The organism is Salegentibacter tibetensis (assembly GCF_020164485.1).
Lineage (GTDB): Bacteria > Bacteroidota > Bacteroidia > Flavobacteriales > Flavobacteriaceae > Salegentibacter > Salegentibacter tibetensis.
Window position 1 is genome coordinate 1 of sequence record NZ_JAIQZA010000035.1, and the last position, 46,576, is coordinate 46,576.

The 46,576-nt window shown below is 37.8% G+C and carries 41 protein-coding genes; 25 read left to right on the forward strand and 16 right to left on the reverse strand.

Translation table 11 applies throughout. The features are described from left to right. Nucleotides 1-209: 209 nt before the first annotated feature. Together LB467_RS15265 and holA are read right to left on the reverse strand one after the other, a co-directional pair. A complete protein-coding gene (locus LB467_RS15265; RefSeq protein ID WP_224474919.1) occupies nucleotides 210-1,112 on the reverse strand; it encodes a 1,4-dihydroxy-2-naphthoate polyprenyltransferase in 903 nt (300 codons plus the stop codon). 4 nt (nucleotides 1,113-1,116) lie between these two features. After that, on the reverse strand, nucleotides 1,117-2,121 hold the full coding sequence (gene holA, locus LB467_RS15270) for a DNA polymerase III subunit delta (RefSeq protein WP_224474920.1): 1,005 nt from the start codon (nucleotides 2,119-2,121) through the stop codon (nucleotides 1,117-1,119). A gap of 76 nt (nucleotides 2,122-2,197) precedes the next feature. On the opposite strand from holA, the gene LB467_RS15275 reads away from it, so the two are divergent. The 3 genes from LB467_RS15275 to LB467_RS15285 all read left to right on the forward strand — a co-directional run bounded on the left by LB467_RS15275 (nucleotide 2,198) and on the right by LB467_RS15285 (nucleotide 4,582). After that, nucleotides 2,198-2,665: a type I restriction enzyme HsdR N-terminal domain-containing protein gene (locus LB467_RS15275; protein WP_224474921.1), complete on the forward strand. Its 468-nt coding sequence runs from the start codon at nucleotides 2,198-2,200 to the stop codon at nucleotides 2,663-2,665. Next, a complete protein-coding gene (locus tag LB467_RS15280; protein WP_224474922.1) occupies nucleotides 2,662-3,657 on the forward strand; it encodes a glycosyltransferase family 2 protein in 996 nt (331 codons plus the stop codon). The genes LB467_RS15275 and LB467_RS15280 overlap by 4 nt, the downstream gene beginning before the upstream one ends. 91 nt (nucleotides 3,658-3,748) lie before the next feature. Next, nucleotides 3,749-4,582, forward strand: a complete 834-nt coding sequence (locus LB467_RS15285) for an OmpA/MotB family protein (protein ID WP_224474923.1) — start codon at nucleotides 3,749-3,751, stop codon at nucleotides 4,580-4,582. Nucleotides 4,583-4,658: 76 nt separating this feature from the next. Here LB467_RS15285 and LB467_RS15290 read toward each other — a convergent pair whose 3' ends face one another. From LB467_RS15290 to LB467_RS15305, 4 genes are all read right to left on the reverse strand, one after another. Then, entirely contained in the window at nucleotides 4,659-5,495 is an 837-nt protein-coding gene (locus LB467_RS15290; RefSeq protein ID WP_224474924.1) for an alpha/beta fold hydrolase, read from the reverse strand. Between the two features lie 101 nt (nucleotides 5,496-5,596). Further along, entirely contained in the window at nucleotides 5,597-6,217 is a 621-nt protein-coding gene (locus LB467_RS15295) for an L-threonylcarbamoyladenylate synthase (RefSeq protein WP_224474925.1), read from the reverse strand. 64 nt (nucleotides 6,218-6,281) lie between these two features. Further along, nucleotides 6,282-6,494, reverse strand: a complete 213-nt coding sequence (locus tag LB467_RS15300; RefSeq protein ID WP_224474926.1) for a hypervirulence associated TUDOR domain-containing protein — start codon at nucleotides 6,492-6,494, stop codon at nucleotides 6,282-6,284. Nucleotides 6,495-6,563: 69 nt separating this feature from the next. Beyond that, nucleotides 6,564-8,885: an ATP-dependent helicase gene (locus LB467_RS15305; RefSeq protein ID WP_224474927.1), complete on the reverse strand. Its 2,322-nt coding sequence runs from the start codon at nucleotides 8,883-8,885 to the stop codon at nucleotides 6,564-6,566. Nucleotides 8,886-9,091: 206 nt separating this feature from the next. Between LB467_RS15305 and LB467_RS15310 the strand changes: the two genes are divergently transcribed. The 4 genes from LB467_RS15310 to LB467_RS15325 are packed head-to-tail and all read left to right on the forward strand — an operon-like array spanning nucleotide 9,092 to nucleotide 13,006. Beyond that, nucleotides 9,092-9,583, forward strand: coding sequence for a DsrE family protein (locus LB467_RS15310; RefSeq protein WP_224474928.1), 492 nt, complete (start codon nucleotides 9,092-9,094; stop codon nucleotides 9,581-9,583). 11 nt (nucleotides 9,584-9,594) lie between these two features. After that, a complete protein-coding gene (locus LB467_RS15315) occupies nucleotides 9,595-10,863 on the forward strand; it encodes an amidohydrolase (RefSeq protein ID WP_224474929.1) in 1,269 nt (422 codons plus the stop codon). Between the two features lie 2 nt (nucleotides 10,864-10,865). Then, on the forward strand, nucleotides 10,866-12,488 hold the full coding sequence (locus LB467_RS15320) for an FMN-binding glutamate synthase family protein (RefSeq protein ID WP_224474930.1): 1,623 nt from the start codon (nucleotides 10,866-10,868) through the stop codon (nucleotides 12,486-12,488). Further along, the gene (locus tag LB467_RS15325) at nucleotides 12,485-13,006 is read left to right on the forward strand and encodes a DUF7935 family protein (RefSeq protein WP_224474931.1); all 522 of its coding nucleotides are present in this window, start codon (nucleotides 12,485-12,487) and stop codon (nucleotides 13,004-13,006) included. The genes LB467_RS15320 and LB467_RS15325 overlap by 4 nt, the downstream gene beginning before the upstream one ends. Here the strand turns inward: LB467_RS15325 and LB467_RS15330 are convergent. From LB467_RS15330 to LB467_RS15340, 3 genes are read right to left on the reverse strand one after another with little or no spacing between them, the layout of a single operon-like run. Continuing rightward, nucleotides 13,003-13,926 (reverse strand): patatin-like phospholipase family protein, encoded by a 924-nt coding sequence (locus LB467_RS15330; RefSeq protein ID WP_224474932.1) that lies wholly within the window; start codon nucleotides 13,924-13,926, stop codon nucleotides 13,003-13,005. The genes LB467_RS15325 and LB467_RS15330 overlap by 4 nt on opposite strands. Beyond that, the gene (locus LB467_RS15335; protein WP_224474933.1) at nucleotides 13,926-14,828 is read right to left on the reverse strand and encodes a patatin-like phospholipase family protein; all 903 of its coding nucleotides are present in this window, start codon (nucleotides 14,826-14,828) and stop codon (nucleotides 13,926-13,928) included. Before LB467_RS15335 ends, LB467_RS15330 begins: the two co-directional genes overlap by 1 nt. 3 nt (nucleotides 14,829-14,831) lie before the next feature. Next, a complete protein-coding gene (locus LB467_RS15340; protein WP_224474934.1) occupies nucleotides 14,832-16,946 on the reverse strand; it encodes a M1 family metallopeptidase in 2,115 nt (704 codons plus the stop codon). Nucleotides 16,947-17,066: 120 nt separating this feature from the next. Here LB467_RS15340 and recG point away from each other — a divergent pair, with 120 nt between their 5' ends. The 3 genes from recG to pheT all read left to right on the forward strand — a co-directional run bounded on the left by recG (nucleotide 17,067) and on the right by pheT (nucleotide 22,885). Then, the gene (gene recG / locus LB467_RS15345; protein WP_224474935.1) at nucleotides 17,067-19,166 is read left to right on the forward strand and encodes an ATP-dependent DNA helicase RecG; all 2,100 of its coding nucleotides are present in this window, start codon (nucleotides 17,067-17,069) and stop codon (nucleotides 19,164-19,166) included. A 226-nt stretch (nucleotides 19,167-19,392) separates the two neighbouring features. Then, nucleotides 19,393-20,304 carry a tetratricopeptide repeat protein gene (locus LB467_RS15350; RefSeq protein ID WP_224474936.1) on the forward strand — a complete coding sequence of 304 codons (912 nt, stop codon included), beginning with the start codon at nucleotides 19,393-19,395 and terminating at the stop codon, nucleotides 20,302-20,304. A 154-nt stretch (nucleotides 20,305-20,458) separates the two neighbouring features. Then, on the forward strand, nucleotides 20,459-22,885 hold the full coding sequence (gene pheT / locus LB467_RS15355; RefSeq protein WP_224474937.1) for a phenylalanine--tRNA ligase subunit beta: 2,427 nt from the start codon (nucleotides 20,459-20,461) through the stop codon (nucleotides 22,883-22,885). 166 nt (nucleotides 22,886-23,051) lie between these two features. Here pheT and LB467_RS15360 read toward each other — a convergent pair whose 3' ends face one another. Continuing rightward, nucleotides 23,052-23,636, reverse strand: a complete 585-nt coding sequence (locus LB467_RS15360; RefSeq protein ID WP_224474938.1) for a DUF4136 domain-containing protein — start codon at nucleotides 23,634-23,636, stop codon at nucleotides 23,052-23,054. A 130-nt stretch (nucleotides 23,637-23,766) separates the two neighbouring features. Further along, complete coding sequence (locus LB467_RS15365; protein WP_224474939.1) at nucleotides 23,767-24,321, reverse strand: fasciclin domain-containing protein; 555 nt, start codon at nucleotides 24,319-24,321, stop codon at nucleotides 23,767-23,769. 241 nt (nucleotides 24,322-24,562) lie between these two features. On the opposite strand from LB467_RS15365, the gene LB467_RS15370 reads away from it, so the two are divergent. The 3 genes from LB467_RS15370 to LB467_RS15380 all read left to right on the forward strand — a co-directional run bounded on the left by LB467_RS15370 (nucleotide 24,563) and on the right by LB467_RS15380 (nucleotide 25,798). Further along, on the forward strand, nucleotides 24,563-25,291 hold the full coding sequence (locus LB467_RS15370; protein ID WP_224474940.1) for a hypothetical protein: 729 nt from the start codon (nucleotides 24,563-24,565) through the stop codon (nucleotides 25,289-25,291). 77 nt (nucleotides 25,292-25,368) lie between these two features. Next, nucleotides 25,369-25,614: a putative signal transducing protein gene (locus tag LB467_RS15375; RefSeq protein WP_224474941.1), complete on the forward strand. Its 246-nt coding sequence runs from the start codon at nucleotides 25,369-25,371 to the stop codon at nucleotides 25,612-25,614. Then, nucleotides 25,607-25,798 (forward strand): hypothetical protein, encoded by a 192-nt coding sequence (locus LB467_RS15380; protein WP_224474942.1) that lies wholly within the window; start codon nucleotides 25,607-25,609, stop codon nucleotides 25,796-25,798. The genes LB467_RS15375 and LB467_RS15380 overlap by 8 nt, the downstream gene beginning before the upstream one ends. Nucleotides 25,799-25,888: 90 nt before the next feature. Here LB467_RS15380 and LB467_RS15385 read toward each other — a convergent pair whose 3' ends face one another. After that, nucleotides 25,889-26,899 carry a 3-oxoacyl-ACP synthase III family protein gene (locus tag LB467_RS15385; protein WP_224474943.1) on the reverse strand — a complete coding sequence of 337 codons (1,011 nt, stop codon included), beginning with the start codon at nucleotides 26,897-26,899 and terminating at the stop codon, nucleotides 25,889-25,891. A 137-nt stretch (nucleotides 26,900-27,036) separates the two neighbouring features. On the opposite strand from LB467_RS15385, the gene LB467_RS15390 reads away from it, so the two are divergent. Beyond that, nucleotides 27,037-29,493 (forward strand): S9 family peptidase, encoded by a 2,457-nt coding sequence (locus LB467_RS15390; protein WP_224474944.1) that lies wholly within the window; start codon nucleotides 27,037-27,039, stop codon nucleotides 29,491-29,493. Nucleotides 29,494-29,772: 279 nt separating this feature from the next. Here LB467_RS15390 and LB467_RS15395 read toward each other — a convergent pair whose 3' ends face one another. Both LB467_RS15395 and LB467_RS15400 read right to left on the reverse strand, forming a co-directional pair. After that, nucleotides 29,773-31,083, reverse strand: coding sequence for an ABC1 kinase family protein (locus LB467_RS15395; RefSeq protein WP_224474945.1), 1,311 nt, complete (start codon nucleotides 31,081-31,083; stop codon nucleotides 29,773-29,775). 21 nt (nucleotides 31,084-31,104) lie between these two features. Next, nucleotides 31,105-31,779, reverse strand: coding sequence for a TetR family transcriptional regulator C-terminal domain-containing protein (locus LB467_RS15400; RefSeq protein WP_224474946.1), 675 nt, complete (start codon nucleotides 31,777-31,779; stop codon nucleotides 31,105-31,107). 224 nt (nucleotides 31,780-32,003) lie between these two features. Here LB467_RS15400 and htpG point away from each other — a divergent pair, with 224 nt between their 5' ends. Beyond that, nucleotides 32,004-33,890 (forward strand): molecular chaperone HtpG, encoded by a 1,887-nt coding sequence (htpG, locus tag LB467_RS15405; RefSeq protein WP_224474947.1) that lies wholly within the window; start codon nucleotides 32,004-32,006, stop codon nucleotides 33,888-33,890. A gap of 205 nt (nucleotides 33,891-34,095) precedes the next feature. Here the strand turns inward: htpG and LB467_RS15410 are convergent, their stop codons facing one another. Further along, on the reverse strand, nucleotides 34,096-36,309 hold the full coding sequence (locus LB467_RS15410) for a response regulator (protein WP_224474948.1): 2,214 nt from the start codon (nucleotides 36,307-36,309) through the stop codon (nucleotides 34,096-34,098). A 136-nt stretch (nucleotides 36,310-36,445) separates the two neighbouring features. On the opposite strand from LB467_RS15410, the gene LB467_RS15415 reads away from it, so the two are divergent. Both LB467_RS15415 and LB467_RS15420 read left to right on the forward strand, forming a co-directional pair. Then, nucleotides 36,446-36,805, forward strand: coding sequence for a DoxX family protein (locus LB467_RS15415; RefSeq protein ID WP_224474949.1), 360 nt, complete (start codon nucleotides 36,446-36,448; stop codon nucleotides 36,803-36,805). 2 nt (nucleotides 36,806-36,807) lie between these two features. Then, nucleotides 36,808-37,392 (forward strand): alpha-ketoglutarate-dependent dioxygenase AlkB family protein, encoded by a 585-nt coding sequence (locus LB467_RS15420; protein WP_224474950.1) that lies wholly within the window; start codon nucleotides 36,808-36,810, stop codon nucleotides 37,390-37,392. 57 nt (nucleotides 37,393-37,449) lie between these two features. Here the strand turns inward: LB467_RS15420 and LB467_RS15425 are convergent, their stop codons facing one another. Then, nucleotides 37,450-38,232 (reverse strand): S1/P1 nuclease, encoded by a 783-nt coding sequence (locus LB467_RS15425; RefSeq protein ID WP_224474951.1) that lies wholly within the window; start codon nucleotides 38,230-38,232, stop codon nucleotides 37,450-37,452. A 162-nt stretch (nucleotides 38,233-38,394) separates the two neighbouring features. Between LB467_RS15425 and LB467_RS15430 the strand changes: the two genes are divergently transcribed. The 8 genes from LB467_RS15430 to mqo all read left to right on the forward strand — a co-directional run bounded on the left by LB467_RS15430 (nucleotide 38,395) and on the right by mqo (nucleotide 46,387). Continuing rightward, complete coding sequence (locus LB467_RS15430) at nucleotides 38,395-39,255, forward strand: SPFH domain-containing protein (RefSeq protein WP_224474952.1); 861 nt, start codon at nucleotides 38,395-38,397, stop codon at nucleotides 39,253-39,255. A 10-nt stretch (nucleotides 39,256-39,265) separates the two neighbouring features. Beyond that, on the forward strand, nucleotides 39,266-40,213 hold the full coding sequence (locus tag LB467_RS15435; protein WP_224474953.1) for an alpha/beta hydrolase family protein: 948 nt from the start codon (nucleotides 39,266-39,268) through the stop codon (nucleotides 40,211-40,213). A 1-nt stretch (nucleotide 40,214) separates the two neighbouring features. Continuing rightward, nucleotides 40,215-40,382 (forward strand): Arc family DNA binding domain-containing protein, encoded by a 168-nt coding sequence (locus LB467_RS15440; RefSeq protein WP_070053311.1) that lies wholly within the window; start codon nucleotides 40,215-40,217, stop codon nucleotides 40,380-40,382. Beyond that, on the forward strand, nucleotides 40,382-41,191 hold the full coding sequence (locus LB467_RS15445) for an HAD family hydrolase (protein WP_224474954.1): 810 nt from the start codon (nucleotides 40,382-40,384) through the stop codon (nucleotides 41,189-41,191). The genes LB467_RS15440 and LB467_RS15445 overlap by 1 nt, the downstream gene beginning before the upstream one ends. A gap of 74 nt (nucleotides 41,192-41,265) precedes the next feature. Beyond that, a complete protein-coding gene (locus LB467_RS15450) occupies nucleotides 41,266-42,531 on the forward strand; it encodes a DUF819 family protein (RefSeq protein WP_224474955.1) in 1,266 nt (421 codons plus the stop codon). A 52-nt stretch (nucleotides 42,532-42,583) separates the two neighbouring features. Then, nucleotides 42,584-43,345 carry a DUF4369 domain-containing protein gene (locus tag LB467_RS15455; protein WP_224474956.1) on the forward strand — a complete coding sequence of 254 codons (762 nt, stop codon included), beginning with the start codon at nucleotides 42,584-42,586 and terminating at the stop codon, nucleotides 43,343-43,345. Nucleotides 43,346-43,515: 170 nt separating this feature from the next. Next, a complete protein-coding gene (locus LB467_RS15460) occupies nucleotides 43,516-44,790 on the forward strand; it encodes an L-lactate MFS transporter (protein WP_224474957.1) in 1,275 nt (424 codons plus the stop codon). 61 nt (nucleotides 44,791-44,851) lie between these two features. Then, nucleotides 44,852-46,387 (forward strand): malate dehydrogenase (quinone), encoded by a 1,536-nt coding sequence (gene mqo, locus LB467_RS15465; protein WP_224474958.1) that lies wholly within the window; start codon nucleotides 44,852-44,854, stop codon nucleotides 46,385-46,387. Nucleotides 46,388-46,576 lie beyond the last annotated feature (189 nt).

Below are 46,576 nucleotides of genomic sequence, written 5' to 3' on the forward strand. Positions count from 1 at the left end.
TTCCGCATCCCACGGAAATAACCTGCTCGTAGTCAATTGCTTTCATCCCAATAAGTTTTTACATCACTTAAATTTAAGCAAAAAACTCATCGGTGTTTGCGTGGGCTAAATCATGGGTATTTCATAACTTAATTTTTATGGTTTGCCCTAATTTAAGGATTCGATGAAAAAGGTGTGAAACGCTCAAATATATAATTTTGTTAAACTTCCTACCAGATCTGACCTAAACCAAAAAGTAGTGCCGTGGCAAAGGTTGAAAGCGCTAAAATCTTTAGTTCGGGATCCAGGAGCGTGGCATTTTCATTTTCCACAACTCTTTTAAGATGAAGTATTAAAGGAATAAAAGCCAGGATATAAAGAAAGTCATTTAAACTCTCCAGGGTTAGCACGGTAAATATTACCAGGCAAAGTATGGCTCCAAGAATAAGCGAATAATGATAGTTTTTAGCATTTTTGGCGCCGAGTTTTACCACCAATGTATTCTTACCCGCTTTTTCGTCAGAAATCCGGTCTCGCATATTATTGAGATTTAGCACGCCCATACTTAAAAAACCTATGCTAAAGGCTGGAAGCAGTATTAACCAATTCCACTGGTGTGCATATAAAAAATAGGAACCATAGACTGCAACCAATCCGAAGAAAATAAAAACAAAAACATCTCCCAGCCCCCGATAGCCATAAGCCGATTTTCCCACGGTATATTTTATAGCTGCTGCAATTGCACCTATTCCAAGTATCAAAAATAATAAAGCATAGCCTAAATTTTCCTTTCCGAAAGCTGCATAAATAAGCAAAATGGCAAAAAGCAAAGTAACTACAGCGGTAATTATGATTCCCTGAAACATTTCCTTTTGGGAGATAAGTCCGCTTTGGATGGCACGTTGTGGCCCTACCCTATCTTCATTATCTGTTCCTTTTACACCGTCACCATAATCGTTGGCAAAATTTGAGAGTATTTGAAGGCCTAAAGTTGTAGCCAGCGCCAAACTAAATATGCTAATGCTAAAAGATCCTTCTGCTACAGCAGTGGTAGTTCCTACAATAATTCCGGAAACCGATAATGGTAAGGTTCTTAGTCTGGCAGCGCTAATCCAGGAGTTGAATTTTACCATACTTTTAGTTTAAAATCTTCACCATTAATTCTTTGAGTAAATCTCCGTGAGAAACATTCACTGCGCCCACACCTTTTCCTTTTACATCGCTTTCATGAAGTAAACCAATAACCTGGCTCACTTTTTTCATCGGATAATTTTTAGCTGCGGCTATATAATCGCCTACAAAATAAGGATGCACTTTAAGCTGTTTGGCTACGTTGGCTTTAGACTTATCGGGCAGGCCATGATATTGCATAATTTGCGAAAAATAGGAAAACAAAAGCGAAATAGTCACTACCATAGGATTGTCTTTCGGGTTTTGCGCAAAATAATTTACAATGCGATGAGCCTTCAAAGAATCCCGCATTCCTATGGCTTTTCGCAATTCAAAATTATTAAAATCCTTACTTATCCCTATATTTTGCTCAATAAGTTCAGGCGTAATTTGAGTCCCCTCAGGAGTAATAAGCTGAAGTTTATTTAATTCATTATCAATTTTGCCTAGATCAATTCCTAAAAATTCCACCAGCATTTGTGCTGCCTTGGGGGAAATAGTATAATTTCTGGCTTTTAAGGTCTTCATAATCCAATCGGCCACCTGGTTTTCGTACAGTCGCTTGCTTTCAAATAAAACCCCGTTTTTCTTCAGGACTTTAGAAAGCTTCTTTCGCTTATCAAGACTTTTGTATTTGTAACAAAAAACCAAAGTAGTGGTAGGCTGCGGATTTTCGGCATAAGCTACCAGGTTTTCTATGCTTCGGGAAAGGTCCTGGGCTTCTTTTACAATAATCACCTGTCTTTCGGCCATCATCGGGTAACGCTTGGCATTGCTAATAATTTCGCCTACACTGGTATCCCGGCCATACATTATAATTTGGTTGAAGCCTTTTTCCTCTTCGGCCAGTAAATTTTGCGCGATAAAATCTGAGATCCTGTCTATATAATAAGGCTCTTCGCCCATTAAAAAGTAAAGCGGCGAAACACTGCCTTTTTGAATATTGTTCACAATCTCTCTTGCTTCTTCCATTAACCTGAAGGTTTTTTTGAATTTTATTTTAAACCGAAGTTTGCCGCGCTGAGGTTTTGTTTTTTACTTTTGGCCTATGTTAGCGCTAAATTTCCCAAAATATACGTTTCGGTTCAAAAATAGTGAAAATAAAATAGCCGTTTTTGATGAACTCCGGAAAAAGTTTGTGGTCCTAACCCCTGAAGAATGGGTGAGACAACACGTGGTCAAATTCCTTACTTTAGATAAGAATTACCCCAAAAATCACATAAACGTTGAAAAGCAACTCAAACTGGGAAAACTTACGAAGCGATATGATGCTGTGGTTTTTTATCCTAACGGAAAAATAAAAGTGGTGGTAGAATGTAAAGCCCCGCATATTAAGATCACCCAGGATGTTTTTGATCAGATTGCAAGGTATAATCTAAGCCTAAAAGCCGATTTTTTAATGCTCACCAACGGCTTGCAACATTATTACTGCAAACTGGACTATGAGCAGGAGAAATATGATTTTCTAACTGAAATTCCAGGTTATTTTACTTCCAAAACTTCTGAAAACTCATGACAACCGCAGTAGTAATTTTAAACTGGAATGGCCGTGATTTGCTAAAGCAATTTCTGCCTTCCGTAATCAGTTTTTCTGAAGAAGCTAATATTTATGTAGCCGATAATGCTTCAACCGATGATTCGGTAGCATTTGTAAAAGAAAATTTTCCACAGGTAAAAATTATTCAAAATAAAGAAAACGGCGGATTTGCTAAAGGTTACAACGATGCGCTTTCCGGTCTGACCGAAGATATTTTTGTGCTTCTAAACAGCGACGTAGAAGTTACGGAAAACTGGTTAAAACCAATTCTTGAAATCTTTAATAATGAGCCTAAAACAGCCGCGCTTCAACCCAAAATACTGGATTTCAAGAAAAAAGATCATTTTGAATATGCCGGGGCCGCCGGTGGATTTATAGATAAATACGGATATCCGTTTTGCCGCGGAAGGATATTTGAAACTTTAGAAAAAGATTACGGGCAATATAATGAAGATGTTCCAATTTTTTGGGCTAGTGGTGCTTGTTTAGTTATAAGAAAAAACGTTTACTGGGAGGCCGGTGCACTCGATAAAGATTTTTTTGCTCATCAGGAAGAAATAGATTTATGCTGGAGAATTCATAACCTGGGCTACCAGGTTAAATCTTGCGGTGCCGCTATAGTTTACCACGTAGGAGGAGCTACCCTTGACAATATGAACCCCCGGAAGACATTTTTCAATTTTAGAAACAGCTTATATATGCTGCTGAAAAACGTACCAGCGCCCAATGTTTACGCGATTTTACTAATGAGGATGATTTTGGACGGCATCGCGGGAATGAAATTTATAGCTGCAGGAAAATTTTCACATTTATACGCTATCCTTCAGGCTCATAGTGCATTTTACCGTAACTTCAAAAAAATTCATTCAAAGCGAAAATCAGTACCAAAAAACACTGAATATTTTCAGTTAAAATCTATTATTTGGTCTTATTTTTGCTTAGGCAAAAAAGAATTTTCGAAATTAAAATAAAGGGATTCAAACTTATGTTATAGCTTCTTTTTCCGCTTTGCATTTTTTTGATACTTTTGAAAAATCTAACATTAATAACAATTACAAGATTATGAAACGAATTATGCTTTTATCGGCAACCGCCGTTCTTTTGTTTTCCTCTTGCGTATCTAATAAAAAATATGCTGAGCTTGAAGATAAACAAAAACAAACCCAGGACGAATTAAACACTGCTACCATTAAATTAAATGCATGTTTAGAGGACAAACAAAACCTTAACCAGCAAATCACAAGGCTTAACAATACCAATGCGGCATTATTAAACAACGTTGGTGATCTGGCTACTCTTTCTAAGAAAGAAGCAGAAAACCTTGAACGTTCTCTTGAAAGCATTAAAGAAAAGGACATGGCTATTACCAGAATGCGTGATGCCATTAACAAAAAAGATTCTGTAACTCTTGCCTTAGTAACCAGTTTAAAAGGTGCTTTGGGTAATATGAGCGACGAAGACATTGAGATTAATGTTGAAAAAGGTGTGGTTTACGTTTCTATCTCAGATAAACTTTTATTTGACAGTGGTAGATATAATGTAACCGATCGTGCTAAAGAAGTACTTGGTAAAGTTGCTACTGTAGTTAAAAACAAGCCGGACATCGAGTTTATGGTAGAAGGACATACTGATGATAAAGCTATCAAAACTTCTATGTTTGAAGATAACTGGGATCTTAGTGTAAAAAGAGCTACTTCTGTAGTTAGAATCCTTCAGGACGAGTTTGGTGTTGCACCAGCTAGAATGACTGCCGCAGGTAGAAGTTACTATGTTCCTGTTGCCGATAACGCAACTGAAGAAGGTCGTGCTAAAAACAGAAGAACAAGAATTGTAGTTCTTCCAAAATTAGACCAGTTCTACGGAATGATCGAAGAAGGAATGAAATCTGCTAACTAGGCTGATATAATTTCAAACTTATTATAAAAAAACCCCGCTTTTGCGGGGTTTTTTGTTTTTAAAAGTATTTCTGAAATTAAGATTTCAGGAAACGCAATAAAATTTCGTTGAATTCCTTTTTATGAGTCATTACCAATCCGTGCGGTGCACCTTCAATTATTTCAAAAGTACTATTTTTAACTAAATCCTTGCTTTTCTTACCAGCAAGTTCTATTGGAACGATCTCATCATCATCCCCGTGAACAATTAGCGTTGGCACATCAAACTGTTTTAAATCTCCCCTGAAGTCGGTTAAACCAAAAGAATCTACACAATCTATAGTTGCTTTTGCCGAAGCCTTGCAGGCAATACTCCAGTCGTAGTGTTTCTGGTCTTCGCTTATTCTATCCTTATTCTTTTCGAAATTATAAAACTTACCTCCAAAACCGGCCAGAAAACCTGCGCGGTCTTTCCTTATTTCTTCTTTAAATCCTTCAAAAACTTCTTTGTCGAGTCCATCGGGATTATCATCGGTTTTCAGCATAAAAGGTGGGACAGCTGATATCAACGCTGCTTTTTCAATATTCGCAGTTCCGTATTTTCCAATAAAACGGGCAACTTCCCCTCCACCCATGGAGAAACCAACTAATATAACATTGGAAAGTCCTAATACAGTAATAACATCATTTAAATCTGAAGCCAAAGTATCATAATCGTAAGCTTCCCAGGGTTTATCGCTATCACCAAATCCGCGGCGGTCGTAGCTTATACATCTAAATCCTGAATCTACAATTTTCTCAACCTGGTATTCCCACATTTTATGACTTAAAGGCCAGCCGTGAATAAGAATCACTGGTTGCCCTTCACCATAATCTTCGTAGGACAGTTTTATTTTATTTCCGTTTTCTTCGTTCTTGGTTTCTATATAATTCATTGCTTATTTTTTCTATTAAGATAGCAACTACAGTTCTCGATAAAAAAGTAAAGCCTGCATTTAGCAGGCTTTTAACGTGTTATCAAAAATTTTATTTAAAACTACATTATCTCAATACTGCCTTTTCCTTCCCTTATTACTTCTGGTTCAGAAGTGGTTAGATCTATAACGGTAGATGGAATATTATCTCCATAACCACCATCTATTACCAGGTCTACCAGGTGATCCCATTTTTCTTTAATCAGTTCTGGATCTGTGGTGTATTCTATAACCTCATCTTCATCATAGATAGAGGTAGAAACGATTGGATTCCCTAAAGTGGCAACAATGCTTTTGCATATAGCATTATCGGGTACCCTAATTCCTACGGTTTTCTTCTTTTTAAAGACATTTGGCAGGTTACTATTTCCAGGTAAGATAAATGTATAAGGCCCGGGAAGGTTTCTTTTTAGCACCTTAAAAGTTGCCGAGTCTATTTGTTTCACGTAATCTGAAAGATTGCTTAAATCTTCACAAATAAAAGAGAAGTTAGCCTTTTCAAGCTTTACGCCCTTAATTTGAGCGATCTTCTCTAAAGCCGAAGTATTGGTGATATCACAGCCTAAACCGTATACGGTATCGGTAGGGTAAATAATAAGCCCACCGTTCCTTAGTACTTCTACTACTTTATCAATATGTTTTTGACTTGGGTTCTTGTCGTAAATTTTAAGTAATTCAGCCATAGTTATAGATTTTAATAACCGAGAATTTACAAATTTTCGCGCAGATATTTCCAAATTGGTTTGATTAATCTGATTTAGAAACTTCACTTTCCAGCTTCAGCACTTTACTGCCATCTTCCTGTTCTATAAAAAGTGCTTTATTTCCTTTTTCTCCTTTTCGGGTTATCTCGCTTCCATCTATAGTTTTGTTGACCTCTTCCGCATAGGTCTTAACAACCTTCCCTTCAGCTTTTCCATTTCCCCATTTCCAACTGACTTTACTTCCCTCTTTAATCATAATTTTTTATTTTGAAGGTAAAAAGAAAGCCGCTTGACGCGGCTTTATATAACAGAAGTTTAACGAGATTTAGGAGATTAATTTCAGCTTTGCGAATCTTAGCAACAACTTTTTAATTCCGCCGTTTTCAAAATCAATTTCAGCTTTTTTGTCCTGTCCCACGCCATCTATGGCCAGTACTTTTCCTTTCCCAAAACGCATATGTTCTACCACGTTTCCAGCTTCAAGCTTTATAGCATTCGTGGCTTTTTCGGGTTCAGGGCTGGCGGGTTTTAATTTCCGCAGCTTCCTTAACTGAGATTCACTAGGTTTATGTGCCGGGGGTGGAGTCCCTTTTTTAGGTTTGCTTTGGCGCAGTTTACTTTTATCAACATCATCGCCAAAAATATCAGTGTCTATTAGCGGTTTATATTTATAGTCATCCTGCGGAATCATATAATCCATATACTGCTCGTCTACCTCTTCTATAAACCTACTCGGTTCTGCATCTACAAGTTTTCCCCAGCGGTAGCGGGATTGCGTATAAGTTAGGTAGGCTTGTTTTTCTGCCCGGGTAAGCGCCACATAAAATAAGCGCCGCTCTTCTTCCAGCTCACTTCGGGTATTCATACTCATTCCCGAAGGAAAGAGATCTTCTTCCAAACCAACAATATATACGTATGGAAACTCCAGTCCTTTTGCCAGGTGAATGGTCATTAAAGCCACTCGGTCGTCATCGCCGGTGTCTTTATCCATATCGGTGGCCAGTGCAACGTCTTCCAGGAATTCAGCTAAAGAACCATTGGCATCGGCAAGTTCTTTTTGGCCTTCTACAAAATCCTTGATCCCGTTAAGTAATTCTTCAATATTTTCAATTCTGGCAATACCTTCCGGAGTACCGTCCTTTTTTAATTCCTGAACCAAACCTGTTTTTTTGGTCACCGTATCGGCAACGGTAAACGCATCGGCATTTTCGGCTAAAATCGTGAAACTCTTTATCATGTTCACGAAATTGTCCAGCTTGGTACGCGTACTCTTATTGATCTTAAGATCCAGATGATCTATATTTTCAATAATTTCAAAAATGGTTTTCCCATATTGATTCCCCGCAATGCTCAGTTTATCCATCGTGGTTTGCCCAATTCCCCGTGCGGGGTAATTGATTACTCTCTTTAAAGCCTCTTCATCTTTAGGATTAATCAGCAGGCGTAAATAAGACAGGACATCCTTAATTTCTTTACGCTGGTAGAATGAAAGTCCGCCGTAAATTCTGTAAGGAATTTCCTTTTTTCTAAGGGCATCTTCCATCGCCCTACTTTGCGCGTTGGTTCTATATAAAATGGCAAAATCACCATTATTCATCTGATTTTGCATTCTATTTTCAAATATAGAACCGGCAACAAAACGGCCTTCTTCCCCATCGGTTAGGAGGCGGTTGACCACAATCTTTGGCCCTTCATCATTAGCAGTCCAAACTATTTTTTCTAGTTTGGTTTTATTCTTTTCAATTATAGAGTTTGCCGCATTTACAATATTCTTGGTAGAGCGATAATTTTGCTCCAAACGGTACATTTGCACGTTATCGTAATCCTTTTGGAAATTCAGGATATTATTAATATTCGCTCCGCGGAAGGCATAAATACTCTGCGCATCATCTCCCACCACGCATATATTCTGAAATTTATCTGAAAGTGCTTTTACAATCAAATACTGCGAATGATTCGTATCCTGATACTCATCTACCAGAATATATCTGAAACGATTCTGGTATTTATGAAGCACTTCGGGAAAACGATTTAAAAGCTCGTTTGTTTTCAGCAAAAGATCATCAAAATCCATCGCACCGGCTTTAAAACAACGCTCCACATATTCCTGATAGATTTCTCCCAAACGCGGTTTTTTAGACATCGCATCGGCTTCCTTCAACTCCGGGTTTTGGAAATAAGCTTTTACGGTAATTAAGCTGTTCTTATAGGAAGAAATCCGGCTGTAAACCTGTTTATATTTATAAACGTCTTTATCGAGGCGCATATCTTTAATAATCGCCCTGATCACGCTTTGAGAATCTTGTGTATCGTAAATGGTGAAGTTTGAAGGATAGCCCAATTTATCGGCTTCAAAACGCAAGATTTTGGCGAAAATAGAGTGAAAAGTTCCCATCCAGAGATTCTTCGCTTCGCTGTTACCAACAATTTTAGCGATACGGGTTTTCATTTCCCGGGCCGCTTTATTGGTAAAGGTGAGCGATAAAATATTAAAAGGGTCTACTCCCTGGCTCATTAAGTAAGCAATACGATAGGTAAGCACCCTGGTTTTCCCAGATCCTGCTCCTGCAATCACAATCATGGCGCCATCTTTTTGCAAAACAGGCGCGCGCTGTGCGTCATTTAATTCGGCTAAATAAGCTTCCAATATTTTTCCTTTTTTAAAAGCTGAAAGGTAACCAAAATGCGTAAAAAAGGAAACCTGGAAGTAGTTGATTTTTCGAACAATTAAGTATGCATTCTCAGTATTGATAGATATTTTAATATATTTAAACCCGATTGTTTTTACATCAGAATCTTTAACTTATGAAAATCAGACTATTTTTCCTTATATGCTTATTGAGCCTGGGAATAATGAAAGCACAGGTACCAGAAGCTGGCAATGTTATCCCTGAATATGGTGCCACATATCATATTAGTTCTCCAGATTTTAAGACCGATACATCATCTGTCTTAAAAGTAGTATTTGATGTAAACCGTAACTTTGCAAGCAATGAACCAAACAAACTTATCGAAACTGCTGCCCGCTTCCTGAATATGCATGAAAAAGCCGGTGTAGATTTAAGAAATATGGAGATTGCATTGGTAGTACACGGTAGTGCCATTAATGATGTACTTAGAGATAAGTTTTATACCAAAAAATATCCACAGACTAATTCAAATCCCAATCTGCCTTTGCTCGATGAACTTACAAAACATGGCGTTCAGGTTATATTATGTGGGCAGAGTGCTAAACATCATAAGGTAACAACAGAAAAAGCAGCCAATGATGTGAAAATTGCGCTTTCAGCTATGACAGCCTTAGTTCAGCTTCAAAATATGGATTATCGAATTATTAATTTCTAAAAAACAGCAAGATGAAAACACCCCTACTTTTCTTATTTTTTTTAACCGGATTTATCCAGGCGCAAAATACTATTCCCGAAAGTGATTTCGAGGAACTTGAAGAACAGGTTATAGAATGGAGAAGAGATTTCCATCAACATCCCGAATTAGGAAACAGGGAATTTGAAACAGCAAAAAAAATCGCTGCACATTTAGAATCACTGGGGATAGAAGTTCAGACGGGCGTTGCTAAAACCGGGGTAGTTGGAATTCTAAAAGGGAATCGTCCGGGAAAAGTAGTAGGATTGAGAGCTGATATTGATGGGCTCCCGGTTAAAGAGCGAACCGATGTCCCTTTTAAATCTGTTGCAACAAGTGAATTTCGTGGGGAGCAGGTTCCTGTAATGCATGCCTGCGGCCACGACACCCATATCGCAATTTTAATGGGAGTAGCAGAGATTCTTTCCAAAAACAATGATTTTCCGGGAACTGTAAAATTTATTTTCCAACCGGCAGAAGAAGGCGCCCCTCCCGGTGAAGAGGGTGGAGCTAAGCTGATGGTTGAAGAGAACGTTCTAAAAAATCCTGATGTGGATGCCATTTTTGGTTTGCATATTTCTGCAGATAAAGATGTAAATACTATATCCTACAAACCTGAGGGTATCATGGCTGCTTCACAAAGTTTTGAGATCAAGGTCAAAGGAAAACAGAGCCACGGTTCTACACCCTGGAGTGGTATAGATCCTATTATGGCTTCGGTAAAAATAATTGATGGACTTCAAACAATTATATCCAGGGAAGCAGAACTTACTCAGGAAGCCGCTGTTCTTTCTATAGGAAAAATAGAAAGCGGGGTAAGAAGTAATATTATTCCGGAAGAGGCCACCATTATTGGAACTTTACGAACTCTGGATGTAGATATGCAAAAAATGATCAATAAAAGAATGGAGGAAATGGTGCCTGCACTGGCTGCAGCATATAGAGCCGAAGCTACCATAGAAATTGCCAAAGGTTATCCAATAACCTACAATGATCCTGAGCTTACCGCTAAAATGCTTCCAACCTTACAAAAAGTAGCCGGAGAAGAGAATGTTGTTAATATTAAGGCTATAACCGGAGCTGAAGATTTTTCATTTTTTGCTCAAGAAATTCCCGGTTTGTATTTTTTCCTTGGCGGAAAAACTCCTGGCGTAGTAAATCCTGCACCACATCATACTCCCGATTTCTTTATTGATGAAAGCGGTTTGTTACTGGGCGTAAAAACTTTGTCACAACTGGCTATAGACTACTTAAACCAGTAAAAATGGAAGGTGTTTTTAGCTTTTTAGCGGTAATTCCCTGGTGGGGATGGATTCTTATTTTTATCGTTTTAATAGCTATAAAAGATATTTTTTTTAACCGCGAACACACTATAAAGCATAATTTTCCCGTGGTGGGACACCTGCGGTATTTTTTGGAAGGAATTGGTCCGGAATTACGTCAATATATTGTTGCCAGCAACAGGGACGAGTTACCTTTTAACCGTATAGAACGGGGCTGGATTTATGCTTCAGCAAAAAATGAAAACAATTACGAAGGTTTTGGAACCGATCAGGATATATTTTCAACACATTATATCTTTATAAATAATGCGATGATCCCCTTCAACCTTAAAGAAGATCATCCCAATAAAATTGACCCAAACTTTATAGCGTGCGGAAAAGTAATGGGAAAATTCAACAACCGGAAACGACCCTTTAGGCCCGGTTCAATTATCAATGTTTCTGCGATGAGTTTTGGTGCCCTTTCGGCTAAAGCCGTAGAAGCTATGAATGAAGGTTGTAAACAAGCCGGGGCTTACCATAATACCGGGGAAGGCGGACTTTCACAATACCACCAAAAAGGCGCTGATGTGGTTTTTCATTTTGGAACCGGTTATTTTGGGGTCCGGGACGAAGAAGGAAACTTTTCAATGGATAGAATGGTGAAATTAGTAGAAGATAATCCGCAGATTAGGGCTATTGAAATCAAGCTTTCACAGGGTGCTAAACCAGGAAAAGGTGGTGTCTTACCCGCTTCAAAAATCACTAAAGAAATTGCTGAAATCAGGCATGTACCTATTGGCAAAGATGTGCTTTCGCCTCCTAACCATACCGCCTTTAGCAATATCCCTGAAATGATAGATTTTATTGAAGAAATTGCCGATGCCACCGGGCTTCCGGTTGGGATAAAATCGGCGGTGGGAAGATTAAACCAATGGGAAGAACTCGCCGCGATTATGGCAAGAACAAAACGTGGCCCCGATTTTATCGCCATAGATGGAGGAGAAGGTGGTACCGGTGCTGCACCACCAAGTTTTGCCGATCACGTTTCTCTACCCTGGATCTACGCTTTTACCGATGTGTATAAAATATTTCTTAACGAAGGAATTACCGATAGAATTGTATTTATTGGCAGTGGGAAACTCGGTTTTCCAGCCAAAGCTGCAATGGCCTTCGCCCTTGGCGCCGATTGTATAAATGTGGCCCGGGAGGCGATGATGAGCATTGGTTGCATACAGGCACAGGCCTGTCACAACAACACCTGCCCTACCGGCGTTGCTACGCAAAACAAATGGTTGCAGGCAGGAATAAACGTAAAGGACAAATCGAAAAGAGTGAATTATTACTTTACAAAATTCAGAAAAGAACTGCTGGAGATAACGCACGCCTGCGGTTACGAACATCCTGCGCAATTCACCATGGACGATGTAGAAATAAATTTGAGCGACAAGAACCTGGCAAAAACCCTGGCCACTACTTTTGCATATCACAAAGAAAAAGTACCTTTCGACGGTATTCAGGTGCATATGGATTGCCCACATCTAGGCGGCATACATAAGCAAAAAGAAGTTACAACCAAAGAAGCAGAAACCGAAGAGACCTCGGTACATAATAAGAACGAATGAACCAGATAGAACTTTCCCAAATACTTTTAGCTATTTTGCCGGCTTTAATCGTTGGTGTGGTAGCCTTTTATTTTTTTAGCTCCTATAATAAAAATGAAGAAAACCGCAGACGGTTTTTATTGCATAGGGAAAATCAAAAAACAGCGCTTCCTTTAAAATTACAGGCTTATGAACGAATGACGCTCTTTCTGGAACGCATCTCTCCCGGGAAAATCCTGTTTAGGGTAAAACCAAATTCCGATGACAAAGAAGCTTACGAGCGATTATTGATCAACACCATAGAACAGGAATTTGAGCATAACCTCGCACAGCAAATTTATCTTTCTGTTGAATGTTGGGATTATATAAAAACAGCAAAAAATGCTACTATAGGAATCATTCGGAAGGCAAACCAGCAGGAAAGTGTAACCGATGCCGACAAATTAAGGGAAGTGATTCTCAAAAATCTAATAGAAAAACAATCTCCTACTGAAGCTGCCATCGCTTACCTAAAAAATGAAGTAAAACGTTTCATTTAAAATAACCCAAAGAAACTTTTGCGTTTGGTAGCCAGGAATTGCAAATGTTTTTCTTTGGCGTGATCGTAACCTTGTTGCCACCATTCACCCATTAATTTTTTATTAAAAACCAGTGAGTTTTCAGTCAATTTTGTAGGAGTGTAATACGTATTCAGTTTTACCTTTTTATTTAAAGCTGCTAGTTTTCCTTCTACGATGTCGTGATATTCTACCTGGTCCAGTAAAAATCCAAAAAGGTTAATCATTAAAGAAAATGGATTTTTACCCAGCACTTTATTATATTCCATATTTTCGGCTTCCAGGATAATTGCGTCTACCTCAGTTGCACCGCGTTTTATGGCTTCCCGAATAGGCACCACGCAACCCAACCCACCATCGGCATATTCAAATCCGTCTTTTTTGGCGAGACTCATAAAAGGAATGTAATTACAGCTTATCCAGATCCAGTCGCAAAAATCTTCATAAGAAAAATCCTTAATCGACTTATATTCTACGCGGTTTTTAGATAAATTTGAAACAGTAACAATCACATCTTCAACCTGGCTTTTCAGCTGATTGAAATTCTCTTCAGAAAAATTATTTTTTATATGTTTTCTGAGATTCTGGCTTTCTCCAAAGGTTCTTCTCTTCCGCACAAATTGCCAGAACATATTAAAGTAATTGATGGTCACATATTCACGGCCTTCTTTTCGCTTTACCACAAAAGGATTAATACTAAAAATCTTGCGCTGGTTTACATTGGTGTAGATGTCGTAAACCTTATCTATATTTCCCATGGCGAGGTGTGGAATAAGTAAGCTTCCGGTTGAAGTGCCCAGAAACAAATCGTATTCCTTGCCTTCCTCCTGAATTAAATATTGGGCCACGCCGCCTGCAAAAGCGCCTTTACTCCCACCGCCAGATATTACCAGTGCCCGCATTAAAGTTCAATTTGATTAATTTCTTCGCTTTTTTCCCGGGCAAAATTGTAACCACTTCTCCACCAGGACTTCATTTGCTTTTCATCAAAAATAAGGGAATTGGTAGTCAATACCGTAGGCGTGTAATAAAAATTTATAGTTACATTCTTATTAGCAGCTGCAAATTTTCCTATTTTAATATTTTGCTTTTCAATCCTATCCAGCATAAACCGAAACAAATTAGTGATCAGTCCAAAAACGTTTTTGGAAGGCATTCTATTATAAAAAGTAGCCTCAGTCTGTAATATTACCGCGTCAATATGTGTAGCCCCTCGTTTTATCGCTTCTTCTATAGGCACCATTGTCCCTAATCCACCATCGGCATATTCACAACCTTTTTTTTGCACCAAACTCATAAAAGGTGTGTAATTGCAGGAAATCCAGATCCACTCACAGAACTCTTTATAATCAAAATCCTTAATCGATTTATATTCAACCGCATTCAAAGAAATATTAGAAACAGTAACCACAACATCTTTCGCTCCCGCTTGCAAGCTCAAAAATTCTTCTTTGGTTAAAGTGGCTTCTATAAGTTTTTTTAGGTTTTTACTTTCGCCAAAAGTCTTTTTTCCTTTCAGAAAATTAATAAGCACATTAAAATGGTTAATGCTTATTTGATCGTACCCGTGCTGCCGCTTGATAAGAAAAGGACGATTGCTAAAAATACTGGATTGATTTACTGAAGTGTAAATATCTTTTATCTTTTCACACTTATTCAAGGCCAGGTGTGAAATTAGCAAACTTCCCGTTGAAGTTCCTAAATATAGATCGTAATCACGTTTTAATTCTTCAATTAAATACTGGGCAACACCACCGGCAAAAGCGCCTTTACTGCCTCCTCCAGATATTACCAATGCTCGCATACATTAAAGTTTAGTTTGCAGATAGTCCTGCTCCTTTTGGGAAAGACGATCATTTAAAGCTAAGAATTTCTGGTGATATTCATCGTTTTTAAGCAGCTCGGTAAGCAATTGCCGGGAATAATCTCTAAACCTATAGGTTGGGTGCTGGGTTCCTTGCATAAGATCCAGCAGATTTTGGGTAGTAAAACTATTTATCTGGTATAAATATCCAAATGCGTTTTCCCGTACTTCAATTGGAAAATGCGTAGCGGTATAGCCCGAAAGCTCATTATAGTTTTCCTGTTGTTTTTCTGGCTCGTAATTTGGCGTCACCAGATTTAAGGTAAGCCAAAGCATTCTCACATTTTTATTGGTAAAACCTTCAGTTCCTTTAGTTTTATCTAAATAAGTGGAAACCTCTTGTGGAAAATTCATCCATAATTTTAGCAGCGCAGCTTCCTGGGTTATATAGGATTCATCATTCAATAAAGATTCAAAAGCTGTTTTTAGTTCCTTCGGAATTCTTTCCATGCTGGTTGCAATGGCCTGGCGTACGTAAATATTGTTCGTTTCAAATGCTTTTTTGTAAAGCTTTATGGCTGTTGCTGAAGTTTCACCTTCTAATTGATAAACCACTTCCTGCCCGGTATAATCGCTCACCGGGAAATTAAGTGCTGCACTTAACAGCTCTGCTTTTTTCTCCAGTGGCGTTTCCCGAAGTCCCGAAATATTCAAATGATTTTGAATAAATTCCGAGGTTTTTAAAGAATTTAAAGCCGCAAAACCCTGAAAAGCGGTTTGATTTAACCATTTAGACATAAAATCTGAGAGATCTACGTTGGACTCTTTTTCAACTTCGGCAATAAAATTATCGGTAGTTGCAGTTTTAAACTTGTAAAGTTCCAGGTAACTCTTCACTGCATTTTTAAAAGCGGTTTCTCCTACCTTTTCTCTCAAAATATGCAGAGCCCAGGCACCTTTTTGATAATAAGTAAGGGAACTCGCTTTAGCTTTTGTTACCGCTTCTCCCTTACCAGTATCACTTAACTCTTTAAGTTTTTCTCCAGATTGGTAAAGTTGCCAATAATAATAGTCATCGCCAAAAATCTCACGCTCGGCAAGCAAGGCGTAAAAAGTAGCAAAACCTTCGTGCAGCCAATGATCGTTTGCGGTTTCTGCAGTCACTACATTTCCAAACCATTGGTGCGCCATTTCGTGGGCGTTAACGCTTACATAATTTCGATCTTTAAAGGCTATGGAATCGGTGATAAACGCGTGATCAAAAATAGTAGCGGTGGTATTTTCCATCCCGGAATATAGAAAATCACGTACCGGCGCCTGCTTATAATTTTGCCAGGGATATGCCAACCCAATTTCATTCTCCAGGAAATCAAAAATCTTTTTGGTATACCTGTAAGTGGGTTCCATTTTTGCCTTTTCTGAAACCGGCATATAAAACTGCAATGGAATTCCTGACGCCGATTTGCTTTCTTCTACCTTATAATTTCCTGCAGCAAAAACGAGCAAGTAGCTGCTCATAGGCTGCTGCATCCCAAAATTCCAGCTTTTTAAAGAATCATTCACCGATGTCCCTGTGAGTTTTCCGTTGGCCATCACTTCTAAATCTTTGGGAAAATGATAAGTCATATCAAATTCCACTTTCTCCCGTTGGTCGTCAAAAGAAGGCAACCAATTAGAAGTATATCTTCCCTGTCCCTGTGTCCAGATTTGTTTAGGAGCCTTGATAGAATCAGGGATATTCCAATTGATAAAATACACTGCTTCTTTAGGTTTTACTGAATATTTCAGTTGAAGGGAATTGTTTTCTGAAGTTCTCAATTCATTTTTTATCCAAATGCGTGCACCGGTATTTCTGAAGTTTTTTGGTTCTCCATTCAGCAGAACTTTTTCAAAATTTATATTTCGCGCGTCAACATAGAATGAATCTATACTTTTTAAAACTTCAAAATTATAGCTCACTTCTCCCCTAATTTCCTTTTTCTTTGGAAGAATGAAAATTTCAGCTTCGGCCTTTTTAAAATCTATACTATTGATTTGATTCAGTGAATCTACTATCGGCGATTGAGCATAAATGTTCAAAAAGAAACAGCAAAGGAGGGCGATAAGGGGATATTTCATAATAAAAAACTACAGCCAACAAATTACAAAAACTAAACAAATTTTAAGCCTGGGAAATTTAGATTTTAATTTTTAAATGAAATTCAGCCTAAAAAACCTGATTTTAATATCTTCGTTTTCATGAACGCCAATATTTTGCAAACGCCCATAGATTACCTGAAAGGGGTCGGCCCAAACCGCGCCGATTTACTGCGGAAAGAACTTGGCATTCACACCTACCAGGACCTGTTAAATTTCTTTCCAAACCGTTACCTGGATAAAACCCGTTTTTATAAAATAAATGAACTGCAGCGCAATTCGGCTGAAGTGCAGGTGGTAGGCAAAATCACGCACATAAAATCTGTAGATCAAAAACGCGGCAAAAGACTGGTAGCCGATTTTATTGACGAAACTGGAAAAATGGAACTAGTTTGGTTTCGCGGCCAGAAATGGATTCGGGAAAATTTAAAGATCAATACCCCCTATGTGATTTTCGGAAAAACAAATTGGTATAACGGCCTGTTTAGTATGCCACATCCCGAGATGGAACCAGTTGAGGAATATAAAAAACAACTGCGTACCGCGATGCAACCGGTATACCCTTCTACCGAAAAATTAGCAAAATCGGGCATTACCAACCGGGTTGTCAATAAATTGATGCAGCAACTTTTTATTGAAACCAAAGGGAAATTTTACGAGACGCTTTCAGAAGAAATCACTTCTGAATTAAAACTAATTTCAAAGCCGGAGGCTATATTCAATATTCATTTTCCACAGAGCCAGGATTTATTAACCAAGGCTCAGTTTCGATTAAAATTTGAAGAGCTGTTTTACATTCAGCTGCAATTGCTCATTAAAAATATGCTTCAGAAACAAAAAATAAAAGGTTTTGTTTTTGAAGAAATCGGGCAGAATTTCAGCGAATTCTACAGCAATCATCTTCCTTTTGAACTTACCGGCGCACAAAAACGGGTAATCAAGGAAATTAGAGCTGACTTAGGAAGCGGCGCTCAAATGAATCGATTGTTGCAGGGCGATGTGGGCTCAGGAAAAACCATTGTGGCGCTAATGTCTATGTTTATTGCGCTAGATAATGGTTTCCAGGCCTGCCTTATGGCACCCACCGAGATTTTAGCAATTCAGCATTATAACGGACTGGTTGAACTTTGTAAAGATCTAGATACCAAAATTTTTTTACTTACGGGTTCTTCAAGAACAAAAGCACGCCGGGAAATTCACGAAAAACTGGAAAATGGGGAAATAAATATTCTAATTGGTACTCACGCTTTGCTGGAAGACAAGGTGAAGTTTAAGAATTTAGGACTGGCCGTTATAGATGAACAACACCGTTTTGGTGTCGCGCAACGGGCAAAATTGTGGCGAAAAAACCAGGTGCCGCCGCATATTTTAGTAATGACTGCAACACCAATTCCCAGGACTTTGGCCATGAGTCTTTACGGCGACCTGGATATTTCAGTAATAGATGAATTACCGCCGGGAAGAAAACCTATTAAAACCGTTCACCGCTACGATAGTAACCGACTCAAAGTTTTCGCTTTTATAAAAGATGAAATTAAGAAAGGGCGTCAGGTTTATGTAGTGTATCCCCTAATTCAGGAATCTGAAAAAATGGATTATAAAGATTTGATGGATGGTTACGAAAGCATTGCGCGTGAATTTCCCGAAATGCAAATTTCTATAGTCCACGGGCAAATGAAATCTGATGCCAAAGATTATGAAATGGACCGTTTTGTAAGAGGCGAAACCCAAATTATGGTCGCTACCACTGTTATTGAAGTTGGTGTGAATGTGCCAAATGCCAGTGTGATGATTATTGAAAGTGCTGAGAGGTTTGGCCTTTCCCAATTGCACCAGCTTAGGGGCCGTGTAGGTCGTGGCGCTGAGCAAAGCTTTTGCATTTTAATGACGGGGCATAAATTATCTAACGACAGTAAAACCAGGCTGGAAACTATGACCGCAACCAACGACGGATTTGAGATTGCCGAAGTTGATTTAAAATTACGCGGTCCTGGAGATATTATGGGCACGCAGCAAAGCGGGGTGTTGAACCTCAAAATTGCCGATATTGTAAAGGATAATCAAATCTTGAAATCAGCTCGTTATCACGCAATGAAGATCTTAAAAGAAGATCCAAACCTCTCACTCGAAAAAAATAAAGTACTTCGGTTTACCTATGCTCAAGTAGCGAAGCATAAAAATATCTGGAATTACATTAGTTAGGTTCCAATCTTCAGCAAAAAAAGACTACTGATTTTCCCTTGATTTTCACCAAACTAAAAATCAAAATCCTCTTCTATTTGCCTGCTGCATCCTTAATAAAACAAAGCCTTTTCAGAAATCAGAAGCAACATTAACAACTTGATTTACAGATTAGTCAGATAATTTTTACGCGTCATTTTAGCCCATTTTTCCGTAAATTTAAATATTAACCAAAACATTAGAAATTATGAAAGGGGGAATAGTTTTGAGAAGGATTATAAGCCTTATGCTTATTGTATGTGGTGGCCTACTGTTTGCTCAGGAAAATACCGAAAAGGCCTTAGAAGAGAAGTTATATGAGGAATATAAAAGTAACGGGCTTGATAAAGCCATGAAAATGTATGAAAAGAATAAAACCACAGAATATAAAAATTTACAGGAACCTTTAAATCTACTGGGGTACAAACTCATGGAGAATAAAGATCTTGAAGCTGCAGAGAAGGTTTTTAAAGCTCAAATTGATGAATATCCAAAAGAAGCTAATCCTTATGATTCCTATGGTGATTTGTTACTGGAAAAAGGAGAGAAGGAAAAGGCCAAAGAACATTTTAAAAAAGCAGCCAAATTAGCGGAGAATATAAAGGATGAAAACGAAAAAAAACAAATGAAGCAGGCCTCGCTCTCTAAATTGGCAAAATTAGAAGATAAGCACCGTCAACTAGATTTTCTAACGGGAAACTGGGAAATAACCCAAACCGGTTATAGAGATGGGCAGGCAGTAGATATACCCCCAAGCACGCAAAACGTTAGTTATTTACCGGGAGAATCGGTATTGAGAGTTAAACATACTAAAGAGGGAAATGCCGCTTGCTGTGAAAGAATTGTAGCTTACAATGCGCTAGATGATGTTTATGAAATGGCGTATATCAACGCTGTTAATCCTAATGGTATTGAAATTTCTGACTTAAAAATTAAAGATAAAGGCAATGGTCAATTTGAATTCCTGGAGGATTATAATGAAAACAATGAGCAAAAACAAGCCAAACACGAGATCACAAAAACCGATAGTGATAATATTGAATGGAACATTTATATCCCAAAAGAAGGTAGCCAGGATTGGGAGCTTGTAAATAATATGAAGTTTAAAAGGAAAGCTTAATTATTATTTTAAGTTTAATTAGCGCTTGAAAGGAGCAACTTAGGTCGCTCCTTTCTTTTTTCTCAATATTGCTGAAATAAGGTATAAAATTAAAATTTGAAATTATGCCAAAACTATTCGTAATACTATCTTTGCGAACTGAAAATATTGAGACATGAAAATTTCATATAACTGGCTTAAACAATTTATTAAACTTCCGGAAGCTCCAGAAGAAACAGGGGAATTGCTCACCGATCTGGGCCTCGAGGTAGAAGGCTTACAGGTCTTTCAAAGCATTAAAGGTGGCCTTGAAGGAATTGTTGTTGGGCATGTGCTGGAATGCAAAAGTCATCCAAACGCTGATAAGTTACAACTTACCAACGTAGATCTTGGAAATGGGGAGCAGGTACAAATTGTTTGTGGTGCTCCAAATATTGCAGCGGGACAAAAGGTTCCGGTAGCGACTATTGGCACTACCCTTTATGATGGAAGCGGGGAAGCCTGGCCAATTAAGAAAGGAAAGATTAGAGGAGAAGCCAGTTTTGGAATGATCTGTTCTGAAAAAGAAATTGGCCTTGGCCAAAGCCACGAAGGGATTATGGTGATGCAAGACGATCTTGCTCCCGGAACCCCGGTAGCCAACATTTTTGATGTAGAGAACGACCAGGTTTTTGAAATTGGCCTAACCCCAAACCGTGCCGATGCTATGAGCCACTGGGGCGTTGCCAGGGATCTTAAAGCTGGCTATACCCAACAGGGTAAGAATTTAGAGCTTATCACTCCGTCAGTTAGTAGTTTTCATGTAGATAATAGAAGTCTTAAAATCCAGATTCAGGTCGAGGATTCGGCACTTGCTCCAAGATATTGCGGAGTTACAATTTCCGGACTTAAAGTTGATGAATCGCCAAAATGGCTACAAAATAGATTAAAAGCAATAGGTCTTGGGCCAAAAAACAATGTGGTAGATGCTACCAATTATGTGATGCATGAGCTCGGCCAGCCTCTACACGCTTTTGATGCGGCGAAAATTGCCGGCAATGAGATTAATGTAAAAACCCTTAAAAAAGGAACAAAGTTCACAACTCTAGATGAAGTGGAACGTGAACTTCACGAAGAGGATCTAATGATTTGTGATGCTAAAAAACCACTTTGTATAGCTGGAGTTTTTGGTGGAGCAACCAGCGGAGTAACCGAGGCTACCACACAAATTTTCCTGGAAAGCGCTTATTTTAATCCGGTGAGCGTAAGAAAAACCGCAAAAAGACATGGTTTAAATACAGATGCTTCCTTTAGATTTGAACGCGGAATTGACCCTAACATTACTGAATATGCTCTAAAACGCGCCGCACTTTTAATTACCGAAATTGCCGGCGGTGAAGTTACCAGCGATATCGATGATCTTTTCCCGAAGAAAATTGAAGATTTTCAGGTTTTCTTAACTTTTGATAAAGTGAATAAACTCATTGGAGAAAATCTTCAAGAAGAAACTATAAAATCTATCCTTGCTTCCCTTGAAATCAGGGTAAATAATGTGACCGAAACCGGGATGGGACTTACCATTCCATCTTATCGTGTAGATGTGCAGCGTGAAGCTGATGTGATCGAGGAAATTTTAAGGGTATATGGGTACAACAATATTAAATTTGGTGATAAACTGAATGCTTCAGTAGCCAATTCTTCTAAATTTGAAGATTATCGCCTTCAGAATTTAATTGCGAACCAGTTAGTAGGACAGGGTTTTTATGAAACTATGGCCAATTCGCTTACCACACCAGCTTACACAAATTTAAGTGAGCAAATTAAAGAATCTCACAATGTAAAAATGCTGAATCCTTTAAGTCAGGATCTTTCAGTTTTACGACAATCTATGTTATACTCAGGATTGGAGTCTGTGAGTTATAACATCAACAGAAAGCGCAGCGATCTTAAATTATTTGAATTCGGAAAAACTTACCACAATTTTAATAGCAGCCGCGTAGAGAATAAACACCTTTCAATTTTCATTAGTGGAAACCGAAGTGCCGAACGTTGGAATGCCACTTCAGGAAGAACCGATTTCTTTTTGCTGAAAGGGGTAATTCGATCTATTTTCCAAAGACTGGGCATTGAAAATTTAAAGCCTTCCGCAGTAAAATCTGATGTGTTTTCTGAAGGACTGATATTTTCTTCAGCAAAAAATAACCTGGTTGCCTTCGGAGTAATTCGGAAAAAAGTTTTGAAGCATTTTGATATAGAACAGGAAGTGCTTTATGCCGATTTTAACTGGGATGCATTACTGGAAGTAACTAAAGCCAGAAAAACAAGTTTTAGCGCAATCCCTAAATATCCTGCTGTAAGACGTGATTTTGCATTATTGCTTAATAACAATATTTCCTACGAAGAGATTGAGGAGATCGCCCTTAAAACAGAGAAAAAACTTTTAAAAGAAGTTGCTCTTTTTGATGTTTACCAGGGAAATAATCTTCCCGAAGGGAAAAAAAGTTACGCGGTGAGTTTTAAGTTTCAGGACGAAAACAAAACCCTTACCGATAAACAGGTAGATAAAATGATGAAAAAACTGCAGCAAAGGTTTGAAGATGAGCTTCAGGCTGAGTTGAGATAATAATATATAAAATTGGCTATTTGAATTTCCATTTTTACGTCAACCTATATTTATTTCAGGTTCTAATCTAATTTAAGTTAGATTTAATCTTGGACTCTGAAACGAGTTCAGAGTGACGTCGGCAATATGATTCAAACAGCCAATTTTTATTTCCTGCTAAGAGAAATTATGGAAAGTTTTTAAAGATTTCATCTACATAATTTCTCAGGTCTCTTTCTAACCTTCTTGAACCAATTTCTTCATCAGCGGTTCCCCGCCATAAGATTTGATTACTTCTACGGTCTATAAAATCTATAACAATAGATTTTTCCTTATAAGGCAATTGTTTAATTGCTGCATCGGCACCAATACGTTGAATTGTGAAATAGTTCTCGTAAGTGTAATCCTTATAATAAGGACCTATATAATGGCCGGGACGATAATATGAAAAATTGGTGTAAACAGGATTCGCATTCACATCTACCTTCTCATCAAACATAGTGTGCACATATACCAACACATCGGGTTGACGGTTATCTATCGCAAAATCTTCGCTGGACATATTATCGTTTATCGTAGATATGATAACCTCGTGTAAACGATCATTATCATAATCCCGACTCAAAATAGTGTCCTTGTTTGGAAGATAAGAATAGGTGCTATAATTTTTTAATTTTTTGGCAGATTCTTTAGAAATATTGCTTCCGGAGCCGCAAGATATTATAAAGGCGCCTGCTATGATTAGCGTAATAAGTAGTTTAATTTTTTTCATATATCTCAATTTTAATTGAAAATAGGCCTTCCGTTAGGATTAAAAAAGGGATATCCCCTATTTGATATTTAATTAACAGAAAAAAGCGACCAAATTGGTCGCTCTTTAATTTTTCTTTTTCAATAGCAATCTATTTCCCTGGCAATACTACAGTATCAATTACATGAATAACCCCGTTTGACTGATTTACGTTAGTAATGGTCACGGTAGCTACATTTCCTGAACCATCTTTTAGTTTAACTTTGCCATCGTCCATCATAGCATAAAGTTTACCGCCGTTTACGGTTTCAAAAGAAGCTTTTCCATCACCCTCTTTAATTGCCGCAACTACATCGTTAGCACTAAAATCACCCGCTACCACGTGGTAAGTAAGGACAGCCTGAAGTTGTTCTTTGTTTTCTGGTTTTAATAGAGTTTCTACCGTTCCCGCAGGCAGTTTTTCAAAAGCAGCATTGGTAGGTGCAAACACGGTGAATGGGCCATCACCCTGTAAAGTTTCAACCAAACCAGCAGCCTTTACTGCGGCTACCAGAGTAGTATGATCATTAGATTGTGAAGCGTTCTCCACAATGTTCTTGCTTGGATACATTTCTGCACCGCCTACCATGGTAGATCCGTTTTGGGCCATTAAAGTCCCACCGATAAATAGGAAACAAATAATTCCTAAATGTTTTAAATTTCTCATAACAATAATTTTTAAATGGTTTATTAAATAAACGAGATTTAAAGTGCTTCGGTTTTAATTTTAAAGCAAAAAATCAAATTTCATTCATTTTAATTTTTGTCTAATTTAATCTTAATGTAGTTAAACAATTTTTAAAAATATCCAATTAGGATAGTTTTAACATCACGTAAAACTGAAAAAATAGGATTGCAGAAATCATCTTAATTACTTAATTTAGTGACAGATGCTAAAGAAAAAGAAAATGAAGTTGAAGTTAGGTTTGCCCCGCACGAATCTGGAAGAGCAGTTATACAAATCCCGTAAAAAAAGGATTTCTTCTGAAAATATTCTGCTGCAAGTACAGGAAATCTTTGAGCGTGAATCAGAAAAGGAGGAAGCTATCCTTCAGGAAATTCACGATGGAAATGACGGAATTAATAATTTTGACCTGGATTTATTAGAAAGTAATAGGATTTTTCATCTTTCAGATATTGAGAAACTTTGTATTGATTATCGACTGCGTTTTTTAGACAGTAAATATTTTAAAGGTAAAATTCCTTATGAAACCCTGGTAAAAATTAAAACTTTAGAAAAGCAACAACAAATTACGCTGAAGGGCTTTAAAATTGTAGCACCATCTAAACTGTTTAAACTCGAAAATGCTGATGATCCCCTTATGTTTACCCCAATGGGGAACGACTATTTTTACCTGGTACACAAATGGGGCAATGACTTACATCCTTTGAGGAAAGTTATGATGTGGCCCTTTAAACATCTTGAAAACTTTATCGGTTTTCTATTTGTATTAAGCTTTTTAATTGCGCTACTAATTCCCGATGGGCTTTTCTCACCGCAGCAAACCACAACCCAGTTTTTTATGATCTTTTTCTTTGTATTTAAGTGGGTTTCCGGGCTTTCTATTTTTTATGGATTTAAAAAAGGAAAGAATTTTAGTTCGGCTATTTGGCGAAGTAAATATTATAACGCCTAGAACGTTAAACTCTGTATAAAATACCTTAAGAGCTATATTGTTCTTCGTATTTTAGATAGTACTAAAAACTATAAATTATGAGTTCAGACGAATCTTACGAAAGAGTATATACGGGTTCGGATCCCAATGTTCAATACTTACAGGAATTATTTGATAAAGCCGGAATTAACTCACGCGTTAGAAACGATTTTGATTCAGGTTTACGTGCCGGATTTGGCGGTGGCCTACCGGGACAGGTTCAGCTCTTTGTGGTGAAAAATCATTACGATGAAGCACTCAACATCGCAAAAACAACCTTCCCAAAAGATTACAAAGATGAGTAACCTCAAAGGAGGAAAACGCAATAAATGGTATTTAATCCTGGGAATACTTTTTCTTGTTTATGGTATCTACCGACTTTATACGCACCTAACCGCAGCTGAAATCGATAATTTTGGTTTAATACTCGCGGTAGGATTTATTATTTTTGGGATCTACGATCTGTTTAGGTATTTCAAAAAAGTTTAAATAAAATCAGACTAAATCACTAAATATTATTCAATAAAAAAGGGCATTCCGCAAAGAACGAAATGACCTTTTTATTTTAATCAATTATTCTTACCAGCTTATCACCGCACTTGCCCAGGTAAATCCGCTACCAAAGGCTGCAAGTACTACTATATCTTCATTTTTGATCTTTCCTTTTTCCCAGGCTTCACATAAAGCAATAGGAATTGACGCTGCAGTAGTGTTTCCATATTTCTGAATATTGTTATACACCTGCTCGTCGTTTAATTTGAATTTCTGCTGAACATACTGTGAAATACGCAAATTCGCCTGGTGCGGAATCAACATATCAATATCCTTCACTTCAAGTCCGTTGGCTTTTAAACCTTCCATAATTACTTCAGAAAAACGCTGAATCGCATTTTTAAAAACAAATTGCCCATTCATATATGGATAATAAGGGATATCATCTCCCTGGGGATTTTTAGCAATAATTTCAGGAACCCAGTGCTCTGTACTTGGTCCCTTTAAAGAAAGTTCCAAAGCGTGCTTCCCTTCAGAATGAAGGTGTGTAGAAAGTATGCCTTCACCGTTGTGATCGCTTCTGGTTAAAACCACTGCTCCCGCTCCATCTCCAAAAATCACCGAAACCGAACGCCCACGGGTTGTAAAATCGAGTCCGCCGCTATGGTTTTCGCTTCCAATAACCAGCACATTTTTATACATCCCGGTTTTTATAAATTGATCGGCTGTAGAAAGTGCGTAGATAAAACCACTACACTGGTTCCTCACATCTAAAGCCGGGCAGGTGTTTATATCCAACATTTCCTGCACCTGCACGCCACAGCCGGGAAAATAATAATCTGGACTTAGCGTAGCAAAAACAATCAGGTCTATATCATCTTTATCAATTTTAGCACGTTCAATAGCAATTTTAGCAGCTTTCATACCCATTTTGGCGGTAGAATTTCCATCGCCTTTTTTAATGTGGCGACGTTCTTTGATACCAGTTCTTTCCTGAATCCATTCATCATTGGTATCCATTATTTTCGCCAAATCATCATTGGTAACAACATTTTCTGGCACGTAACTACCAACTCCGGCTATTTTAGATTGATACATATTCTATTGTTTAGTATATTTAGACCTTATTCCATTTAAATTTAAGCATTAATAAAAAATGGGTCCGCAATATAGTAAAGATTAACATTACTGCGATTATGACACATTTTTATTTTTATTTTCAAAAACCACAATTTATGAGAAAAATTATTTTAAGTATTTTTAGTTTATTACTGACTTTTCCTGCACTTTTTGCCCAGGAAAATTTAACCTACCAAAAACCACCACAGGAAATTCTGGATCTGGTAGATGTACCCTTAGCGCCCTCCACTATTTTGGACAGCGATGGAGAGATGATGATTTTTCTATATCGCGATCAATACAAAACTATCGCTGAATTAAGCGAAGAGGAATTAAGGCTTGGCGGATTAAGAATTAATCCCGTGACCAATATTAGCAGCCGAGCTAGATATTATAATAATCTGGAAGTAAAACCTGTTGATGCTGATGCACCAAAGCAGGTTCTGGGACTTCCCGAAAACCCACGTTTAGCGAATTTCAACTGGTCTCCAGATGAATCTAAGATCGCTTTTACCCACACCACAAATACCGGAGTTGAGCTTTGGGTAATGGATATTGAAAATGCCCAGGCTAGAAAACTCACTGAGGCAAACCTCAACGCAAATATGCGTGATGTGATTAACTGGTTTAAAGATAACTCTTCGGTATTAGTGAAAATGCTTCCGGAAGATCGTAAAGCTTTAATAGATACCGAAACCGCAGTTCCTACCGGGCCTACTGTTTCAGTAAGTGACGGAAAAGAAGCACAAAACCGTACCTACCAGGATTTGCTCAAGAATCCTAATGATGAATATAATTTTGAACAATTAGCCCGTTCAGAATTAGTAAAAGTAGATTTAGACGGAACTTCAGAAAAATGGATGGATGCTAAAATGTACAGTAGTGTTTCATTCTCTCCCAACGGGGAATATGTAATGCTTAATCATATTAAAAAACCATTTTCCTATTTGGTTCCTTATTACAGATTTCCTTCCGAAACATACATTTATTCAATAACGGGAGATTTAGTAAACCAGGTTAATGACGAACCGTTGTTAGAAGACCTACCCAAAGGTTTTATGTCTACACAAACCGGAAGAAGAAGCGTACAATGGAGAAATGATAAACCTGCCAGCCTGGTTTATGTAAAGGCTTTAGACGAAGGTGATCCTGAAGTACAAGTTGATTTCAGAGATGAAGTTTTTGTTTTAGAGGCACCATTTAAAGGGGAAGGAAAATTCATCCTGAAAACAAAAGATCGTTTTTCTGGAATTACCTGGGGAAATGATGAAATCGCTATCGCTAATGATTACTGGTGGAATAACCGAAACACAAGAACTTATGTTTTTAACCCTTCTGATGCTTCAGAAAAACCTGAAGTGATTTTTGACAGAAATTACCAGGATCAATACAGTGATCCCGGCAGATTTGTAACTACTAAAAATAAATACGGTCAAAATGTTTTAAAATTAGATGGTGAAGATGCTTTTCTACTTGGAGCCGGTTATAGCGATGAAGGTCAGTTTCCATTTGCCGATAAAATTGATTTGGAAAGTGGAAAAACCCAACGTTTATACCAGTCTGAATACAACGATAAGAAAGAAACCCTGGTTGAAGCTTTGGACATTGAAGACGGAGAAATTTTGGTTAGGATAGAATCGGCTACCGAATATCCTAATTATTATATCAGGGATATAAATGATAAAGAAGACCTTACTCAAATTACTTCTTTTAAAAATCCTTTTAAAAGCCTTGAAAATGTTAGTAAAGAAGTAATTACCTACGAACGAGAGGACGGATTAGAGCTGAACGGAACACTTTACCTTCCTGAAGGCTTTGACAAAGAAAATCCTGAAGAACATCCTATGATAGTTTGGGCTTACCCGAGAGAATACAAGGATAAAAATTCGGCTTCACAGAACACTTCAAACGCCAACGATTTTACATATCCCTATTATGGTTCACCAATCTATTGGGTAAATAGAGGTTATGTGGTATTAGATGATGCTTCCTTCCCAATTATTGGAGAAGGTGAAGAGGAACCAAATGACAGTTTTAGAGACCAATTGGTTGCAAACGGAAAAGCTGCCATAGACGCCGTAGCCGAAATGGGCTATGTAGATCGTAATCGTGTTGCCGTGGGTGGCCACAGTTATGGTGCTTTTATGACGGCAAACCTGTTATCACATTCCAATCTTTTTGCAGCAGGAATCGCCAGAAGTGGTGCTTACAATAGAACCTTAACTCCGTTTGGTTTTCAGAGTGAAGAAAGAAGTTACTGGGAAGCACCAGAAGTTTACTACAACATGTCTCCTTTTATGCACGCTGATAAGATGAAAACACCATTGCTGCTAATTCACGGGGAAGCCGATAACAACTCGGGGACTTATCCTATGCAAAGTGAGCGTTATTTTAACGCGCTTAAAGGATTGGGTGCAACTGCACGTTTGGTCATGTTACCAAAAGAAAGTCACGGTTACAGTGCCAAAGAATCTGTTCTGCACGTACTTTGGGAACAGGATCAATGGTTAGAGAAATATGTGAAAAATAAAGAAGGTGGAAGCATTGAAGCTTCGGCAGAATTGAAGGATTAAAGATTAGGTTTATAAGCTTATTTAGGCTGTTTGAGAAGTCTTATTGTCGTCAAGCTGAACTTGTTTCAGACTTTATCCCGAATTTACTTCGGGATTCTAACATGTTTCCACAAACAACATCTTAGATCCTGAATAAATTCAGGATGACAATTTTAAAAACTTCCTAAACAGCCTTTTCTGTTTTAAATGTCATTTATAATAACTAAAATAGGAAAAGCGCCATTACCAGGGACGGTAATAACGCTTCTCCACAACCTAACCAATAAATAAAACCAACAATTATGACATATAATCGCGGAACTTGTTTACCTCGATCTTTGCTTCAAGATCGTGCAGTAAATTATACAGACCGAAAAATGTACGATTAATGTACAAGAAATGTTTACTTCCACGGTTTCCGTTCATTTTTCGCAATTCAGTGTCTTTACTGTATTTCTCGCTGAGTGCTGTTATTGAATTCCAGAATGTCTCATCGGCAAAATCAAATGTTTCTTCGTGAAACGGACTCGTAAACAAATTCAGCATTTGATAAAATAATTCTGAAAAATATTTGATTTCCCTTTCAGAATCGTCTTCTCTCAATATTTCCAGTTCGAATAATTTCTTATTAAAAAACTCAGGATTATTGATGTTTTCCTTTTTCGCCAGTTCAAAATAGGGTACATAAAAATCATCGGGCACCTGCTTTATACAACCAAAATCTATCGCGATAAGGTTAGCATCCTTATCAATCAGGAAATTCCCGGGGTGAGGATCGGCATGCACTTCTTTTAAGTCATGCATTTGGAACATATAAAAATCCCAAAGCGCCTGCCCTACCTTATTAGATTTTTCCTGATCGTTATTCTCTTTAGCAAATTCGCTAAGGTGCTTCCCGTCCATCCAATCCATAGTGATAATCCGCTCACTGGATAGATCTTCATAATACTTAGGAAACTTCAGGTTTGGAATGTGAGCACAGGCTTGAGAAATTTCTTTGCTCTGCTTTACTTCCAGGATATAATCGGTTTCCTCTAGTAATTTCCCTTCAACTTCTTTAAAATACTTTGCAGAATCCTTACCCTGAAGATTAAACATTCTGGTAGCAATGGGTTTAACCATCGCCAAATCTGAACTTATACTATCTGCAACGCCGGGATATTGAATTTTCACAGCAAGTTTTTTCCCATCTTTCTCGGCTCTGTGAACCTGGCCAATACTGGCCGCATTCACAGATTCAGACGTAAATTTATCGTACAGTTCTTCAGGGTAAGCTCCGTTATATTTTTTAAAAGTTTTTCTTACCAAAGGCGCAGAGAGCGGTGGCACACTAAATTGCGCCAGGCTAAATTTCTCTACATAAGCGTTTGGTAAAAGGCTTTTTTCCATAGAAAGCATTTGTGCTACTTTAAGCGCGCTTCCTTTTAAGCTTTTAAGGCTATCATAAATATCATCTGCATTGCTTTGATCTAATTCATCGCGGGTAAGCTCAGAATCAAAAGCTCTTTTGCTGTAATATTTAAGGTAATTGCCTCCCAACTTCACCCCGGTTTGCACCAGTTTTGAAGTTCGGCCAATCTTGCCCGTTGGTATTTTATCTATAGTTTTCATTGTAGTTTGGGGTAGACTTTATTAAGCCATTTTTTCTTTCCAGAGGAATTTTCCTAAATCTATAACCCGTTCCAGTGGGGTGTTGTCGAACACATCAAAAACAGTGTTTACCGATTTCTCTATTGCAACATCGGTGCTTTCAAATTGGGGAGAATTATCGTCCATCCAAAATTTCATTAAAAACATTAGCTGTACCCAGGTTGCTTCAGAAAATATCCTTTCTGATTGTTGTAAAGCTGATATTGCTTTGTCTGAATTTCCATCCTGAATAAGATCTGTCGCGAAAGACTTCACATTTTTTCTTAAACCTTTTAATTGTTGAAGGTTTTTTAATTGACTTTCGTGCTCTTTAAGAGAAAACAATACATAACTTCTATTTGCGGTTAGCATCTCAAAGAATGTATAATAGAAAGTGAGCATTTTTTCTCTATTAGAAAAGCTGTCAAATTCAGGACTTTTATTGATCATGTTCATCGTGTGCTCATAAAAGCGCTCCCAAATTCCTTTCTGTAATCCTTCAAAACTTCCGTAGAAATTATAGAATTCCTCTTCCTTAATTTTATTCTCCTTACAAAACTTATAAACGGTTTTAGGTCTACGCTCCTGCTCCAACACATAATCCATATACATTGTAAGAAGCCTGTCTTTATCTAAAACCTTTTTAGTGGTTGTTTTTTTATTACTGGTTGTCGCCATAACTTTTATTTCTTTTCCAAAGATAATCTTTTGTTTAAGTTTTAACTCATAATATTAAACAAAATGTTTGTTAAAATATCCCTGATGGTTAAAATTGTAATTCAGAAGTTTAGACGGGGAAGTGACTGATTAATTACAAGCTATGTCAGTTTGTCAGCGGAGTTTTAATGGTATTTTTTTTGACTATAGGTTAGCAACAATAAATAGTATTAAAACGAAAATATATGGCAACCGGAAAAATTAATGTCTCTGTAGAGAACATTTTCCCACTGATAAAGAAATTTCTTTACAGTGATCATGAAATCTTTCTAAGGGAATTGATTTCTAACGCAACAGATGCGACTTTAAAACTAAAACACCTTACCGATATTGGGGAAACCGATGTAAAATACGGTAATCCTGTAATTGAGGTGAAAGTAGACAAAGAAGGAAAGAAACTTCATGTTATAGACCAGGGAGTAGGGATGACTAAAGAAGAAGTTGAGAAATACATCAACGAAGTAGCTTTCTCTGGCGCTGAAGAATTCCTTGAAAAATATAAAGATTCTGCAAAAGACAGCGGAATCATCGGTCATTTTGGTCTTGGGTTCTACTCAGCATTTATGGTAGCTAATAAAGTAGAGATCATTACCAAATCTTACAAAGACGATCCTGCAGCACATTGGGTTTGTGAAGGAACAACCGAGTTCACACTTGGAGATGCCGATAAAAAAGAACGCGGTACTGAAATCATCCTTCATATAAATGAGGAAGACGAAGAGTTTTTAGAAGAAAACAGGATTCAGGAATTATTGGTAAAGTATAATAAGTTTATGCCAATCCCAATTAAATTTGGAACCAAGGAAGAAACTTTACCTCTTCCCGAAGACGCTCCAGAAGATGCCGAAGCGGAAACCAAAACCGTAGACAATATTATCAATAACCCTGAACCGGCATGGACAAAGCAGCCAACCGATTTAGAGGATAAGGATTATAAGAGTTTTTACCGCGAATTGTACCCGATGCAGTTCGAAGAGCCTTTATTCCATATTCACCTTAATGTAGATTATCCTTTCAATCTTACCGGGATCCTTTATTTTCCTAAGATGACGCAGGATATGAATATCCAGAAAGATAAAATTCAGCTTTATCAGAATCAGGTTTATGTAACCGATAATGTTGAAGGAATTGTTCCTGAATTCTTGACGATGCTTCGTGGGGTAATCGATTCTCCAGATATTCCTTTGAACGTTTCCCGTTCTTACCTTCAGGCAGATGGTGCTGTAAAAAAGATCTCAAGCTACATTACCCGTAAGGTGGCCGATAAGCTGAAATCTCTTTTCAATAACAATCGTGAGGATTTTGAACAGAAATGGAACGACATTAAAATCGTTATTGAATACGGAATGCTTTCTGAAGACAAATTCTATGAAAAAGCACAGAAATTTGCTCTTTACCCAACGGTAGAGAACGAATATTTCACTTTCGAAGAACTACAGGAGAAAATAAAGGATAACCAAACCGATAAAGACGGAAACCTGGTTGTGCTTTACGCTTCTAACCAGGATGAGCAACACAGTTATGTTGAAGCGGCAAAAGCCAAAGGATACAAAGTGCTGTTGTTAGATTCTCCAATTATTTCTCACCTGCTTCAAAAAATGGAAGGTGAAAAAGAAAAGATCACATTTGTTCGGGTAGATTCAGATCAGGTAGATAACCTTATCAAAAAAGACGAAGAGAAAATTTCAAAACTTTCTGATGAAGAAAAAGAGAAGTTAAAAGGAGATTTCGAAAAAGTAATTCCGAAGGAAAAATATACCGTACAGCTTGAAGCTATGGACAGCGATGCAGCGCCATTGCTGATCACGCAACCGGAGTTTATGCGTCGTATGAAAGAGATGCAGCAAACCGGTGGTGGCGGAATGTTTGGTATGGGCAATATGCCGGAAATGTACAACCTGGTGGTAAATACCAATCACCCGTTAATTTCTGATATTCTAAATACTAAAACCGAGAAGAAACAGGAACGCTTAATTAAGCATTCTTTAGATTTGGCGAGATTATCTCAAAACCTGCTTAAAGGTGAAGAGCTAACCAATTTCGTAAAACGTAGTTTTGATATGGTAAAATAATTTCCGGTTAACGGAAAGCTTCAAGAAGGTCTGCAAAGCTGTTGAAGTCGTCATCCTGAACTTGTTTCAGGATCTAAGATGTTAGAAGTTGAAACAATCCCGAAGCTTCGGGACAGCTTGACGATGACAAGACTTTTCAGGCCTTCTTATTTTATTAAGGAAGAGATTTAATCAGAATAATACAAAGAACTAAACGATTAGCGTTCTAATTTTTGGTTGTTTCTTCTAAATTCAGGCTTAAATTACGCTTGATAATTTGATAAAAACGTTCTACATCGTAGGGTTTTACAATAATATCGTTCATCCCCGCCTCGTGAATTTCATTTCTAACTTCCTCTATTTCTACGGCGGTTAAGGCAACCACAGGTACGTGCTTATTAAACTCTCTAATGCGCCTGGTTGTTTCCATCCCATTAATGCCCGGCATATTTAGATCCATTAAAATAAGATCAAAATATTCTGCCGATGCTCTTTCAATAGCTTCTACACCATTTGCCGCAACAACACATTCAAAATTTTGCTTTTCCAGAATTCTTCTCGTTACCACCTGGTTAATTCGGTTATCGTCTACAACGAGGATTTTTTGCGCCTCTTTTAGATTATCTAAGTAAACTTCGTGCGCAAACCCGGCCTTTTTAACGGGAGCCTTATCTTCCTTAAGACTTAAACTAAAACAAAAAACCGATCCCTCGCCTTCTTTACTTTTTAAATGAATCTGGGAATCGAATAATTCCAGCAAACGTTTAACGATGGGCAAGCCCAATCCGGTGCCCTGGTAATTATAATTGGAAGATTTAAGTTGGGAAAAATCTTCGAAAATCATTTTTTGTTTACTTTTCGGAATGCCAATTCCATCATCTTTCACCTCAAAATAGATTACCGATCTATCCTCTACCCTCGCCTGTAATTCTACATTTATATAAATATTACCATTTTCTGTAAATTTCACGGCATTCCCTACAAGGTTCATTAGAACCTGGGAAAGCCTCACAGGATCTCCAATAAGGTCTACCGGTATTTCTTTGTCTATATGGTAATGCAGTTTGTTTTTGTTCTGAAGGCGGGTAAATTCAAAAGTATTTACAATACTTAGCACCAATTCTTCAATATTAAACGGAATATTCTCCAACTTCACCTGGTCAGATTCCATTTTGTTCATTTGTAAAACATCATTAATAAGCGCCAGAAGATAATCGGCTGAAAATTTTAAGGATTTTAAATCGCTCTCATGCTTTTTCAGGCTTTTATCATCTAACAATAAAGATGTAAGCCCCACAACACCATAAAGTGGTGTTCTTAACTCGTGACTTACAGTAGATAAAAATTCGGTTTTCAATTTAGAGAGACGTTCTGCATTATCACGTGAGTCCATTAACTGAGTATTCTTTTCCTTAAGCTCATAAATAAGTTTCTTTCTATCCTGATTTATTTTATTTAAGATAAGAAGAATTACAATTAGAATAAGCGAAGCCACTACCATGATCAGTATCTTCTCCGTAGATTTTTCGATCAATTCATCCTGATAAGCTTTTTCCTTCCTGGAAATTTCCAGGTTACGGCGGTACTCATTTACATCAAAACGAGCATTGGCATTTTGTATCTGAGCTAATTTTTCATTTTCAAAAAGTTCGGAATTATAATCATCATACTTTTGAAGGTTTTTATAAGCTTCTTCAAAATCTCCGTTCTCAAAAAGCATACTGGCATAATCTTTACTTATAAGAGCAATTGGAAGGGCCAGACTATCTTTTTCAGCCAATCGAAGACCTTCTTTAAAATAATAATTAGCCGAATCCAGATTTCGAGTATTGTGATGGTACCTCCCAAATAACATATAAAGTTGAGAACGGGCATTATTATTTTCCTCAAGCTCTAAAAGCTTTAAGGATTCTTTTAAATAAGGATAAGCACGGGAATATTCCTTGGCATCCATATAGGTCCAGGCAATGTTAGCGGTAGGAAATAACTTCTCATTTTCTATACCAAGCGCTTCTGCGAGATCTATTACCTTGTTGTAATATTCAATTCCTTTCTTTTCGTTCCCCTTTTCTTCAGAATAGATATTACCCAGGTTATTATAAATGTAAATTAACAGGGTGTCATTCTTTAAATCTCTTGCATAATCCAGTGCTTGCAAATAACTTCTCTTTGCCCTAAGTGTATCTTTTAATTCATTATAAGCGCTTCCCAGGGCATTATAAGCGTGAAACTTATAGTAATTATCATTAGCCTTATCAGCATGATCAAGTAAAAGGTAAGCATGCTCTACCCCTTCTTTATAATTGTATTTTCCTAAATATTCTGAAGTAATATTTTTTAAGCGCTCAAGGCTATCTTTAGAAACGGGTTCGCTTTCTTGCGCCGAAAGCAAATTAAGACCTAGTAAACAAAAAATAAGTAGTGGGTAATTATGTTTCAATACTCTAATAAGTTAGTTTGTAGAAAGGGTGTCGAAAATTACTGTAAATTAGTGAAATACACAAGATTTCTAGCTTTAGACAGATAATATTATAAAAAAATAGACGGCCATGAAAATATATTTTTATCTTTAAAATATGCAATATCCCTGGCACCTTTATCTAATGGGCGCGATGTATATCGTGGCCGGAACAATTCACTTTATAAAGCCTAAAATGTATATGCGCATTATGCCGCGTTACTTACCGGTGCATAAACCTCTGGTTTTTTTAAGCGGCCTGGCCGAAATTCTCCTGGGTTTCCTCCTGTTTTTCCCTGAAACCAAAGACCTCGCGGTCTACGGAATTATTTTAATGTTACTGGTTTTTCTCCTGGTGCATTTTTATATGCTTTCTTCGGAAAAAGCTGCTGCAGGAATCCCAAAGTGGGCTTTAATTCTAAGAATTCCACTTCAGTTTTTTCTTATGTATTGGGCCTGGTTTTATTTAGAGTTTTAAAGATGAAATCTGAATCCTTTAGTTTACCCGATGCAGAGTTGCAGTATTTTCCCGATTTTTTAAATCCTGAAAAAGCCGATTTTCTACTTGAAAAATTACTGAAAGAAATTCCCTGGAAACAGCAGAACATAAAGCTCTTCGGAAAAGAAATTCCGCAGCCACGTTTAACCGCTTTTTTTGCTGAAAAAGGGATTTCCTATACCTATTCGGGACTCCAATTAAAACCGGAAAGTTTTTCAGCTGAATTATTGGAATTAAAACAACAAACCGAAAATCTTTCAGGATTTAACTTTAACACCTGTCTCGCCAATCTCTACCGAAACGGCAACGATAGTATGGGTTGGCACGCAGATGATGAAAAAGTTTTAGGTGAAAACCCCGTAATTGCATCCATAAGTTTAGGTGGCGTTCGTAGTTTTCAGTTTAAACATAAAACCAACAAGAACCTGAAAGAAAAAATTGATCTCCAGCACGGGAGCTTGCTAATTATGGAGGGTAGTATGCAGCATTTCTGGAAACACCAACTTCCTAAAACAAAAAAAGAAGTCGCCTCCAGAATCAATCTTACGTTTAGAAAAGTTCAATAAAAAAGCCATTGCGAACACTTGTCCGCAATGGCTTTTGTTTATTTGAGATAAACTTTATTATCCGTAAATCTCGTTTAGTATTTTCGCCAAACGAATTCCTCCTTTTTGCAATTGTTTTAGAACAGTTGGTAAATTTTTGTACATATATTCATAACCTAATTTTTCCCCTATTTCAACCGAATCATAAAGCTCTTGCGCCATTTCGCCAGATTCATAAACCCAGTCAATAACTTCTCCTTCTTCAATAGCTTTAATTTGAGCCCGATTTAATTGTTTAGTATTTGCGGCAAGTTCGGTATAACTCATCTGGTAAGAATCAATCATATTACTATCCCAAACCCGGTGAATATTAGAACCTTCATTATACCAGCGCACTTGTATGTCGTTCCCACCTTTATCGGCTGCCCTACCCACGTGAAAAGGTTGGTGAAGATCCCCTACAAAATGCACTAACATTTTCAGGTAAAACTGTTTATCTTCTTTTGAAGCATTTTCATCTTTCAATACTTCCTTGCATTTCAATATCGCCTGGTAAAGATCTCCATCCGGATTTGCGGTTTCTTCGTTGTACTGGGTTTGACCTTCAGCTAAATTCACATAATGCCAGGGATTGTATTTCCTGAAATCAGGGTCACTTTTAATATCATCGGCATAATTTGCGACAAAAGCCAAACCCTGTCCGTTTAGTATTTTATCTATCGCTTTTTTGGCTTTTTTATTTAGGTAGTTTTCAGCAATCTCTCCGGTTGCACGATGCCCGGTTTTTCCCCAGTCATTATCATTCGCAAAACCAGTGTTTCCAATTAATCCAACTAGAACAAGGATCAGTAATTTTTTCATCTAAAGAAATTTTTAAAGATTATGAAGATAAAAACTTATCCCCATTAGAATTTTAGCAAATATAAAGAAGCGCATATTTTTTTAATGTTAAATCTTTTCATGATTTGAATTAATACAATATATTTATGATATCAATTTAATATCAAATAACTTTAAAATATCATGACTCAGGAAAAAGAACTCAAGGCCTCAAACGGTTACATAATGCTGTTTGTTTTTTTAATTTTATTCTTCGGGAGCATTATCGGTTTTTTCGTTTTAAATAATGCCTGGTTTATTTTAGGAATTATTATCGCGCTGTTTATCCTTCCGGGATTGATTCTTGTAAACCCAAATGAATCTAGGGTTTTGTTGCTTTTTGGAGATTATAAAGGCACGGTAAAACACAACGGCCTGTTTTGGGTAAACCCATTTTACACCAAAAAGAAAATTTCTCTAAGGGCCCGTAATTTTGACAGTGAACGTTTAAAAGTGAATGACAAGCTTGGGAATCCCGTGATGATAAGCACTATTCTGGTATGGCGGGTACTCGATACTTACAAAGCATCTTTTGATGTAGATAATTTTGAAAACTTTGTCGTGGTACAAACAGATGCCGCGGTTAGAAAACTTGCCAGTCTCTATCCTTATGATAATTTTGCCGATGAAGGTTTAGACGAAGATATCACCTTGCGATCCAGTGTAAATGAAGTGAGTGAAGCCCTGGAAAAAGAGCTGGAAGAACGTTTAAACATTGCCGGGATTGAGGTTTTGGAATCCCGAATTGGTTATTTGGCCTACGCCAACGAGATCGCCAGCGCAATGCTAAAACGCCAGCAAGCAACCGCTATTGTTGCTGCGCGTCACAAGATTGTTGAAGGCGCTGTGAGTATGGTAGAAATGGCCCTGCACCAGCTTAGCGAAAAAGAACTGGTAGACCTTGATGCCGAAAGACGTGCCGCAATGGTGAGTAACCTAATGGTTGTGCTGTGCAGTGACAAAGATGCCACCCCGGTTGTAAATGCCGGGACTTTAAATCATTAAGAGAAAGTAAATGCGAAATTTAAAACTTAGTTTTATCTTAATTTTCTTCGGAAGCGCAACTGCTTTTGCGCAACTGACTTTTACTGAAGAAGAGATTACTATCGATAAATTTACCGATGGAACTCTCGTTCTTTCACCTATTGCGGAAAATCCTCCGCTTGTTATTTTTATTCAGGGTTCAGGGCCTGCAAATCGTGATGGAAATTCCCCGGAAGGAATGATTAATAAAAGTGATTTTGCTAAGAAATTAGCTTACGAATTAGCCGATAAAGGAATCGCAAGTTTTAGGTTTGATAAACGCAGTCTTAAAGCAAAGGAATTGAATTTAGAATCAATTTCTTTTGATGATTTTGTAACAGATGTAGAGAATATTCTAGGTCATTTTAAAAACGAAAGGAACTTCAGCAATTTAATCGTTGCAGGGCACAGCCAGGGTTCTTTAATAGGGATGTTAGCAGCAAAAGATAATGCTGATGCATTTATTTCTATTGCTGGCCCGGGGAAGAGTATAGAACATATTCTGACTGAGCAACTTTTAGCACAACTTCCTACACTTAAAGACGATATCAACAAAAGCCTTCAGGAAATCAAGAAAAACGGAAGTACTGCTGAATATCCTAAGATATTAGGATCACTTTTTAGTCCCCCGAATCAGGCTTTTTTAGCTTCCTGGATGCAACACGATCCATCCGAAGAAATTGCAAAACTTAAGATTCCTGTTTTAATAATTCAGGGAACAAGAGATCTTCAGGTAAAAGAAGAACAGGCCGAAATGTTGCATAAAGCAGCTCCTAATTCAGAATTGGTGATGCTAAAAGATATGAACCACGTTTTCAGAGAAATTAAGGAAGAAGAAAAAGATCAAAACCTGGCTAGTTATAACAATCCTGAAAAGCCACTGCATCCTGATGTAATTCCGGTTTTAACTGATTTTATTAAAAATCTGGAAAATAAATAAAATGAGTAATAAAAAAGCATTCGCCCTTAGAGTCGATGAGAAAATGCTGAAAGCCATTGAAAAATGGGCTGCTGATGAGTTCAGGAGTACCAATGGGCAGATCGAGTGGATGCTAAATAAAGCCCTAAAAGAAGCAAATCGCCACCCAAAAAATAAAAAAGAAGAATAATGAATTATAAGATCGTTTTTTCAGACATAGATGGAACTTTATTAAACCACGACAGGGTATTGTCTCCCGCCACGATTTCAACCATAAAAGAGTTAAAAGATAGATTGCCATTTGTTCTAATTTCAGCAAGAATGCCGGCAGCAATGCGCCACCTTCAAGCCGATCTCGCCATAGAAAACCAACCCATAATTTGCTATAACGGCGGATTAATTCTGATAGACGGCTTGGCAGTAAGTTCTACTGAAATTCCCCTCAATACAATTGAAAGCCTTTGCGACTTCAATAAAAGCATGAATTGCCATTTAAGTCTCTATCATAGTGACGAATGGTATGTCCCTCAACACGATCAATGGGCGGCCAGGGAAGAAAACAATACAAAAGTGAAGCCCGAGCTAAGATCTAACCGGGAAGTGGTTTCAGAATGGAAGCAAGAGAACAAAGGTGCACATAAAATAATGGCGATGGGAGATGAAGCCCATATAGATGCTATTAAAGATTATTTAGTGCAAGAATTCCCCAACCAGCTTCATTTATATAGGTCAAAACCAACTTATCTTGAAATTGCCAACAAAGAGATCTCAAAACTTACGGCAATTAAATTTTTATTGAAAAATCACTTCAAAATCACCACGGAGGAAACCATCGCTTTTGGAGATAACTATAATGATGTAGAAATGATAAAGGGCGTAGGAATGGGCGTTGCCGTGGGTAATGCAAGAAAAGAGGTTCTGGAAGTGGCAAATATCGTAACCCAAAGTGGAAAGGAAGACGGCGTTGCCAACAGCTTAAAAGAATTGTTCAAAATCTAAAAATAGGATTGCTTTAAATCTTTAAAAAGAGTTTAAGAAAAATCGTATTTTGGCGCCGCCTATAAAAATTCTCCATGGAAGATACACCGGTTTTCACCAATGATGCTATAGTTTTTGGACTTCTAATGCTCGCTTTGGGATTTGTGTTTTATACCTCTTCCAAAAAAGAAGGCTTCTGGAAAAAATTCTATGGCATAGTGCCGGCGCTTTTAATGTGTTATTTAATTCCGGCGATATTCAATTCCCTGGGATTAATAGACGATGGCACTTCACAACTTTATTTTGTAGCAAGTAGATACCTGTTACCGGCCGCCCTGGTGCTAATGACCTTGAGTATAGACCTGAAAGCTATCTTTAACCTGGGTCCTAAAGCGCTTATTATGTTTTTTGCAGGTACGGTAGGAATTATTCTTGGAGGCCCTTTAGCCATTATAATTGTTTCAGCTATATCCCCCGAAACCATTGGCGGCGCTGGCCCCGATGCTATTTGGCGTGGTCTCTCTACTATTGCCGGTAGTTGGATTGGTGGCGGAGCCAACCAGGCCGCAATGCTGGAAATATACGAATACAACCCCGATCTTTACGGCGGCATGGTCCTGGTAGATATTGTAGTTGCCAACCTGCTTATGGCCGGATTATTAATGGGAATTGGCAAGACTGAAAAAATTGATAAATGGCTAAAAGCCGATAATTCAGCAATTACCGAACTGAAAAACAAAGTGTCAAATTATGCGGCCAGTGTAACCAGAAATCCAAGTTTACCGGATTATATGATCATGCTTGCTCTTGCTTTTGTAACCGTAGGAATTGCCCATTGGGGAGCCGATGAAATTTCAGTTTACCTGTCTTCAAATTTTGAGATTTTTAATGATAGTAAAAGTGCTCTTTCCTCGTTTTCATCTTCTTTCTTCTGGATGATTACCATAGCAACTGCTATTGGAATAGGCCTATCTTTCACCAAATTTAAAACATACGAAGGTGCGGGAGCCAGTAAACTTGGCAGCATCTTTATTTATATCCTGGTAGCCACCATAGGGATGAAAATGGACCTGGGGATGGTTTTCGATAACCCGGGACTAATCGGCATCGGACTTATATGGATGTCTATACACGTTATTTTTCTCTTTGTTACTGCTAAACTTATTAAAGCACCTTACTTTTTCCTGGCAGTGGGAAGCCAGGCGAACGTAGGAGGTGCAGCTTCGGCACCGGTAGTGGCCGCAGCATTTCACCCATCACTTGCAACTGTAGGTGTTTTACTTGCAGTTTTTGGATATGTAGTTGGAACTTACGGCGCAATTCTTACTACTATTTTAATGCAAATCGCCGCCGGGAGTTAGTTTAAAATCGAAAATTATAAGATATTTGCCGCCTAAATCAGAAACCTGAAAAATGAAAAAAATTAGCATTCTTTTACTGGCTGTTATTGCCCTTAGTTCCTGTAACAATAAAGAAAGCAACCTTGTCGTAAATGCCAATATTGAAGGCCTTAAAAAAGGAACCGTTTATCTTCAAAAGATAGATGACACCCTTATGGTAGACCTTGATTCAGTAGTAGTAAACGGTAATGCGAATATAAGTCTGGAAACTTTTATTGAAAGTCCGCAGGTCATGTTCCTTTATCTTAAAAAAGTTGATAACTCCCAGTATGACGATCGCATAGATTTCTTTGCTGAGGAAGGTGAAGTAACTATCAACACCACTTTAGAGAATTTTGTGACAGATGCAGAAATAACCGGTGCCAAAAACCAGGAAAAGCTGGTAGAATATCGCACAATGATGCAACGCTTTAATGATAAAAACCTGGAGCTTATTCAGCAAAATTTTGAAGCACAACGGGACGAGGATGAAGAGAAATTGATAGCTATAGATAAGCAATATGAAAGCCTGCTTAAAAGAAAATATCTCTATACCGTTAATTTCGCGATCAATAATAAGGACCTGGAAGTAGCTCCATATTTGGCACTTTCTGAAGTGTTTGATGCCAACATTAAATATTTAGATACTATCTATAATTCTTTAGAACCCAAAGTGAAAAAATCGCTTTATGGTAAAGAATTAAAAGATTTCCTAAAAGAAAGAAAAGCTGAAGAAAAAGAAATTGAAAACATTCAGCCTGAAGATATTGATGAAAACACAGAAGACGTAAGTTAAAGCAGCTTCAGTTTTATTAAATTTAAAGCCCGTAGTTCTCAAATTCCGGGCTTTTTTTATCCATTCATCCCTAATAAAAAAGGCATTTTATCTATATTTCCGCAATAAAAACTTATACTTGTTGTCGCATTAAGCGTAATAGTATTACAAGCTTGAAAAATTCCTTATAGATGAATCCTACTATGAAAAACCGATGGCTAATAGCCGCTTCGGCAGTTTTTATTCATATTTCCATTGGTGCAGCATATGCCTACAGTGTTTACACCCAGCCCCTTGTTGAAAGCAAAGGTTGGTCTTTGGCTTCAGTTACCACAGCATTTACAATAATGATGGTTTTAGGTGGTGGTTCTGCAGCTTTATTCGGGAAATTTGTAGAAAGGAGCGGACCCAGGAAATCGGCTATGTTAGCTGCTGTTTTATTTGGTTTAGGCCAGGCCGGTTCAGGATTCGCTATTTCTATGGATTCTTTAACGGGATTTTTACTCTCTTATGGATTATTAAGCGGACTCGGGCTTGGGATTGGTTATATATCACCCGTTTCAACATTGGTAAAATGGTTTCCAGACAAAAGGGGTTTAGCAACCGGAATGGCAGTTCTGGGGTTTGGTACCGGTGCTTTAATAACGGCTCCCGTTGCTGCCAGCCTAATAGAATCTATAGGGCTTAGCTTTACCTTTTACATTTTAGGAGCTTCCTATTTTATTTTAATGATGCTGGGCGCTTCTTATATTGCCCCACCGCCAAAAGACTGGATGCCGGCAGGAATGAAAGCACAAGTTAAAGCCGGAACCAGGAAAATAAAAAGAGACTTAACCCAGGCAACTTCAGGTGAAGCGGTTAAAACCAAACATTTTTGGATGCTCTGGACGATGATGCTTATAAATACCAGCGCCGGAATTATGATGATCTCTGTAGCTTCCCCAATGGCCCAGAATATTGTAGGCCTATCCGCAGGCGCAGCGGCTACTATGGTTGGTATCATGGGAATATTTAATGGCGGTGGAAGATTAGGTTGGGCTGCGGCTTCAGATTATATTTCACGTCCAAAGGTTTTTATTATCTTCTTCGTAATTCAGCTCGTTGCTTTTATCACATTGCCTATAATCACCAGCGCGTTTATCTTCCAAATCTTTATTTTCCTTGTGGTTAGTTGTTACGGTGGTGGGTTTTCTAACCTTCCTGCTTTTATAGGCGATCTCTTCGGAACTAAAGAACTTGGTGCAATTCACGGTTATCTCCTTACAACCTGGTCTTTAGGAGGCCTCATTGGTCCTACCCTGGTTTCACAAATCTATACGAGAACAGGAAGTTACATTCCGGTGTTTTATGTTTTTACAGCGCTAATCATTATCGCATTAATCATTAGTTTATTGCTAAACCGAAGTGTTGGAAAAGTTAGAGCTGAGCATAAAAAAGTTCAGTATAAAGCTACCACATCAGATTAAACACTAGTTAGAGATTGTTTAAAACCCACTAGCTTTAATATTTTATTGGCTAAGATTGGCTTTGTCTTTTTCTAAATTTGAGAAAAAGCAGGCTATGAATCAAAAAGTACTCGAAGAAAATAACTACGATCTTATTTGCGTAGGCGGTGGCATAATGAGCGCGACCCTCACATTAATGCTGAAATTAATCGATCCCAAACTTAAAATAATCATTTTTGAAAAGTTAAGTGAGGTTGCAAAAGAAAGTTCAGCTGCCTGGAATAATGCCGGAACCGGGCATTCAGCGCTTTGTGAACTCAACTATACTCCAGAAAGACCCGATGGCAGCATTGATATTAGCAAAGCAATTGAAATTTTTAGTCAATTTGAAACCAGCAAGCAGTTCTGGGCCTATCTCGTCGAGCAAAAACTTATTAAGGACCCTCAACATTTTATTCATTCGGTTCCTCATCACAGCTGGGTTACAGGAGAAAATAATATTAATTTCCTAAAAAAAAGATTTGAAGCTCTTACAGAAACTTCAATGTTTGAAGAAATGAAATTTTCTGAAGATCCGGCTATATTACAAGAGTGGTTTCCTCTAATCACTGAAGGAAGAGAGAATGAGAAAATGGCCGGAACCCGAATGGAAATAGGTACGGAAGTGAATTTTGGAAGCTTAACAAGACAATATTTTAAGATTCTGGAAGAACAATTTGATGTTCCGGTTTTAAGAAATCATGATGTACTGGATGTTGATCCCGATGAAACCCTTGAATGGACCATTGAAGCTCAAAATCTGGATAACGGAAAAGTAACGTATTACGATGCAGAACACGTATTCATTGGGGCCGGCGGAGGCGCACTTCCCTTATTACAGAAAGTTGAAATTGACGAAAAAGACGGCTATGGTGGTTTCCCCGTTGACGGCCAATGGTTGGTTTGCAAAAACAGGGAAGTGATAGAAGAACACTCAGGTAAAGTTTACAGTAAAGCGGGACCAGATGCGCCACCCATGTCCACTCCTCACCTGGATACACGGTATATAAATGGAAAGAAAGAATTACTTTTTGGCCCTTTTGCAGGATTCACCACTAAATTTTTAATAGAAGGATCAAAAATGGACCTTCCAAAGAGTATAAATAAAGAGAATATTCCTTCTATGTGGGGAGTTTTCTGGCATAATTTACCGCTCACTAAATATCTTATGAAGCAGGTGACAATGGATCACGGAGATCGAATGGAAGAACTTAGGGTTTTTATTAAGAATGCAAAAGCAGAAGACTGGGAATTAAAAGTAGCAGGCAAGCGGGTTCAAATCATCAAAAAAGATGAAGAGCAGGGCGGAGTTTTAGAATTCGGAACAGATGTAGTACACAGCAAAGATGGTTCTGTCACCGCATTATTGGGCGCTTCCCCCGGGGCTTCGGTTGCAGTTTCCATAATGTTAGAAGTAATAAATATCGCCTTCCCTGAAAAAGTTACTTCGCAAGAATGGCAACAAAAACTTTCAAAAATGATTCCGTTCTGGAATAAGAATATTGAGGGGAATAAAAGCCAATTTAAAAAAGTACAGGCGAATTCTTCTAAAAAGCTAGAATTAGATGTTCTGCATTAATCATCCATTTTAGAAACAAATTGATCCAAAATACCTGAAAACAAAAAACCTCTCAAAAAAATGAGGGCACTGAAAAAGTCCCTGAAGAAATTGAATTAAAGTGAGTAAAAAGGAGTAGAAGCCGTAGTGTTTTTACTCCTTTTTTCGTATTTTAAATGCTGATTAACCGCGACTTATATATGTTATTGC

Coding starts and splice junctions, on each gene's coding strand:
- LB467_RS15350 (WP_224474936.1), top strand. CDS start 19,393: ATGAAAGGGGGAATAGTTTTGAGAAGGATTATAAGCCTTATGCTTATT.
- LB467_RS15365 (WP_224474939.1), bottom strand. CDS start 24,321: ATGAGAAATTTAAAACATTTAGGAATTATTTGTTTCCTATTTATCGGT.
- LB467_RS15320 (WP_224474930.1), top strand. CDS start 10,866: ATGGAAGGTGTTTTTAGCTTTTTAGCGGTAATTCCCTGGTGGGGATGG.
- LB467_RS15395 (WP_224474945.1), bottom strand. CDS start 31,083: ATGAAAACTATAGATAAAATACCAACGGGCAAGATTGGCCGAACTTCA.
- LB467_RS15400 (WP_224474946.1), bottom strand. CDS start 31,779: ATGGCGACAACCAGTAATAAAAAAACAACCACTAAAAAGGTTTTAGAT.
- LB467_RS15435 (WP_224474953.1), top strand. CDS start 39,266: ATGCGAAATTTAAAACTTAGTTTTATCTTAATTTTCTTCGGAAGCGCA.
- LB467_RS15420 (WP_224474950.1), top strand. CDS start 36,808: ATGAAATCTGAATCCTTTAGTTTACCCGATGCAGAGTTGCAGTATTTT.
- LB467_RS15415 (WP_224474949.1), top strand. CDS start 36,446: ATGCAATATCCCTGGCACCTTTATCTAATGGGCGCGATGTATATCGTG.
- LB467_RS15450 (WP_224474955.1), top strand. CDS start 41,266: ATGGAAGATACACCGGTTTTCACCAATGATGCTATAGTTTTTGGACTT.
- LB467_RS15430 (WP_224474952.1), top strand. CDS start 38,395: ATGACTCAGGAAAAAGAACTCAAGGCCTCAAACGGTTACATAATGCTG.
- LB467_RS15360 (WP_224474938.1), bottom strand. CDS start 23,636: ATGAAAAAAATTAAACTACTTATTACGCTAATCATAGCAGGCGCCTTT.
- LB467_RS15380 (WP_224474942.1), top strand. CDS start 25,607: ATGAGTAACCTCAAAGGAGGAAAACGCAATAAATGGTATTTAATCCTG.
- LB467_RS15425 (WP_224474951.1), bottom strand. CDS start 38,232: ATGAAAAAATTACTGATCCTTGTTCTAGTTGGATTAATTGGAAACACT.
- LB467_RS15300 (WP_224474926.1), bottom strand. CDS start 6,494: ATGATTAAAGAGGGAAGTAAAGTCAGTTGGAAATGGGGAAATGGAAAA.
- LB467_RS15335 (WP_224474933.1), bottom strand. CDS start 14,828: ATGCGAGCATTGGTAATATCTGGAGGAGGCAGTAAAGGCGCTTTTGCC.
- LB467_RS15325 (WP_224474931.1), top strand. CDS start 12,485: ATGAACCAGATAGAACTTTCCCAAATACTTTTAGCTATTTTGCCGGCT.
- holA (WP_224474920.1), bottom strand. CDS start 2,121: ATGGAAGAAGCAAGAGAGATTGTGAACAATATTCAAAAAGGCAGTGTT.
- LB467_RS15440 (WP_070053311.1), top strand. CDS start 40,215: ATGAGTAATAAAAAAGCATTCGCCCTTAGAGTCGATGAGAAAATGCTG.
- LB467_RS15340 (WP_224474934.1), bottom strand. CDS start 16,946: ATGAAATATCCCCTTATCGCCCTCCTTTGCTGTTTCTTTTTGAACATT.
- recG (WP_224474935.1), top strand. CDS start 17,067: ATGAACGCCAATATTTTGCAAACGCCCATAGATTACCTGAAAGGGGTC.
- LB467_RS15285 (WP_224474923.1), top strand. CDS start 3,749: ATGAAACGAATTATGCTTTTATCGGCAACCGCCGTTCTTTTGTTTTCC.
- LB467_RS15275 (WP_224474921.1), top strand. CDS start 2,198: ATGTTAGCGCTAAATTTCCCAAAATATACGTTTCGGTTCAAAAATAGT.
- htpG (WP_224474947.1), top strand. CDS start 32,004: ATGGCAACCGGAAAAATTAATGTCTCTGTAGAGAACATTTTCCCACTG.
- LB467_RS15265 (WP_224474919.1), bottom strand. CDS start 1,112: ATGGTAAAATTCAACTCCTGGATTAGCGCTGCCAGACTAAGAACCTTA.
- LB467_RS15445 (WP_224474954.1), top strand. CDS start 40,382: ATGAATTATAAGATCGTTTTTTCAGACATAGATGGAACTTTATTAAAC.
- LB467_RS15455 (WP_224474956.1), top strand. CDS start 42,584: ATGAAAAAAATTAGCATTCTTTTACTGGCTGTTATTGCCCTTAGTTCC.
- LB467_RS15460 (WP_224474957.1), top strand. CDS start 43,516: ATGAATCCTACTATGAAAAACCGATGGCTAATAGCCGCTTCGGCAGTT.
- LB467_RS15375 (WP_224474941.1), top strand. CDS start 25,369: ATGAGTTCAGACGAATCTTACGAAAGAGTATATACGGGTTCGGATCCC.
- LB467_RS15280 (WP_224474922.1), top strand. CDS start 2,662: ATGACAACCGCAGTAGTAATTTTAAACTGGAATGGCCGTGATTTGCTA.
- pheT (WP_224474937.1), top strand. CDS start 20,459: ATGAAAATTTCATATAACTGGCTTAAACAATTTATTAAACTTCCGGAA.
- LB467_RS15310 (WP_224474928.1), top strand. CDS start 9,092: ATGAAAGCACAGGTACCAGAAGCTGGCAATGTTATCCCTGAATATGGT.
- LB467_RS15390 (WP_224474944.1), top strand. CDS start 27,037: ATGAGAAAAATTATTTTAAGTATTTTTAGTTTATTACTGACTTTTCCT.
- LB467_RS15330 (WP_224474932.1), bottom strand. CDS start 13,926: ATGCGGGCACTGGTAATATCTGGCGGTGGGAGTAAAGGCGCTTTTGCA.
- LB467_RS15385 (WP_224474943.1), bottom strand. CDS start 26,899: ATGTATCAATCTAAAATAGCCGGAGTTGGTAGTTACGTGCCAGAAAAT.
- LB467_RS15295 (WP_224474925.1), bottom strand. CDS start 6,217: ATGGCTGAATTACTTAAAATTTACGACAAGAACCCAAGTCAAAAACAT.
- LB467_RS15370 (WP_224474940.1), top strand. CDS start 24,563: ATGAAGTTGAAGTTAGGTTTGCCCCGCACGAATCTGGAAGAGCAGTTA.
- LB467_RS15315 (WP_224474929.1), top strand. CDS start 9,595: ATGAAAACACCCCTACTTTTCTTATTTTTTTTAACCGGATTTATCCAG.
- LB467_RS15290 (WP_224474924.1), bottom strand. CDS start 5,495: ATGAATTATATAGAAACCAAGAACGAAGAAAACGGAAATAAAATAAAA.